This window comes from Tepidibacter sp. (assembly GCF_025210165.1).
In the GTDB taxonomy this organism is placed as follows: Bacteria; Bacillota; Clostridia; order Peptostreptococcales; family Peptostreptococcaceae; genus Tepidibacter_A.
In genome coordinates, this window is the sequence record NZ_JAOASI010000068.1 from 1 (window position 1) to 57,671 (window position 57,671).

The 57,671-nt window shown below is 26.5% G+C and carries 70 protein-coding genes and 1 pseudogene (1 of these 71 running past the window's edge); 60 read left to right on the forward strand and 11 right to left on the reverse strand.

The window, feature by feature from the left end:
* Positions 1–139: 139 nt before the first annotated feature.
* Positions 140–412 carry a hypothetical protein gene (locus N4A48_RS10675; RefSeq protein WP_293665923.1) on the reverse strand — a complete coding sequence of 91 codons (273 nt, stop codon included), beginning with the start codon at positions 410–412 and terminating at the stop codon, positions 140–142.
* Between the two features lie 205 nt (positions 413–617).
* On the opposite strand from N4A48_RS10675, the gene N4A48_RS10680 reads away from it, so the two are divergent.
* On the forward strand, positions 618–1,853 hold the full coding sequence (locus tag N4A48_RS10680) for a putative manganese transporter (protein ID WP_293665925.1): 1,236 nt from the start codon (positions 618–620) through the stop codon (positions 1,851–1,853).
* A 118-nt stretch (positions 1,854–1,971) separates the two neighbouring features.
* Here N4A48_RS10680 and N4A48_RS10685 read toward each other — a convergent pair whose 3' ends face one another.
* Positions 1,972–2,124 carry a hypothetical protein gene (locus N4A48_RS10685; protein ID WP_293665926.1) on the reverse strand — a complete coding sequence of 51 codons (153 nt, stop codon included), beginning with the start codon at positions 2,122–2,124 and terminating at the stop codon, positions 1,972–1,974.
* Between the two features lie 81 nt (positions 2,125–2,205).
* Complete coding sequence (locus N4A48_RS10690; RefSeq protein ID WP_293665927.1) at positions 2,206–3,297, reverse strand: AI-2E family transporter; 1,092 nt, start codon at positions 3,295–3,297, stop codon at positions 2,206–2,208.
* A gap of 192 nt (positions 3,298–3,489) precedes the next feature.
* On the opposite strand from N4A48_RS10690, the gene N4A48_RS10695 reads away from it, so the two are divergent.
* The 21 genes from N4A48_RS10695 (at position 3,490) to N4A48_RS10795 (ending at position 19,672) form a co-directional block, all read left to right on the forward strand.
* Positions 3,490–4,197, forward strand: a complete 708-nt coding sequence (locus N4A48_RS10695) for a pseudouridine synthase (RefSeq protein ID WP_293665928.1) — start codon at positions 3,490–3,492, stop codon at positions 4,195–4,197.
* A gap of 15 nt (positions 4,198–4,212) precedes the next feature.
* Positions 4,213–4,650: a hypothetical protein gene (locus tag N4A48_RS10700; protein WP_293665929.1), complete on the forward strand. Its 438-nt coding sequence runs from the start codon at positions 4,213–4,215 to the stop codon at positions 4,648–4,650.
* A 10-nt stretch (positions 4,651–4,660) separates the two neighbouring features.
* Positions 4,661–5,236 (forward strand): class I SAM-dependent methyltransferase, encoded by a 576-nt coding sequence (locus N4A48_RS10705; RefSeq protein ID WP_293665930.1) that lies wholly within the window; start codon positions 4,661–4,663, stop codon positions 5,234–5,236.
* A 213-nt stretch (positions 5,237–5,449) separates the two neighbouring features.
* Positions 5,450–5,677 (forward strand): indolepyruvate ferredoxin oxidoreductase subunit alpha, encoded by a 228-nt coding sequence (locus N4A48_RS10710; protein ID WP_293665931.1) that lies wholly within the window; start codon positions 5,450–5,452, stop codon positions 5,675–5,677.
* Entirely contained in the window at positions 5,667–6,818 is a 1,152-nt protein-coding gene (locus N4A48_RS10715; RefSeq protein WP_293665932.1) for a 2-oxoacid:acceptor oxidoreductase subunit alpha, read from the forward strand. The genes N4A48_RS10710 and N4A48_RS10715 overlap by 11 nt, the downstream gene beginning before the upstream one ends.
* Positions 6,803–7,630: a 2-oxoacid:ferredoxin oxidoreductase subunit beta gene (locus tag N4A48_RS10720; RefSeq protein WP_293665933.1), complete on the forward strand. Its 828-nt coding sequence runs from the start codon at positions 6,803–6,805 to the stop codon at positions 7,628–7,630. The genes N4A48_RS10715 and N4A48_RS10720 overlap by 16 nt, the downstream gene beginning before the upstream one ends.
* Positions 7,627–8,172, forward strand: coding sequence for a 2-oxoacid:acceptor oxidoreductase family protein (locus N4A48_RS10725; RefSeq protein ID WP_293665935.1), 546 nt, complete (start codon positions 7,627–7,629; stop codon positions 8,170–8,172). Before N4A48_RS10720 ends, N4A48_RS10725 begins: the two co-directional genes overlap by 4 nt.
* 7 nt (positions 8,173–8,179) lie before the next feature.
* Positions 8,180–9,040 carry a MurR/RpiR family transcriptional regulator gene (locus N4A48_RS10730; protein ID WP_293665936.1) on the forward strand — a complete coding sequence of 287 codons (861 nt, stop codon included), beginning with the start codon at positions 8,180–8,182 and terminating at the stop codon, positions 9,038–9,040.
* A 192-nt stretch (positions 9,041–9,232) separates the two neighbouring features.
* Entirely contained in the window at positions 9,233–9,853 is a 621-nt protein-coding gene (locus N4A48_RS10735; RefSeq protein ID WP_293665937.1) for a histidine phosphatase family protein, read from the forward strand.
* Positions 9,846–11,051 carry an NAD(P)/FAD-dependent oxidoreductase gene (locus tag N4A48_RS10740; RefSeq protein ID WP_293665938.1) on the forward strand — a complete coding sequence of 402 codons (1,206 nt, stop codon included), beginning with the start codon at positions 9,846–9,848 and terminating at the stop codon, positions 11,049–11,051. Before N4A48_RS10735 ends, N4A48_RS10740 begins: the two co-directional genes overlap by 8 nt.
* 35 nt (positions 11,052–11,086) lie before the next feature.
* The gene (gene aroH, locus N4A48_RS10745; protein WP_293665939.1) at positions 11,087–11,470 is read left to right on the forward strand and encodes a chorismate mutase; all 384 of its coding nucleotides are present in this window, start codon (positions 11,087–11,089) and stop codon (positions 11,468–11,470) included.
* Positions 11,463–12,110 (forward strand): (d)CMP kinase, encoded by a 648-nt coding sequence (gene cmk / locus N4A48_RS10750; RefSeq protein WP_293665940.1) that lies wholly within the window; start codon positions 11,463–11,465, stop codon positions 12,108–12,110. Before aroH ends, cmk begins: the two co-directional genes overlap by 8 nt.
* A gap of 12 nt (positions 12,111–12,122) precedes the next feature.
* Positions 12,123–12,716: a lysophospholipid acyltransferase family protein gene (locus N4A48_RS10755; protein WP_293665941.1), complete on the forward strand. Its 594-nt coding sequence runs from the start codon at positions 12,123–12,125 to the stop codon at positions 12,714–12,716.
* 7 nt (positions 12,717–12,723) lie between these two features.
* Positions 12,724–13,569, forward strand: a complete 846-nt coding sequence (locus N4A48_RS10760) for a 4-hydroxy-3-methylbut-2-enyl diphosphate reductase (protein WP_443081756.1) — start codon at positions 12,724–12,726, stop codon at positions 13,567–13,569.
* 30 nt (positions 13,570–13,599) lie between these two features.
* Positions 13,600–14,643, forward strand: a complete 1,044-nt coding sequence (locus tag N4A48_RS10765) for a 30S ribosomal protein S1 (RefSeq protein WP_293665943.1) — start codon at positions 13,600–13,602, stop codon at positions 14,641–14,643.
* Positions 14,643–15,416 (forward strand): CheR family methyltransferase, encoded by a 774-nt coding sequence (locus N4A48_RS10770; protein ID WP_293665945.1) that lies wholly within the window; start codon positions 14,643–14,645, stop codon positions 15,414–15,416. Before N4A48_RS10765 ends, N4A48_RS10770 begins: the two co-directional genes overlap by 1 nt.
* Positions 15,417–15,669: 253 nt before the next feature.
* Positions 15,670–16,122 (forward strand): acetyl-CoA carboxylase biotin carboxyl carrier protein, encoded by a 453-nt coding sequence (accB, locus tag N4A48_RS10775; RefSeq protein ID WP_293665946.1) that lies wholly within the window; start codon positions 15,670–15,672, stop codon positions 16,120–16,122.
* Between the two features lie 15 nt (positions 16,123–16,137).
* Positions 16,138–17,505, forward strand: coding sequence for an acetyl-CoA carboxylase biotin carboxylase subunit (gene accC, locus N4A48_RS10780; RefSeq protein WP_293665947.1), 1,368 nt, complete (start codon positions 16,138–16,140; stop codon positions 17,503–17,505).
* Entirely contained in the window at positions 17,498–18,349 is an 852-nt protein-coding gene (gene accD / locus N4A48_RS10785; RefSeq protein WP_293665948.1) for an acetyl-CoA carboxylase, carboxyltransferase subunit beta, read from the forward strand. Before accC ends, accD begins: the two co-directional genes overlap by 8 nt.
* A gap of 12 nt (positions 18,350–18,361) precedes the next feature.
* Positions 18,362–19,309, forward strand: coding sequence for an acetyl-CoA carboxylase carboxyltransferase subunit alpha (locus N4A48_RS10790; RefSeq protein WP_293665949.1), 948 nt, complete (start codon positions 18,362–18,364; stop codon positions 19,307–19,309).
* Between the two features lie 102 nt (positions 19,310–19,411).
* Positions 19,412–19,672 carry a stage V sporulation protein S gene (locus N4A48_RS10795; protein ID WP_099189234.1) on the forward strand — a complete coding sequence of 87 codons (261 nt, stop codon included), beginning with the start codon at positions 19,412–19,414 and terminating at the stop codon, positions 19,670–19,672.
* Between the two features lie 25 nt (positions 19,673–19,697).
* On the opposite strand, the gene N4A48_RS10800 is transcribed toward N4A48_RS10795, so the two are convergent.
* Positions 19,698–19,913, reverse strand: a complete 216-nt coding sequence (locus N4A48_RS10800; RefSeq protein WP_293665950.1) for a hypothetical protein — start codon at positions 19,911–19,913, stop codon at positions 19,698–19,700.
* Positions 19,914–20,037: 124 nt separating this feature from the next.
* Positions 20,038–20,226 (reverse strand): hypothetical protein, encoded by a 189-nt coding sequence (locus N4A48_RS10805; protein WP_293665952.1) that lies wholly within the window; start codon positions 20,224–20,226, stop codon positions 20,038–20,040.
* A 264-nt stretch (positions 20,227–20,490) separates the two neighbouring features.
* Here N4A48_RS10805 and N4A48_RS15080 point away from each other — a divergent pair.
* The 3 genes and pseudogenes from N4A48_RS15080 to N4A48_RS10825 form a co-directional block, all read left to right on the forward strand.
* A pseudogene (locus N4A48_RS15080) lies at positions 20,491–21,198 on the forward strand (sulfurtransferase); the annotation flags it as partial.
* 44 nt (positions 21,199–21,242) lie between these two features.
* Positions 21,243–22,253 carry an S-layer homology domain-containing protein gene (locus tag N4A48_RS10820; RefSeq protein ID WP_293665953.1) on the forward strand — a complete coding sequence of 337 codons (1,011 nt, stop codon included), beginning with the start codon at positions 21,243–21,245 and terminating at the stop codon, positions 22,251–22,253.
* A gap of 112 nt (positions 22,254–22,365) precedes the next feature.
* Positions 22,366–23,133, forward strand: a complete 768-nt coding sequence (locus tag N4A48_RS10825) for a polysaccharide deacetylase family protein (RefSeq protein WP_293665954.1) — start codon at positions 22,366–22,368, stop codon at positions 23,131–23,133.
* 35 nt (positions 23,134–23,168) lie between these two features.
* On the opposite strand, the gene N4A48_RS10830 is transcribed toward N4A48_RS10825, so the two are convergent.
* On the reverse strand, positions 23,169–23,351 hold the full coding sequence (locus N4A48_RS10830) for a hypothetical protein (protein WP_293665955.1): 183 nt from the start codon (positions 23,349–23,351) through the stop codon (positions 23,169–23,171).
* A gap of 163 nt (positions 23,352–23,514) precedes the next feature.
* The gene (locus tag N4A48_RS10835) at positions 23,515–23,697 is read right to left on the reverse strand and encodes a hypothetical protein (RefSeq protein WP_293665957.1); all 183 of its coding nucleotides are present in this window, start codon (positions 23,695–23,697) and stop codon (positions 23,515–23,517) included.
* 218 nt (positions 23,698–23,915) lie between these two features.
* On the opposite strand from N4A48_RS10835, the gene N4A48_RS10840 reads away from it, so the two are divergent.
* From N4A48_RS10840 to rpoD, 11 genes are all read left to right on the forward strand, one after another.
* Positions 23,916–24,494 carry an anthranilate synthase component II gene (locus N4A48_RS10840; RefSeq protein WP_293665958.1) on the forward strand — a complete coding sequence of 193 codons (579 nt, stop codon included), beginning with the start codon at positions 23,916–23,918 and terminating at the stop codon, positions 24,492–24,494.
* 2 nt (positions 24,495–24,496) lie between these two features.
* Positions 24,497–25,846 (forward strand): aminodeoxychorismate synthase component I, encoded by a 1,350-nt coding sequence (pabB, locus tag N4A48_RS10845; RefSeq protein ID WP_293665959.1) that lies wholly within the window; start codon positions 24,497–24,499, stop codon positions 25,844–25,846.
* Entirely contained in the window at positions 25,836–26,591 is a 756-nt protein-coding gene (locus N4A48_RS10850; protein ID WP_293665960.1) for an aminotransferase class IV, read from the forward strand. The genes pabB and N4A48_RS10850 overlap by 11 nt, the downstream gene beginning before the upstream one ends.
* Positions 26,581–27,234, forward strand: a complete 654-nt coding sequence (locus N4A48_RS10855) for a nucleotidyltransferase domain-containing protein (RefSeq protein ID WP_293665961.1) — start codon at positions 26,581–26,583, stop codon at positions 27,232–27,234. The genes N4A48_RS10850 and N4A48_RS10855 overlap by 11 nt, the downstream gene beginning before the upstream one ends.
* Positions 27,235–27,251: 17 nt before the next feature.
* Entirely contained in the window at positions 27,252–27,815 is a 564-nt protein-coding gene (gene folE, locus N4A48_RS10860) for a GTP cyclohydrolase I FolE (protein ID WP_293665962.1), read from the forward strand.
* Positions 27,816–27,827: 12 nt separating this feature from the next.
* Positions 27,828–28,619, forward strand: a complete 792-nt coding sequence (folP, locus tag N4A48_RS10865) for a dihydropteroate synthase (RefSeq protein WP_293665963.1) — start codon at positions 27,828–27,830, stop codon at positions 28,617–28,619.
* Positions 28,620–28,628: 9 nt separating this feature from the next.
* The gene (gene folB, locus N4A48_RS10870) at positions 28,629–28,988 is read left to right on the forward strand and encodes a dihydroneopterin aldolase (protein WP_293665964.1); all 360 of its coding nucleotides are present in this window, start codon (positions 28,629–28,631) and stop codon (positions 28,986–28,988) included.
* Positions 28,988–29,473 (forward strand): 2-amino-4-hydroxy-6-hydroxymethyldihydropteridine diphosphokinase, encoded by a 486-nt coding sequence (gene folK / locus N4A48_RS10875; protein ID WP_293665965.1) that lies wholly within the window; start codon positions 28,988–28,990, stop codon positions 29,471–29,473. Before folB ends, folK begins: the two co-directional genes overlap by 1 nt.
* Positions 29,466–30,242: a 3-deoxy-7-phosphoheptulonate synthase gene (aroF, locus tag N4A48_RS10880; protein WP_330665106.1), complete on the forward strand. Its 777-nt coding sequence runs from the start codon at positions 29,466–29,468 to the stop codon at positions 30,240–30,242. The genes folK and aroF overlap by 8 nt, the downstream gene beginning before the upstream one ends.
* A gap of 219 nt (positions 30,243–30,461) precedes the next feature.
* Positions 30,462–32,252 (forward strand): DNA primase, encoded by a 1,791-nt coding sequence (dnaG, locus tag N4A48_RS10885; RefSeq protein ID WP_293665966.1) that lies wholly within the window; start codon positions 30,462–30,464, stop codon positions 32,250–32,252.
* A gap of 16 nt (positions 32,253–32,268) precedes the next feature.
* Complete coding sequence (gene rpoD, locus N4A48_RS10890) at positions 32,269–33,384, forward strand: RNA polymerase sigma factor RpoD (protein ID WP_293665968.1); 1,116 nt, start codon at positions 32,269–32,271, stop codon at positions 33,382–33,384.
* 29 nt (positions 33,385–33,413) lie between these two features.
* On the opposite strand, the gene N4A48_RS10895 is transcribed toward rpoD, so the two are convergent.
* The gene (locus tag N4A48_RS10895) at positions 33,414–33,599 is read right to left on the reverse strand and encodes a hypothetical protein (protein ID WP_293665969.1); all 186 of its coding nucleotides are present in this window, start codon (positions 33,597–33,599) and stop codon (positions 33,414–33,416) included.
* 67 nt (positions 33,600–33,666) lie between these two features.
* Here N4A48_RS10895 and N4A48_RS10900 point away from each other — a divergent pair, with 67 nt between their 5' ends.
* The 6 genes from N4A48_RS10900 to N4A48_RS10925 all read left to right on the forward strand — a co-directional run bounded on the left by N4A48_RS10900 (position 33,667) and on the right by N4A48_RS10925 (position 37,939).
* Positions 33,667–34,374 (forward strand): tRNA (adenine(22)-N(1))-methyltransferase, encoded by a 708-nt coding sequence (locus N4A48_RS10900; RefSeq protein WP_293665970.1) that lies wholly within the window; start codon positions 33,667–33,669, stop codon positions 34,372–34,374.
* Positions 34,361–35,464 carry a Nif3-like dinuclear metal center hexameric protein gene (locus N4A48_RS10905; RefSeq protein WP_293665971.1) on the forward strand — a complete coding sequence of 368 codons (1,104 nt, stop codon included), beginning with the start codon at positions 34,361–34,363 and terminating at the stop codon, positions 35,462–35,464. The genes N4A48_RS10900 and N4A48_RS10905 overlap by 14 nt, the downstream gene beginning before the upstream one ends.
* 56 nt (positions 35,465–35,520) lie before the next feature.
* Positions 35,521–36,213 (forward strand): zinc ribbon domain-containing protein, encoded by a 693-nt coding sequence (locus N4A48_RS10910; protein WP_293665972.1) that lies wholly within the window; start codon positions 35,521–35,523, stop codon positions 36,211–36,213.
* A 479-nt stretch (positions 36,214–36,692) separates the two neighbouring features.
* A complete protein-coding gene (locus N4A48_RS10915; RefSeq protein WP_293665973.1) occupies positions 36,693–37,310 on the forward strand; it encodes an acetate uptake transporter in 618 nt (205 codons plus the stop codon).
* Between the two features lie 272 nt (positions 37,311–37,582).
* Positions 37,583–37,756 (forward strand): XapX domain-containing protein, encoded by a 174-nt coding sequence (locus tag N4A48_RS10920; RefSeq protein ID WP_293665974.1) that lies wholly within the window; start codon positions 37,583–37,585, stop codon positions 37,754–37,756.
* An 18-nt stretch (positions 37,757–37,774) separates the two neighbouring features.
* The gene (locus N4A48_RS10925; RefSeq protein WP_293665975.1) at positions 37,775–37,939 is read left to right on the forward strand and encodes a DUF1427 family protein; all 165 of its coding nucleotides are present in this window, start codon (positions 37,775–37,777) and stop codon (positions 37,937–37,939) included.
* Between the two features lie 36 nt (positions 37,940–37,975).
* Here N4A48_RS10925 and N4A48_RS10930 read toward each other — a convergent pair whose 3' ends face one another.
* The gene (locus N4A48_RS10930) at positions 37,976–38,794 is read right to left on the reverse strand and encodes a peptidoglycan-binding domain-containing protein (RefSeq protein WP_293665976.1); all 819 of its coding nucleotides are present in this window, start codon (positions 38,792–38,794) and stop codon (positions 37,976–37,978) included.
* Between the two features lie 196 nt (positions 38,795–38,990).
* On the opposite strand from N4A48_RS10930, the gene N4A48_RS10935 reads away from it, so the two are divergent.
* From N4A48_RS10935 to N4A48_RS10945, 3 genes are all read left to right on the forward strand, one after another.
* Positions 38,991–39,815 (forward strand): aminotransferase class IV, encoded by an 825-nt coding sequence (locus N4A48_RS10935; RefSeq protein WP_293665978.1) that lies wholly within the window; start codon positions 38,991–38,993, stop codon positions 39,813–39,815.
* Positions 39,816–39,933: 118 nt separating this feature from the next.
* The gene (gene larE, locus N4A48_RS10940; protein WP_293665979.1) at positions 39,934–40,737 is read left to right on the forward strand and encodes an ATP-dependent sacrificial sulfur transferase LarE; all 804 of its coding nucleotides are present in this window, start codon (positions 39,934–39,936) and stop codon (positions 40,735–40,737) included.
* Between the two features lie 82 nt (positions 40,738–40,819).
* Entirely contained in the window at positions 40,820–41,962 is a 1,143-nt protein-coding gene (locus tag N4A48_RS10945; RefSeq protein ID WP_293665981.1) for a THUMP domain-containing class I SAM-dependent RNA methyltransferase, read from the forward strand.
* 38 nt (positions 41,963–42,000) lie between these two features.
* Here the strand turns inward: N4A48_RS10945 and N4A48_RS10950 are convergent, their stop codons facing one another.
* Positions 42,001–43,557 carry an ABC-F family ATP-binding cassette domain-containing protein gene (locus N4A48_RS10950; RefSeq protein ID WP_293665983.1) on the reverse strand — a complete coding sequence of 519 codons (1,557 nt, stop codon included), beginning with the start codon at positions 43,555–43,557 and terminating at the stop codon, positions 42,001–42,003.
* 218 nt (positions 43,558–43,775) lie between these two features.
* Here N4A48_RS10950 and N4A48_RS10955 point away from each other — a divergent pair, with 218 nt between their 5' ends.
* The 6 genes from N4A48_RS10955 (at position 43,776) to N4A48_RS10980 (ending at position 49,313) form a co-directional block, all read left to right on the forward strand.
* Positions 43,776–44,195, forward strand: coding sequence for a DUF3785 family protein (locus N4A48_RS10955; RefSeq protein ID WP_293665985.1), 420 nt, complete (start codon positions 43,776–43,778; stop codon positions 44,193–44,195).
* Positions 44,196–44,337: 142 nt separating this feature from the next.
* A complete protein-coding gene (locus N4A48_RS10960) occupies positions 44,338–44,928 on the forward strand; it encodes a DUF1836 domain-containing protein (RefSeq protein ID WP_293665987.1) in 591 nt (196 codons plus the stop codon).
* Between the two features lie 94 nt (positions 44,929–45,022).
* Positions 45,023–45,370 carry a cupin domain-containing protein gene (locus N4A48_RS10965; protein ID WP_293665989.1) on the forward strand — a complete coding sequence of 116 codons (348 nt, stop codon included), beginning with the start codon at positions 45,023–45,025 and terminating at the stop codon, positions 45,368–45,370.
* Positions 45,371–45,456: 86 nt separating this feature from the next.
* Positions 45,457–45,666: a hypothetical protein gene (locus N4A48_RS10970; RefSeq protein WP_293665991.1), complete on the forward strand. Its 210-nt coding sequence runs from the start codon at positions 45,457–45,459 to the stop codon at positions 45,664–45,666.
* 106 nt (positions 45,667–45,772) lie between these two features.
* A complete protein-coding gene (locus tag N4A48_RS10975; RefSeq protein ID WP_293665993.1) occupies positions 45,773–47,416 on the forward strand; it encodes a DUF2207 domain-containing protein in 1,644 nt (547 codons plus the stop codon).
* A gap of 106 nt (positions 47,417–47,522) precedes the next feature.
* Positions 47,523–49,313: a DNA helicase gene (locus N4A48_RS10980; protein WP_293665995.1), complete on the forward strand. Its 1,791-nt coding sequence runs from the start codon at positions 47,523–47,525 to the stop codon at positions 49,311–49,313.
* A gap of 84 nt (positions 49,314–49,397) precedes the next feature.
* Here the strand turns inward: N4A48_RS10980 and N4A48_RS10985 are convergent, their stop codons facing one another.
* Positions 49,398–50,234, reverse strand: coding sequence for an undecaprenyl-diphosphate phosphatase (locus N4A48_RS10985; protein ID WP_293665997.1), 837 nt, complete (start codon positions 50,232–50,234; stop codon positions 49,398–49,400).
* A gap of 232 nt (positions 50,235–50,466) precedes the next feature.
* On the opposite strand from N4A48_RS10985, the gene N4A48_RS10990 reads away from it, so the two are divergent.
* From N4A48_RS10990 to N4A48_RS11030, 9 genes are all read left to right on the forward strand, one after another.
* Positions 50,467–51,366, forward strand: a complete 900-nt coding sequence (locus tag N4A48_RS10990; protein ID WP_293665999.1) for a tyrosine-type recombinase/integrase — start codon at positions 50,467–50,469, stop codon at positions 51,364–51,366.
* A gap of 88 nt (positions 51,367–51,454) precedes the next feature.
* Positions 51,455–52,387 carry a dipeptidase gene (locus tag N4A48_RS10995; protein WP_293666000.1) on the forward strand — a complete coding sequence of 311 codons (933 nt, stop codon included), beginning with the start codon at positions 51,455–51,457 and terminating at the stop codon, positions 52,385–52,387.
* 57 nt (positions 52,388–52,444) lie between these two features.
* The gene (locus tag N4A48_RS11000) at positions 52,445–53,635 is read left to right on the forward strand and encodes a pyridoxal phosphate-dependent aminotransferase (RefSeq protein WP_293666001.1); all 1,191 of its coding nucleotides are present in this window, start codon (positions 52,445–52,447) and stop codon (positions 53,633–53,635) included.
* Positions 53,636–53,778: 143 nt separating this feature from the next.
* Positions 53,779–55,215, forward strand: a complete 1,437-nt coding sequence (purB, locus tag N4A48_RS11005; protein WP_293666002.1) for an adenylosuccinate lyase — start codon at positions 53,779–53,781, stop codon at positions 55,213–55,215.
* A gap of 218 nt (positions 55,216–55,433) precedes the next feature.
* Positions 55,434–56,030, forward strand: coding sequence for a DUF3793 family protein (locus tag N4A48_RS11010; protein WP_293666004.1), 597 nt, complete (start codon positions 55,434–55,436; stop codon positions 56,028–56,030).
* A gap of 57 nt (positions 56,031–56,087) precedes the next feature.
* Entirely contained in the window at positions 56,088–56,387 is a 300-nt protein-coding gene (locus N4A48_RS11015; RefSeq protein ID WP_293666005.1) for a hypothetical protein, read from the forward strand.
* Positions 56,388–56,460: 73 nt separating this feature from the next.
* Positions 56,461–57,102, forward strand: a complete 642-nt coding sequence (locus N4A48_RS11020) for an MBL fold metallo-hydrolase (protein ID WP_293666007.1) — start codon at positions 56,461–56,463, stop codon at positions 57,100–57,102.
* 88 nt (positions 57,103–57,190) lie between these two features.
* Positions 57,191–57,397: a hypothetical protein gene (locus N4A48_RS11025; RefSeq protein ID WP_293666008.1), complete on the forward strand. Its 207-nt coding sequence runs from the start codon at positions 57,191–57,193 to the stop codon at positions 57,395–57,397.
* 42 nt (positions 57,398–57,439) lie between these two features.
* Positions 57,440–57,671, forward strand: the 5' portion of a protein-coding gene (locus tag N4A48_RS11030; RefSeq protein WP_293666010.1) for a hypothetical protein. 227 nt of this gene lie beyond the right edge of the window; the window shows 232 of its 459 coding nt (coding positions 1–232); the start codon lies at positions 57,440–57,442; the stop codon falls past the right edge of the window.

The following is a 57,671-nucleotide window of genomic DNA, read 5'->3' on the forward strand; positions in this document are numbered from 1 at the left end:
TGAAAGGCAAAAAATAACCTCTTTAGAGGTAGCCTGAAAAAATAAGCGGTTGGCAGACCTTTCAATGTATCTTGAGATACAGCGAGTAATATGCCCTTCTAGGGCTGGAGCAAACCACCCGTTTTACGGGTGGTCCTGATTAGCAAGAGAAACTATCTATATTTCTAATATCTGTTCCCCAAAATCTCCAACCGCCTCTCATCCATCTAAATCCAGCTACAGAGGTAGGACCGACAAATACTAGCCAAGTCCAAAAACTTCGTCCATTTTCAAGCCATATATAAGTAAATTTATAACGACAGAATCTTATAGCTCCTGGATCTACCATTTTTAAACCTGGACCTGAGCTTGGTTTTTTAGGTGTATATGAAGGTGGAGGTCCGGGAGGTTGTTGACGATTATATAAAAACATGCATTTCCCTCCTTTCTTATATTAATTTATGATATAAAATTAAAAATTGATACAATATTAAAATTTTTAAAAATATGTTCAAAATCAAATTAATATGATATAATTGACAATGATAATTAAAATCAATTAAAAACAAATGAATAAAATTTTTAAAATATAAATAAAAGGGTATTATATAAAATATAGAAAGGAGAAGTGAAAATATATGATAAGAGACATATTAAATATAATTTTAACTAGTGCTGAAAATGCTTTCTTACAAGTTAGTGTATTCGTAGGGGTAGTACTGCTTTTATTTGGATATATAAACTACAAAAAATCAGGAAAATTTGTGGAAAGTATAGAAAAATCAAAAAAAATACAACCTATATTAGGCGCTTTACTGGGATTAACTCCTGGATGTGGGGGTGCAATATTTATAATGCCTTTATTTGTAAAAGGTAAGGTAAGCTATGGAACTATAGTAGCAACTCTTATAGCAACTATGGGGGATTCTGCTTTTGTAATAATATCAACGCTACCAATACAGTATATAGTAGTTAGTGTAATATCTTTTGTAGTAGCTATTATAACGGGGTATGTAGTTGATTATTATAAAGTAGGAGAAAAACTTATAAAAAATATTACTAAATTACCAAGTGAAGAAATTAAAAAGATAAATGAGGAATCTGATCATACGGTTCAAAATATGAGTATTAATTACATGCATATCGGACATGAAGAAGGTGATGAAATTGATATAGCTCTTCATCATAATGCTAAAGGGCATCAAGATATTAACAGTATAGGCTATAAAATAACGCATAGTAGTTTTTATGTATACTGGGCTTTTATATTCGTAGGTTTTATTTTAGGTGTTATGTTACTTTTTCAAATGGATGTAAATACTCTAGGTATAAAGAATTTAGGTAAGATTATTGGGATAAGCGGTACAGTTATATCCATAATAATGATGATAATGAGCAATAAGTTTTTACAAGATGATACACATGAGGAAGAAGAGCTTAAAAGAATGTCTTTAAAAGAAACTTTGATACATAATGCTCAAGAAACTGCATTTGTATCAACTTGGGTGTATGTTGCATATTTAATATATGAAATATCTATATTTACAATAGGGAATGGGAATTATGCTTTAGGTGAACTTGCACTTACTAATATTATGGTATCTCAAGGCTTAGTATCTGTTATAGTAGGAGCTTTGATTGGATTAATACCAGGTTGTGGTCCTCAGGTTATTTTTGTAACTTTATTTACAAGAGGAATGGTTCCTTTTGCAGCACTAGCTTCAAATGCCATATCACAGGATGGAGATGCTTTGTTTCCTCTTTTGGCTATAGATAAAAAGTCATCATTATGGGCAACTATTATAACTACAATACCAGCTCTAGTTGTTGGAATTATAATTTATTTTATAGAAATAAAAATGGGCTTATTTTAAGCCCATTCTTATTTTACTGATAACTTGTTAAAAAGTTATACTTGAGATTATTTTGGAGCAACGGAGCCCATAGGGATCGCTGCTAATATGAGTCACCGCGTTAGTGCGTAGACGAATTTTATTTAGGTTTTTTATTTTTTTTAGACACTGGCTTACTTGTGTTTTGGCTTACAGAACCTGTTTGCTTTGGTTGAAGAGCGTTAGGGATATTCAGTTCATCGGCAAATTCTAATCTATCATTACATGATTTGTTTTTAGTATTTTTATACATTGTTTTACCTCCATTTAAATATTCTTTATATTAATTTAACCAATGAAATAAATTATATATGTGAAGTTTTTTACTTTTTTGTTATATTATGCTCTTATCTTTTAATTTAATATTTATATATTTTTCAAGTTGTATTTTTATAATAGCCATAGCAGGAACTCCCAAAAACATACCTGCAATACCAAATAGTCCTCCGCCTAATATAACTGCAACTATAATCCATAGCGGATTTAATCCGACTTTATCTCCTAAAATTTTAGGTCCAAGGTAAAGACCATCAAATTGTTGAAGTAATAATATGAATAAAGCAACCCAAATAGCTTGTATAGGGTTATTTATTAAAGTAATAAGTATAGCAGGAACTGCTCCTATAAATGGACCAAAGTAAGGAATCATATTAGATATACATATTATTATACTGATTAAAAGAGCATAAGGAACCTTTAACATTAATAAACCTACAAAACATATAATACCTATTATCAAAGAATCTATAGATTTTCCTATTATATATTGGGAAAAAATTTTGTTAACTATCTTAAAAAAATCTGCAACCTTATCTGATTTAAATTTTCCTAAAATAGCATATAAAAGTCTTTTGATATTATATATAAGATTTTCTTTATCTTTTAATAGGTAAATAGATATTATAACTCCAAGTATAGCATTTAATAAATTAGAAGTAATATTAATAGCTTGAGTAACTAAATTACTAGATGTAATATTTAAAAATCCTAATATTTCATTTATTATCTCTGTTAAATTCTCTTTTAAAAAAGGATTACTGTACTGTAGTAATTTAGATTTTATGATATTTTTATTTACCCATTCTTGAGCTGTAGACATATACACTGGAAGATCTTCAGATAAATCGTTTATACTATCTATTATTTTAGGAGATAGTATAGTAATTGTGAAGTTTATAATACTTATTAATAATAAGTAAATAAGCATTATACTAAAAGACCTTCTCATGTTAAATTTTCTCTCAAAATAAACCATTATTGGGTTGAGAATATATGCAATACAAACAGCCCAAATAAAAGGACTTATCAAAGAAAGTATAGAGTTAAATTTTTGAATAAAAAATTCTGGATTGTTTACAAGTTTAAAGATAATTAATGATATCAATAGTAAAAAAATCACATGTTTAGTTTTATATTTTGAAAACATTACAAACCTCCTGCAGAATAACTTAATGTATTTGAAATATTATGATATAAGAGGTATTTTAACATTATATGAAGTCTTATACAATATAAATTGGTTAAAATCTATAGAAAAAAAACATATATAAATATATAATAAAAAAGTATGTATTATGAAAAATATGATTTAGCAACAAATTAGAAGAGGAGAGCTATTATGAGATTAAATAAATATATGGCACTGTGTGGAGTAGCATCAAGAAGAAAATCTGATGAATTAATAAAAAACAAGAAAGTAAAAGTTAATGAAAAAATAGTACAAGAGCTAGGAATAGATGTTGATGAAAATCAAGACAAAGTAGAAGTTAATGGGAAAATAATAAAATTAGAACAAAAAAATGTATACATACTTATAAATAAGCCCGAAGGATATGTTACAACTGTAAAAGATCAGTTCAAGAGAAAGGCAGTATTAGATTTGGTTAAAGATATTGATGAAAGAATATACCCTATTGGAAGACTTGACTATGAAACGTCAGGACTTTTAATACTAACTAATGATGGAGATCTTACATATAAATTAACACATCCTAAGCATGAAGTTGTTAAAACTTATTTAGCAAGACTAAAATTTGTACCTGATAAAATTAAAATAAAACAGTTTGAGACTGGATTAAAAATAGATGAGTATGTAAGTGCACCAGCAGAGTTTAGAGTTATAAAAAAAGAGGAAAAGCAAAGTATATGTGAAATTAAAATACATGAAGGTAAAAACAGACAAGTGAGAAAAATGTGTAAAGCTATAGGTCATCCTGTTTTATCTTTAAGAAGAATAGCTATAGGAGATATAAAACTTGAAAATTTAAAAGTAGGAAAATATAGAAACTTAACTCAAAAGGAAATAAATTATTTAAAATCTTTATAATTAGAGGTGAAAATAATGATAAGTATTTGCAAAATGTATGAAAAAAGTGAAATTAATATTAAATCTATTCTAGATAAAGAAGATATAGATTATAGCAAAATTAAACAAAATATATTGTGTGCATATGAAAATAATCAACTTTTAGGATTTGCAGGTTATGAAATAAAAAATAATATGGCTTTTTTAAAAACAATAAATGTTATTGACAAAACGTTAGGAATGGTTTTAAAAGATGGACTTATAAAGTCTTTATTAAATATGGCTGATATTAATGGCATAAATATATTTATGGTTAAAAAATATGATGAAATGAGTTTTTACAAAAACATAGGATTTAATGATTTAAATAATAGAGATTTTTTATTAGATATTAATATAGACGAAAATGAATATTTATATATAAAACTTACAGACTTTTTTAAAAATCCTTGTAAGAATAACAAAGAATATTAGGAGGAAAAATTTGAGATCTAAATATTTAACTAATGTAACTGATTTAACAAAATTAATAAATAAAGACATAATTAAAGAAGGGCATGTAGTTATAGATGCTACGGTTGGTAATGGATATGATACACAATATTTAGCTGAAAAAGTAGGGAACACAGGAAAAGTTTATGGTTTTGATATACAAAAGCAAGCTATAGAAAATACTGAAAAAAGACTAAGAAAAGAAAATTTATTCGACAATGTTAGACTTATATTAGATGGACATGAAAATATGGATAAACATATAAATGAAAAAGCAGATTGTATATTTTTTAATTTAGGTTATTTACCTAAATTAGACCATAGTATAAAAACTAAACCAAACACAACTATTAAAGCATTAAAAAAATCACTTCATTTACTAAAAAAAAATGGGATATTAAGTATTTGTGTATATTTAGGACACGAGGGTGCTATAGAAGAAAAAGAAGAAATAGAAAAATTATTATTTGATTTAGAACAAAGAGAATTTGATGTATTAAAATGTAGTTTTAAAAATCAAAAAAATAATCCTCCACAACTTATATTGGTAGAGAAAAAAGTAGATTAGAAATAGCTCTTTATTAGGGCTATTTTTTGTTCAAAAATATAGATGAATTAGTGTGAAATATTGGGAATTCGCCGTTTGGAATTTTTAGAATAAAGAAAGTTTTATTTCAAAATGAAAGTATTTCGAATAGAAATGAAATTTAAATTGCAAAAACTTAAAAAGTTTGATAATATGAAGTAAACAAAGATTTTAAAATGCATTGGGGGTAAAAAAATGCCAGGGGATGATAAAAAAATAGTTATAGAATATGATTGGTGTAAGGGATGTGGAATATGTATAGAGTTTTGTCCTAAAAAAATTTTATATATAGAAAATGATAAGGTAAATATAAAACAAGAAGATAAATGTATAAAATGTGGATTATGTGAGATGCGATGTCCTGATTATGCAATATACTTAGAAAAAGTAATTTGTAAGGAGAGTGAATCGTATGCACAATAATATAAAATTTCTTCAAGGGAATGAAGCTTGTGTACATGGAGCTATATATGCTGGTATGAAATTTTTTGCTGGATATCCAATAACTCCTTCAACTGAAATTGCAGAATTATCATCTGTAATGCTTCCTAGAATTGGTGGTAAGTTTATACAAATGGAGGATGAAATAGCTAGTATGGCAGCTGTTATTGGTGGATCATTAGGGGGATTAAAATCAATGACAGCGACAAGTGGGCCAGGATTTTCATTAAAACAAGAAAACATAGGATATGCATGTATTACAGAAATACCATGTGTAATAGTAAATGTGCAAAGAGGAGGACCTAGTACTGGACTTCCGACTTGTCCATCGCAAGGAGATGTAATGCAGGCAAAATGGGGGACTCACGGGGATCATCCAATAATAGTTCTGTCGCCAACGAGTGTTAGTGAAACATTTGAACTCACTGTAAAAGCATTTAATTTTTCAGAAAAATACAGAACTCCTGTAATATTGTTAATGGATGAAGTTATAGCACATATGAGAGAAAAAGTAATAGTTCCAAATAAAGGAGATATGCCTGTAATAAATAGAAAAAAACCTAAAGTAGATCCAAATGAGTATAAAGCATATGAATATACTGAGGATTTAGTTCCTGCTATGGCAAATTTTGGAGAAGGATACAGATACAATGTAACAGGACTTGTACATGATGAAACAGGATTTCCTGTTAATAGCACTGATGAAGCTGAAAAGCTATTAAATAGATTAATGGGCAAGATAAATTCAAATTTAGATGATATATTAATATACGAAGAATATTTAGTTGATGATTCTGATATCTTATTTGTGACATTTGGTTGTATGGCAAGGTCAACTAAAGAGGCAGTTGAGAATCTTAGAAATGAAGGTATAAAAGCAGGTATGTTTGTTTTAAAAACAATATGGCCATTTCCAGAGGAAAAAATAAAACAAATAAGTGAAGATAAAAATATGATATTTGTTCCAGAAATGAATTTAGGACAAATAAGGCAAGAAGTAGAGAGAATAGTTCAAGATGATTGTAATATTTATGGAATTAATAAAGCAAATGGAGAAATTATAACTCCTAAGTACATAAATGATTGCGTAAAGGGGGTATTGAAAAAATGCCTAGTGAAGTAATAAAAAATAATTTTAGAGTAGATAGACTTCCACATATTTGGTGTCCTGGATGTGGGCATGGAATATTGATGAGAAGTATAGCAGTTGCAATAGAAGAATTGGGTTTAGATAAAGATAAAGTATGTATAGTATCTGGTATAGGTTGCTCATCAAGAGCAGCAGGCTACATGGATTTTAATACATTGCATACAACACATGGAAGAGCGATTGCATTTGCAACTGGTCTTAAAGTTGCAAATCCAGATTTAAAAGTTATAGTTATATCAGGAGATGGAGATGCTAGTGCTATAGGCGGAAATCATCTGATACATGCATGCAGGAGAAACATAGATATAACAACTATTATATTCAATAATAATATATATGGAATGACAGGCGGACAATATTCTCCTACAACTCCTAATAAAGAAAAAGGTACTACAGCACCTTATGGAAATATAGATAAGGCATTTGATATTTGTGAACTAGCATCAGGTGCAGGAGCAACTTATGTAGCTAGAGCTACTGTATATCATGCAAAAAAAATGGTTGAATATGTTAGAAAAGGTATAAATCATAAAGGATTCTCTTTAGTAGAAGGGGCAAGCATTTGCCCAACTTATTACGGAAGAAAAAATAAAAAAGGTAGTGCAGTTGATTCAATAAAAGAAATGAAATATAAATTTATTGATATATCAAATAAAGATAAGTTAGATAGAGATGATATAAAGAACAAGATATTAATGGGAGAATTTAAAGATGTTAAGGAACCTGAATATATAGAAGAATATTTTAAAATTATAGATATGTTTAAAAAGGAGATGTCTGTGTGAAAAAAGAATTGAGGTTAACAGGATCTGGTGGGCAAGGATTGATACTCGCTGGTATAATATTAGCTGAGAGTGCTATAAAAAATGGATTTAATGCAGTTCAAAGTCAATCATATGGACCAGAGGCTAGAGGGGGGGCTAGCAAATCAGAGGTTATAATAAGTGATAGAGATATAAATTATCCAAAAGTTAATAAACCAGATTTACTTTTGTGCCTAACACAAAAATCTTTTGACAAATATGCAAAAAATATAAGTAAAAAATCCATATTGCTAGTTGATTCTTGCGTGAATATAGGGGATAATATAGATATTGACTTTTGTTATAAGATACCTATAATAGATACTGCTAAAGAGAAAATAGGAAAGCAAATGGTTTCAAATATAGTTGCATTAGGGGCTATTGAAGAACTTATTGAGGATATCGAAGACGAAAGTTTAAAAGAAGCAATATTAGCAAGAGTACCTCAAGGTAGTGAAAAGTTAAATATAAAAGCTTTTGATGAAGGGAAAATGTTGATAAAAAATATATTAAATAGGAGTTAAGTTTTATATGGAAGAAGCTAGAGATTTAATTGTTATTATAAAAGAACAATTTCCTAAATTAAGCAAAGGTCAAAAACTTATTGCCCAGTTTATACTTTCAAACTATGACAAAGCTGCGTTTATGACTGCTGGCAAATTAGGTGAAAAAGTAGGTGTAAGTGAATCTACAGTAGTTAGATTCGCTAATGCATTAGGATTTGACGGATATCCTAAACTTCAAAAATCACTACAGGAGCTTATAAAAACAAAGCTTACAACAGTTCAAAGAGTAGAGATGTCTAAAGAGTATTCTAATGATTGGACTATACTTAAGAAAGTATTAAAATCTGATATAGAAAATATAAAATCAACTGTAGAAGAACTGGATGAAGAAAGTTTTCAAAGAGGGATAAATAAGATATTAAAAGCAAAAAAAATATATATAGTAGGTCTTAGAAGTTCTACTGCTATATCTGAATATCTAGGTTTTTATTTAAATATAATATTAGATAATGTAAATATAGTGAGTTATGGAATAAGTGATGTATTTGAGCAAATTCTTAAAGTTACAGAAGATGACTTAGTAATAGCTATAAGTTTTCCGAGATATTCAAAGAAAACATTTGAGCTTGCTAATTATGCTAAAAAGCAAGGAGCTAGTATAATATCATTAACAGACAGTGTGCTTGCCCCTGTTGCATCTATATCTGAAGAAATTATTCCAGTTAAGAGTAATATGGCTTCATTCGTTGATTCTTTAGTTGCTCCTTTAAGTGTTGCAAATGCGATAATAGTTGCTATAGGTATGAGAAAAAAAGAAGAAATAAAAGAGTATTTTGATAAATTAGAAACCATATGGAAAGAATATCGTGTCTATGACGAGAAATAGGAAATTTTCCTATTTCTTTTTATAATGAGTAGGAAATTATATTCTTATTTAAAATTATAGATAAGTATAAATTCCGTCACGAATTTCAAAAAAGTCTACCTTGAAAAGCTTCAAAGGAAGACTTTTTTATTTTTGAAAAGATTTATTATATAATATTTAGTTGAATTATAATAAAAAAGAGGAGGACTATATATGAATAGATTTTTCATAGTAAGACATGGAGAAACTTTTTGGAATATAGATGGTAGAACTCAAGGTCATGGAGATTCAAAATTAACTAAAAATGGAATTGAACAAGCTAGAAAACTTGCCAAAAAGCTTTCGAAATACAATATAGATTATATATATAGTAGCGATCTTGGTAGAACTATTCAAACCTCTGAAATAATTTCTAATACTTTGAGTAAAAAGATAGATTATAAAGAATCTCTTAGAGAAATAAATTTTGGAGATTGGGAAGGTCTTACAATAGAAGAAATAAAAAGAGATTATCCAGATGTTTATACTGTATGGAGAAATGAGCCACATAAAGCGTTAATACCTAAAGCTGAAAACTTGTATAAGTTAAAACAAAGACTATTGGTTTGTATAAATGAATTGAATGAGAAACACGAAAATTCTAATATAGTGCTGGTATCTCATGGAATGTCAATAAAAGTATTACTACTTGCCTTATTAGAAAGTGAGTTATCAAATATATATAAGATAAAACAGGATAATACAGCTTTAAATATAGTAGAGTTTAGAAACTATGGACCAGTAATAATAAAGACTAATGATACAAGTCATTTAGAAGGTGAAAAATATGAGTAAGGTTATTGTAATTGGAGCAGGTCCAGCAGGTATGATGTCTGCAATAGCAGCTGCTAGGAATAATGAAGTAATATTAATCGAGAAAAATAAAGAATTAGGTAAAAAATTAAAAATTACAGGTGGTGGAAGATGTAATATAACTAATAAAAGAGATATAGAAGACTTTCTTGAAAAAATAATAAAAAATCCTAAATTTCTATACAGTAGTTTGTACACTTTTACAAATATAGATCTTCTAGATTTTTTTATAAAACGTGGTATAAAATTCAAAATAGAAGAAGACTTTAAAGTTTATCCTGAAAAAGATAAGTCTGATGTAATAATAAAAGTATTAAATGATGAGTTGAATAAAGTCGGAGTAAAAGTAATATATGAAAAAACACTTACAGATATTATTGTTGAAGATGAAGAAGTTAAGGGTATTATATTAAATGATAATCATACCATAAAAGCTGATAAAGTAATAATTGCTACTGGTGGGCATTCTTATTCTAAGACTGGATCTGATGGGAAAATTCATAGTTTATTAAAAAAATATGGAGAAAATATAACTAAAATATATCCAGCTTTAGTACCTCTTGTATTTAGTGAAGGTTGGATAAAGAATTTACAGGGAATTTCATTGAAAAACATAAAGGTATCTGCAAAATACTTTAAAAATAAAAAAATAAGTATAGAGGGAGATATTTTATTTGCACATTTTGGATTAACTGGACCTGTTATACTTAATTTATCTTCTTATATAAATAAATATTTGCAAGATGGGAATATTGAATTGAAATTTGACTTTGTTCCAAATATATCAAAGGATGAAGTGCGAAAAATTATAAGAAATAATAATAATAAAAGTATATATAATAATCTAAAAGAGATTCTTCCTGTTAATTTTACAAAACAGCTATTAGAATACTTAAGTATTAATAAAAAGCCAAATAATTTGACAAAAGAAGAAGAAAACAAGATAGTAGATAGTATAAAAGAGTTAAAATTAAATTGTAAGGGAACAAAAAGTATAAATGAAGCTATAGTCACTTCGGGAGGAATAAGCGTTAAATCTATAAACTCATCTACTATGGAATCTAAATCTATAAAAAATCTTCATTATGCTGGAGAAATTATTGATATAGAGGGTTTAACTGGAGGATATAATCTTCAAATTGCTTTCTCAACAGGCTATCTAGCTGGTATAAGTGTATAAAGTTTGATATAATATTGATTTGCGATGGTGATAAAATGAGGACATTAGCTATAAGAGGAGCTACTACTGTAGAAAAAAATGAAAAAACATGTATATTAAATGAAACGAAGATATTAATAAAAAAAATAATAGATATGAATAATTTAAATGAAGACGATATAGTTAGCATTATATTTACAATGACAAGGGATTTAGATGAAGTATATCCTTCTGTTGCTGTAAGAGAATTATTGAATCTTAACGATATACCTCTTTTAAATTTTGAAGAAAAGTATATAAAAAATAGTTTAAATAAATGTATAAGAGTATTAATGCATGTGAACACAGATATAAAAAAAAATAAAATAATTCATATTTATTTAAATGAGGCCAAAAAGTTAAGAACAGATTTGAGTATAAGGAGTGGATCTAATGAATAATATGGTTATAGCAATAGATGGGCCAGCGGGGGCAGGGAAAAGCACTATTGCAAAAATAATATCAAATAGACTTAATATAAACTATATAGATACAGGAGCAATGTATAGAGCTATTACATATAAGTCTATAAGAGATGGGATTAATATTAATGATGAAGAAGCTTTGATAGAAATGGCTAAAAAAACTCATATAGACTTTAAAGACAATAATATATATTTAGACGATGAAATTGTAAATGATGAAATAAGAACTTTAAGTGTAAGTGGAAAGGTTTCAAAAGTTGCTCAAATAAAAGAAATAAGAGAAATAATGGTAGAAATTCAAAGAAAAATGGGTAGAAAATACTCTGTAATAATGGATGGTAGAGATATTGGAAGTTATGTATTTAAGAATGCAAATCTCAAATTTTATCTAACAGCAGGTATAAATGAAAGAGCAAGAAGAAGATATAATGAATTAAGAACAAAAGGACATAATATAGATTTAGAAGATATAGTTAATGATATTAAAAACAGAGATGAAATAGACTCAAAAAGGTCTTTTGCTCCACTGATTAAAGCTGATGATGCTGTAGAAATAGATACTACTAGTAAAAATATAGAAGAAGTAGTTTCTGACATAATGGAATACATAAAATAGGAGGAGAGTTATTTGGGATTATACGAGGTATGTAAAGGGATATTTATTCCAATTATGAGTGTGTTTTATAAAATAGAAATAATTGGTAAAGAACATGTTCCTATGGATGAACCTTTAATATTTGCTTCAAATCATAAAAATAATTTAGACCCGATGTTAATAGGAGCATTAATGCCAAGGAAAGTTTCTTATATGGGAAAAAAAGAACTTTTCGAAAATAAAATAGTTGGATCTTTTTTAAAAGGTATAAATGTTTTTCCTGTCGATAGAAGCAAAACAGATATATCTACTATAAAAACAGCTCTTAAAATATTAAAATCAAATGGAGCTTTGGGTATATTTCCACAGGGTACTAGAATGAAACAGGAAAGTTTAGGAAAAGCAAAAGCTGGAACAGGCATGTTGTCGATTAGAGGCAAGGCTAGAGTTTGTCCTGTATCTATAATAGGTACATATAAATTATTTAGTAAAATTACTATATACATAGATGAACCTATAAGTTTTGAGTCATACTATGGACAGAAATTAAATTCAAAAGATTATGAAATCTTGAGCCAACAGGTTTTAGATGTCATAGGTGAAAATATAAAAAAATACAAAGGTTAAGGAGGGGATGTGTTTGAAGTTTAAGGTTGCTGATTATGCTGGATTTTGTTTTGGAGTTCAAAGAGCTATGGATATGGCATGGGATGAATTAGAAACGATTGATGAATATGAAGTTTATTCATTAGGTCCTCTTATACATAATAAACAAGCTGTAAAGGTATATGAAGATAAAGGGTTAAATGTTGTAGATAACTTAGATAAAGTAAATGAAAAATCTAAGATTATAATAAGATCTCATGGGGTATCAAAAGATATATATAGAAATGCTGTAGATAAGAACCTTAAAGTTATAGATGCTACTTGTCCTTTTGTAAAAAAAATACAAGATATAGCTAATAAATACTATAATAAAGGTTATAAAATTATAATTGTAGGAGACAAATATCATCCCGAGGTTGTAGGGATAAATGGCTGGTGTAATAATGAAGCTAAAATTATAAAAAATATAGAGGATTTAAATGAAATTCCTAGAAATTATAAGAGGTATTGTGTCGTTGCACAAACTACTATAAATTTAAAAATGTATCAAGAAATAAGCGAAAAATTAAAAAATATTCTAGAAGATGTTATTGTACATAATACTATTTGCTTGGCAACTAGAGATAGACAAAAGTCAGCAAGTAGATTATCAGAAGAAGTCGATTGTATGATTGTAATTGGAGGTAAACATAGTTCGAATACTCAAAAGTTGGTTAATATATGTGAGGAAAATGTTAAAACATATCATATAGAGACTGTCAGTGATTTAGAAGAAGATGATATTAAAAAATATTCTTTTGTTGGGATTACAGCAGGAGCATCAACTCCTAGTTGGATAATAGAAGATGTAATAAAATTTATAAAAAATATTTAATTAAAATAAATGCAAGGGAGAGATATATAAATGAATAATGAAATGGAACAACTTCTTAAAGAAGAAAATTTATTCAAGACTATAAAAGTAGGACAAAATGTAGAAGGTAAAGTTATTTTAGAAAAATACGATGAATATTATATTGATTTAAATTATAAAACAGATGGAGTTCTTCCTAAATCAGAGGTTTGTGAGGAGCAAGAAATAAAAATTGGAGACGTTATTGATGTTAAAGTTATAAAAATGGATAGAAATTCAGGAGATGTCATTGTTTCTAATAAACAAGCTCAAGAAGTAAAAACATGGAATGAATTAGAAATAGGACAAATCATAGATGTTAAAGTAACAGATGAATCTAAGAGCGGACTTATAGTAAGTTATAAAGGTATAAGAGGATTTATTCCGCTTAGTCATATAAATAATAAGTATATTAATAATATAGATTTCAAAGAATATAAAAGTATAGTTATGAGTTGTGAAATTATAGATGTAGATTCTAGCAAAAAAAGATTTGTTCTTTCAAGAAAAAATGTTTTGATTAAACAAGAAGAAAAGAAAAAGTTAGACTTTATGGAAAATACAAAAACTGGAGATTTATTAGAAGGTACAGTAAAAGATATAAAGGATTATGGAGTATTTGTAGATTTAGATGGATTTGTAGGACTTGTTCATAATTCGGAGTTGTCTTGGTCTAGAAGACATGAATGTGAATATAAAATAGGAGATTTAGTAAAGGTTAAAGTTATATCTTTAGATAAAGAAACTCAAAGGCTTGCTCTTAGTATAAAAGCATTACAAAAAAGACCTTGGGATAATTTTATAGAAAATTATAATGTAGGAGATATTTTAACTGGGAATATAAAAGTAGTTAAAGATTATGGAGTTTTTGTAAGACTAAAGGAGGCATTAGATGGGTTCGTACACATATCTAATCTTTCTTGTGAGTTTGTTAAAAATCCAAAAGACATAGTTAAAGTAGATGAAGAAGTTAAAGTTAAGATAATAAATATTGATAATGAAAATGAAAAGATAGAACTTACTATGAATATAAATGAGGAGGATGAAGGCATTTAATGAGAGGATATGATGTTTTTAAAGACAAAATTTATAAGAAGACAGGAATAAATCTTTCTTTGTATAAAGAAAAACAAATGATTAGAAGGTTAGAATCATTAGTTACGAGAAATGGATATAGTGATTTTGAAAAATATTTTGATGCTATAAATAAAAATACAGATTTATTTAATGAATTTATAAATTATATGACTATAAATGTTTCGGAATTTTACAGAAATGCAGAACAGTGGAAAGTTATGGAGAATACTATAATTCCTAAACTTCTAGAGAAGAATAAAAATCTTAAAATATGGAGTGCTGCTTGTTCTACAGGAGAAGAGCCTTACTCTCTAGTTATGTTACTTAGTAAATTTATGCCTTTAAATAAGATTAATATTATTGCAACTGATTTGGATAAAGAAGCAATGGCAAAAGCTAAATTAGGTATGTATCAAGAAAAGAGTTTGAGAAATTTACCTAAAGAGTTTATAACTAAATATTTTGATAAAAAATTAGATAGATTAATGATAAAAGATGAAATAAAAAATAGAGTTACATTTAAAAGACATAATTTATTAGAAGATAAATATATAGATAATTGTGATTTGATAGTATGTAGAAATGTAATGATATATTTTACTGAAGAAGCTAAAGCAGACATATACTCTAATTTTAGTAAATCATTAAATAGTAATGGTGTTTTATTTGTTGGAAGTACTGAACAAATAATAATGCCAAATAAATATAATTTAAAACCTATAAAAACATTTTTCTATGGTAAATCAAAATAAAAAAATCTTACAAGAAATATAATTTTTATTCGTTATAAAATATACTGTTGACTAATTAGTCAACAGTATATTTTTTCTATAAGAAATCATATAATTTTGAATCTATTATCTTTGAGCAACAAAGATCATTGGGATGGTGTAGACATGAGTCAACGCGTTAGCGAGTAGACGAATTTATTATTGTATGTGCAAATAATAATATGGTATAATATGATATAGTATTAGTACCAGGTATAAAAAGGAGGTATAATTTATGAATATAAATGAAATTAAAGAATTAATTATGGCAATAGATAAAACTAGTATAAATAAATTTGATATAGAAATGAAAGATTTAAAATTATCTATACAAAAAGGTGGCATTACGAGTATGGAATGTATTACTAATGTCGAAGATGAAGTTGAAAAAGAAATAAATATAATTGAAAACAAAGAAATCGAAAAAACTGAAACTGATGACAATACATACATAGTAAATGCTCCTATAATGGGGACTTTTTATTCAGCTTCAAGTCCAGAAGCTGGTGATTATGTCAATGTTGGAAATCAAGTGAAAAAGGGAGATACTTTATGCATTCTTGAAGCTATGAAGCTTATGAATGAAATAGAGTGTGATGTTGATGGAGAAATTATAGAGATATTAGTAGAAAATGAAGAGTTAGTTGAATACGATCAACCTTTATTTAAGATTAAAGTTAATGGGTAATTGAGGGAGGATATTATGATAAAAAAGCTACTTATTGCAAATAGGGGAGAAATAGCTATTAGAATAATAAGAACATGTAAAGAAATGGGAATAAAATCCGTTGCTATATATTCTCAAGCAGATAAGGAATCTCTGCATAGATATATGGCAGATGAATCTATATGCATAGGTCCTAATAGTATAAGCAAAAGTTATAATAATATAGATAATATAATATATTTAGCAATGAAAATGAAATGTGATGCGATTCATCCAGGGTTTGGTTTTTTATCTGAGAACTCTGATTTTGCTAAAAAATGTATAGAAAATAATATTATATTTATAGGTCCTAATTATGAACAAATAGACAAAATGGGGGATAAATCAACAGCTAGAGATACTATGATAAATTCTAATGTACCTGTTGTACCAGGGTCAAAAGGTATAATTTTAGATATAGAAGATGCAATTGTAACTGCTAAAGAAATTGGATATCCAGTTCTTATAAAAGCTTCAAGCGGAGGTGGTGGCAAAGGAATGAGAGTTGCTAATGATGAAGAAGAATTAGTAGCTAATTTCAATATAGCCAAAGCTGAAGCACTATCTGCATTTGGAAATGATGAAATGTATTTAGAAAAATATATAAAAAATCCTAGACATATAGAAGTACAAGTTTTTGGAGATTCATTTGGAAATTCAGTTCATTTTGGAGATAGAGACTGCTCTATGCAAAGAAGAAATCAAAAAGTTATAGAGGAATGTCTTTCTCCTTATTTAGATGATGAAACTAGAAATAAATTATATGATGCAGCAATAAAAGCAACAAAATCTGTAAATTATATAGGAGCTGGAACGGTTGAATTTATAGTTGATAATGATAAAAATTTCTATTTTATAGAAATGAATACTAGAATTCAAGTAGAACATCCTATTACTGAAATGATAACTGGGATTGATTTGATAAAATTACAAATATTGATAGCATCTGGAAAACAAATTCCTTATACTCAAGAAAATATAAAGTTTAATGGACATGCAATAGAATGTAGAATAAATGCTGAAGATGCATTTGATAATTTTAGACCTTGTCCCGGTAAAATAGAATCCATTCATGTTCCAGGAGGGCTTGGAGTAAGATTTGATAGCTTTGTATATGGTGGATATGTAATACCACCTTTATATGATTCAATGATAGGAAAACTTATATGTTGGGCAAATGACCGAGAAGAATGTATAAATAGAATGAGAAGAGCTCTAGATGAATTAATTATAGAAGGCGTAGAAACTAACGTAGAATTTCAGAAAAAATTAATGGCAAGTGAAGTTTTTGTAAAAGATGAACACCATACTAAATTTATAGAAAATGAGTTTATGAATAAATTTATAGAGGTGAAATATGATTAAAAAATTATTGAGTAAAGAAAAAGGATACGCACAAGTATCTGTTAAAAAAAAGTTTAATACTAAGAATGTTGATGAAAAATTTTGGATAAAGTGTGAAAGTTGCAATAATAATATATTTATAAAAGAAGTAGAAGAAGGTTTTAGCTTGTGCCCTAAATGTGATCATCATTTTAAACTTTCTGCTAGAAAGAGAATTGATTTATTAATAGATGAAAAAACGTTTGAAGAGCTAGACGAAGATTTAGTTTCTATAAATAGATTAGAATTTCCTGATTATGACGAAAAGTTAGAAAGATACACTGGGAAAAGTAGAGAAAAAGAGGCTGTTATAACTGGTCGTGGTAAGCTAAGCGATATAGATGTTATACTTTGTGTTATGAATTCGGAATTTATGATGGGTAGCATGGGGTATATAGTTGGAGAAAAGATAACTAGGGCTATTGAATGTGCTATAGATAATAAATTACCTGTTATAATAGTGTGTGCGTCTGGAGGAGCTAGAATGCAAGAAGGTATAATATCTTTAATGCAAATGGCAAAAACTTCTCAAGCTTTAAATAAACTTAGTGAGAATGGGTTACCATACATATCTGTATTGACAGATCCAACAACTGGTGGAGTAACAGCAAGCTTTGCTATGCTTGGAGATATTATAATTGCAGAGCCGAATGCTTTAATAGGCTTTGCTGGCCCTAGGGTTATAAAACAGACAATAAAACAAGATCTTCCTGAAGGATTCCAAAGATCTGAATTTTTATTGGAACATGGATTTTTAGATTTGATTGTAAGTAGAAAAAATATGAAAAATAGAATTCACCAAATATTGAAAATACATGGGTATTAAGGAGGTCTAAGTATGAATAGTTTAGATATAGATAAACCCATTATAGAGCTTGAAAATAAGATTGTAGAATTTGAAAAAATATCAAAAGAAAATAATATAGATTTATCTGATGAAATAAATATGCTTAGCAATAAGCTTATAAATCTAAAAAATGAAATATATGAAAATTTAACGGCTTGGCAAAAGGTAAATATAAGTAGAGCCTCTAGTAGACCTACAACTGAGGACTATATAAAAAATATATTTAATGAATTTATAGAATTTCATGGTGATAGATTATACAAGGATGATAGAGCTATAGTTGGAGGTATAGGAATAATAGAAGATATGCCTGTTACTATAATAGGACATCAAAAAGGAAGAGATGTAAAAGAAAATATAGAAAGAAACTTTGGTATGCCACATCCAGAAGGATATAGAAAGGCTTTAAGACTTATGAAACAGGCAGAAAAGTTTAACAGACCTATAATAACATTTATAGACACTCCAGGAGCGTTTTGTGGTCTTGAAGCTGAAGAAAGAGGTCAAGGCGAAGCGATAGCTAAAAATTTATTTGAAATGAGTTCTTTAAAGGTACCTGTAATATCTATAGTTATAGGAGAAGGAGGAAGTGGAGGAGCGTTAGGTCTTGGTGTATCTAATAAAGTAGCTATGTTAGAGCACTCTATATACTCTGTTATATCTCCGGAAGGGCTTTCTAGTATACTATGGAAGGATGCTTCTAAAGCGAATGAGGCATCTGAAATAATGAAACTTACAAGTTCTGATTTATATGAACTGAATATAATTGATAAAGTAATAAAAGAACCATTAGGTGGAGCTCAGAAAAACGTTGAATTTACATCAAATAAAATGAAAGAATATATAGTTGAACAATTAAATGACTATGTTGATAAAAATGAAGAAGAAATAGTTTTTGAAAGATACAGTAAATTTAGAAAAATCGGATATAATTTGTAAATAAAAAAGGGTTTAGATTTTGAATGTAGAATAGTAATAAATAAGAAATCCAATTTTAAATGTACAAGTAAATATAATAATATTAAGGGGGGCATATTTGAAATGGAAGTATTAAAAGTTTCGTCAAAATCTAATCCAAATTCTGTAGCAGGGGCTCTAGCTGGAGTTTTAAGAGAAAAAGGTTCAGCGGAAATACAGGCAATAGGAGCAGGTGCTTTAAATCAAGCTGTTAAGGCAGTTGCTATAGCTAGAGGATTTGTTGCACCAAGTGGCATGGATCTTATATGTGTACCAGCATTTACTGATGTTGACATTGATGGTGAAGAAAGAACAGCTATAAAGCTTATAGTAGAACCTAGATAACAAAAGAACCTCTTAAGAGGTTCTTTTAATTTTGAGGATTAAACATTTGAAGCATCATCATAATTTGGTCCATTGTCATTCCGTATTGTTCTAGTAATCTATCAATTATAGGTGAAAATTCTTTCATTAAATCATCTTTGTTATTTTTAACCAATGATTCAATTTGTGGAACTATAGATTTTATAAATTCTATTTGTTCTTTTTCTGATAGATTATTAAAATTTGAAACAAGATCATTCATATTTAAAAGCCTCCTTATTATTAAAGTGCATTTACCCAATGACTATTATATAAAAAAAATGTGTTTTTGGAAATACTATAAAATCATAATAACATAAAAGCAGCCACTAGTGGCTGCTTTTATGTTATCCTTCAAATTTATCTAATAAATTTTGAAGTTTTTGTGCTTGGACTCCTGATTCTTCTGCAAACTGTTTAAATAGATTGCATACCTCTGAATCATTTACTTTTTTTGAGAATGATTCATAGTCCCTAACGTCTTCTTGAGCATCTAATAATTTTTTTACTATAGTGTCTCTAGTATTTAATTCCATAAAAATCAACTCCTTTTACTGTAGTTTTTTCATTATCAATAATTATTATACATTTATAAATTGTTTTATATTTAATTTTAAATGTAGAACTAATCTTAATTAATTGGTAAAATAAATATATATTATTTAAAATTAGGAAGTGATATTTTGAAAAATTTAGTTACAGCAAAATGGTTAAAAGAAAATAATAATGACGATATAGTTGTAGTTGATTGTAGATTTGATTTACAAACACCTTTGTATGGATAAGATAGTTATTTAAAAAATCATATTCCAAATTCAGTATACATGGATATGGATAAAGATCTAGCAGGTGAAGTAAAAGAACATGGAGGAAGACATCCATTACCTGATTTAAATATATTTAAATCAAAATTAGAAAGTTGTGGAATAGGAAATGATACAACAGTTATAGCTTATGATGATGGAGAAATTGCAGGAGCAGCTAGATTTTGGTGGATGTTAAAATATATAGGACATACCAAAGTACATATTTTAGATGGAGGGATAAAATCTTGGATAAAATCGGGTTATTTTTTAACATCTGATATTCCTAAGAAAAACAAAAAATGCTTAGATATAAATATAAATGAATCTATAATAGCTACTGTAGACGAAGTTAGAAGAAATATAGATCAAGATAAATCTATTATAATTGACTCAAGATCGCTTGAAAGATACAAGGGAGAAGTAGAACCTATTGATAAAAAAGCAGGTCATATACCTAGTGCTCAAAATTATTTTTGGCTAGATGTTTTAGAAGATGATAAAATGAAGGATATAAAAAAATTAAAAGATCACTTCAACGAAGTATTGAAATATAAAAATGTAATTGTGCATTGTGGATCTGGAATAACTGGCTGTGTAAACTATGTTGCTCTTGATGAAATAGGAGTAAAATCAAAACTTTATCTAGGATCATGGAGTGATTGGATAAGCTATGACGAAAATGAATTGAAAACAGGAGAATAAATATAATAAATTTAATTTTAAAGCAAGAAAGGAAGATTATAACTATGACTATAAAAAGAAAAATTAAAAACACTGCTGTGTTAGTAAGTATTTTGTCTCTTATGGGCATTAACTCTATGAACGTATTTGCAAATCAAAATATATCTGATTGGGCAAAAACAACATTTAGTGCAATGAAGGAGAAACAACTAATACCTAAGTCATTGCAGAATGATGAAAATTTTCAAGATGAAATAACTAGAGAAGAGTTTGCAGAATTAGTAACTACATACTATTTACAATTAAAACCTCAATCAATAGAAGGTGAGGGAATATTCGAAGATACAGTGAATCCTTTAGTGCAATTAGCAGGTAGACTTGGAATAGTAAATGGAACAGGTAAAGGAAAGTTTGCTCCTGATGATAAATTGACAAGAGAACAAGCTTCAACAATGTTTGCAAGAGCAGAAAAAATGATAAACGATAACTTAGAAATAACTACAGAAAACTCTTTTAATGATAAAAGTAAAATATCAAGTTGGGCAAATGAAGGTGTATCGACAATGAATAAACAAGGAACAATCAAAGGATATCCTGATGGCTCATTTAAACCGCAACGTGAAATGTCAAAAGAACAAGCAATAGTAGTAACAGCAAGAATGGGTAAGAAACATGGTATATTGGAGTTTGATGAAAATAAGGAACCTGCTCCTAGTAATTCAATAGAAGAATACGCAAATAAATATGATTATAAAATACATTCAAGTGATAAATATATAACTGTAGCAGATAAAAATGGTGAAGACCTTATATCAATGGAAAGAAAAGAAAAAGAATATGTATATGCTTTTGGAACAGATCAGATATCTAAAAATACAGAACAATCTTATGAATTTATAGAACTGAATACAAAGTTTGAAAAATTTGATGAATTGAAAAAATCTGTAGACACTTATATAGATAATAAAGAATCAGGAGTAAAAACGGTATATATAGATGGAATAAAAGTATCAATATATAATACTAGTTATGGACTAATTTTAACTGTTTCAAATGAAGTGAAAATAGAAAAATAATTTTGATGTAAATAGATAAATGGATTATACTAAATTAAAAACAATAGAATAAATATAATATTCATATAATATCTATTAATGTATACAATTTTTAGTAAGGAGATAGTTTTATATGAAGAATATGAAGATTATATTTATAGTTATTATGGTAATTTTAATAGGATATGAGTCTGGGATGACAATTGTAGATTCTATGAAAACTAATGGAAGCCTACTTAACAGAATATCGGACAATACAGAACTTGTTTGGAATGGTCCTAGGGATAAAAAAGTTATAGCTATTACCTTTGATGATGGACCTCATCCGAGGTATACACCTAAAATATTAAATCTGCTGAAAAAATATGATGTAAAAGCTACATTTTTTGTATTGGGGAAACATGTTTCGTTCTATCCAGAACCATTGAAGAGAATAAAATCTGAAGGCCATGAGATAGGAAATCACACATATTCTCATGTTGATGTAAAAAAAATACCTAGTAGAAAAATAGAAGAAGAATTTAATAAAACACAAGAAAAAATATATGAAGTAATAAAAGAAAAACCCAAAATATTCAGACCGCCATTTGGGTCCTACAACAAATATCTTAAAGAGTTAGCAAAAAAACATAATGTTAAAATAATACTATGGTCATCTAGTCAAGATTGCAAGGATTGGAGTAATCCTGGAGTTAAAAAAATAGCAAACACAGTTATCGATAATGTAGGAAATGGAGATATTATATTACTCCATGATTATGTAAATACTACAAGTCAAACATATGAAGCATTAAAAATAATATTACCAGAACTTAAAAGAAGAGGTTATAAATTTGTAACGGTATCCGAACTTATAGAAAATAAAGGCTATGAAGATGAAATGAAAATTATAGAAAATTAAAATACACATTCCGTTGAGAATGTGTATTTTAATTTTTATTCTAGTGTAGTATTTTCAAAAGTTTGTGTTCCAGATAGTCTATGTCCTTCGCTTTCTGAAACTATATAGCTAAATATACCTTGCTTATTATAAGCTTCAACTTTTGATACAACCTCATCTATATACATAGGCTGTGAAATAGAGTTGTTATCAGAACGGATTATTATATATTTTTGCATAAAATCCTCCTTAATCTAATTATTTGCAAATAAAGATTATATTAATTTAAGTCTTGTTTTATATACTATTATTATAATTCCTCAAAAAAATATTTAAATACTAAGAATAATGTGGGAATAACTATAAAAATACACATTCAATTAAGAATGTGTATTTTTATAGTTACTTCCATTCAGGAGTATAAAAATGTCCATCTTTAGTTATTCTTTTTCCTTCATCTTCTGATACTATATAACTTGATATACCTTGTTTATCATAATCTTTTACTGTGGATATAGCTTTTTGTCTATCCATTGGCTTCGAAATTGACTTATTATCGGAACGTATTATTACATATCTCTCCATAAAATCCTCCTTAATATAATTATTTATTGAAAAGATGATGTTGATTTAACTTTTTCTTTATATACTATTATAATTTCTCAAAAAAATATTTAAATACTAAGAATAATGTGGAAAATGTATATATATATGTAGATAAGAAATTTATAAAAATAGAGCTGTTTAATGGTATAATGTATATGATATTTACAATATTTTTGACAAAAAAAGGAGGAAAAAATTTGATCTTAATGATAGATAATTATGATTCTTTTACTTATAATTTAGTTCAATTTTTAGGCGAATTAGGGGAAAAAATAATAGTTAAAAGAAATGATGAAATAACACTGCTTGAAATAGAAAAACTAGATCCAGAAATTATAGTATTATCTCCTGGACCTTGTTCTCCTAATGAAGCAGGTATTAGCATAGATGTTGTAAATTACTTTAAAGAAAAAAAACCTATACTTGGTATATGCTTAGGACATCAAACTATAGCACAAGTATTTGGAGCAATAGTAAAAACAGCTATAAGACCTGTACACGGAAAGGTTCATGCTATAAAACACTTTAACAAAGGAGTATTCAAAGATTTAAATAATCCACTAAAAGTTACAAGATATCATTCTTTAGTTGTAGATAAAGAAACATTAAGTGATAATATCGAAATAACAGCTATTACTGATGAAGGCGAAATAATGGGAATTAAACATAGAAATTATCTTATAGAGGGGGTTCAGTTTCATCCAGAAGCGATACTTACTGAACAAGGCCATGAAATATTAAAGAATTTTTTAAGACAAGCTAGAGGGGAGGATTAGATATGATAAGAGAAATATTAACAAATTTAAATTCATTTGAAATATATACTTTATTTAAAGATGAGAAACATAGTTTTATACTTGATAGCGCTATGGATGAAGAAAATTTAGGAAGATATTCATTTATAAGTTCAAATCCTTTTAAGGTTTTAAAATACAAGGATAGTGAAATCAACCCTCTAGAAAAACTAAGAGTAGAGCTTAAGAAATATAAAATTAAAAATGATACAGGACTACCTTTTATAGGTGGAGCAGTAGGATATTTATCGTATGATCTAGGTAATTATATAGAAAAATTACCTAGAACTGTAGTTGATGATATGAAAGCTCCTGATTTATATTTTGGACTATATGATTGGGTAATTGTAATTGACCATTTAATGAACAAAACATTTATAGCAACTCCAGATATAAACGTTAGAGATGAAAATTATATAGTAAACTATTTATCTAAATTAATAAGTAATGCTCAAGACAATGGAGTAGATAAATTGTGCTATGAACAAAAGACATTTCCAAGAGTAAAATTAGAATCAAATTTTAAAAAGAAAGATTACATAGATGCAATTGAAAAAATGAGAAATTATATAAGAAGTGGTGATATATATCAAGCAAATATGACACAAAGATTTCATGGTAAAGTTAGTATGTCAAGCTTTGAATTATATAGAGATCTTAGAAGAATATCACCTGCCCCTTTTGGAGCTTTTTTAAATTTTGAAGATATTCATATATTATCAAACTCTCCAGAAAGATTTATAAAAGTTAATAATAAATTTATACAGACGAGACCAATAAAAGGAACTAGACCTAGAGGAAAAAGTAAAGAAGAAGATTTATTGTTGAGAAATGAACTTTTAAATAGCGAAAAGGATAAAGCTGAATTATTGATGATTGTAGATCTAGAAAGAAATGATATAGGTAGAATTTCTAAAATAGGGACAGTAAGGGTACCCGAGTTGTTTAAGTTAGAAGAATATTCAAATGTTCATCACTTAGTATCAACTGTTGTTGGAGAAATTAAAGAAGACAAAGATATAGTTGATGTTATAAGTTCAACTTTTCCAGGAGGTTCAATAACTGGAGCTCCTAAAATAAGGGCTATGGAGATTATAGATGAATTAGAACCCACAGCTAGGAATGTATATACAGGCTCAATTGGATACATAGGATTTGACTCTAATGCTGATTTTAATATATCAATTAGAACTATAATAAAAAAAGATGAGGATATATTTTTCCAAGTTGGAGGGGGAATAACTTGGGATTCTAATCCAGAAGAGGAGTATGAGGAAACTCTTCATAAAGCAAAATCAATTATGAATGCTATAAGAGGATATTATGAAGAATAGTGCTTCTTTTAATAGCGAATTAACTAAATTTGGAATAGGAATATTTGAAACTATGAAGGTAATTGATAGTAAAGTTATGTTTTTAGATGATCATTTAAACAGAATGTATAGTTCCATTGAAAAACTAGATTTGAATATAACCATTGATAAAAGTGAATTAAAAGAAAAAATAAATAGTTTTTCACAAAAATTGGATTATAAAGCATTAAGAGTAAGTGTATATGATGAAGGATATAATATTCAATTAAGAGATATAACTTATACTAATAATAATTACATAGAAGGGTTTAAATTAAACATATCCCCAATTAAAAGAGGGCAAAGTATAATATATAATCATAAAACTACAAATTACTTTGAAAATATATATTCTAAAAGATATGCTTTATCTAAAAATTTCGATGAAGCATTAATAATAAGTTTAAATGATGAAGTTTTAGAAGGATCTATGAGCAATATTTTTTTTATAAAAGAAAATACAGTATATACGCCTATTATAGATAAATCAGTTTTACCTGGTATAATAAGGGCCAAAGTAATTTCTATTTGTAAAAAAACGGACATAGAATTAATTGAAAAAATAATAAAATTAGATGAAATTAAAAATTTTGAATTTTGCTTTATAACAAATAGCCTTATGGACTTAATGATGGTTACAAGAATAAATAATATAAACTATAAAAAAGAAAGTAATATATTTAGAAAAATAAATTCTAAGTTAAAGGAACTATATTATGAATATTAAACAAGCATATGAAGAATTGATATTAAAACTCAAAAATGACCAAAATAACATAGCTATAGTAGTAGTTGGGTCTAGTGCTGATTTAAATTTTGATAAAAATATAAATGATATTGATTTGTTTATAATAACTAAGCACGGAGATAGGCAAATTAGAAAAAGGTATAGTAGGCAAAACATTGATTTTGATATAAATTATTTTTCTGAAAACTTAGCTTATGAATTAATACATAAAAAGAAGCTCTTTTTTATAGAGGGAATTATTAAAGGGAATAGTATATATGATAAAAAAAATATATTAGGAGATATTAGAAAATATGCTGAAATTGAATATAAAAAAGGACCTTTAAAATACAATTTATCTCAAAAAAAAGAATTAAAACTTAATATTATAGATAATATAAAAAGAATAAAAAATAGCAAGGACTTAGCTTATATTCATTTTATGTCAAACTTATGCTTAAAAGATATACTAAAATCTTATTTTATAGTGAATAATAAATGGGTTCCAAAAGATAAAAAACTATTAAAAAAAATAAAAGAAAAAGATTATTATTTAAATAATCTTTCTAAAAATTTACATATAAGTTATGATTCTAATATTCTAAATTCTATGGTTGAATATGTATTTAAAAATATAAAATAACTAGGGGGTTGGGAGATATGGATAAAGAAAAAATAAAAAGAGCAGTAAGGGATATATTAGAAGCAATAGGTGAAGATCCTAATAGAGAAGGATTAATTGATACGCCTGATAGAGTCGCTAGAATGTTTGAGGAAATATATAGCGGGTTAAATGAAGATCCAAAAAAACATTTACAATTATTTTTTCAAGATGAAAAGCATGAAGAATTAGTCCTTGTAAAAGATATACCTTTTTATTCAATGTGTGAACATCATTTGGTACCATTCCACGGAAAAGCTCATGTGGCTTATATTCCAAAAGGAGGAAAGCTTACAGGTTTATCTAAACTTGCAAGAGTAGTTGAAACTGCTGCTAAAAGACCACAATTACAAGAAAGAATAACAAAAACTGTAGCTGATGCAATTGTTGAAGTCTTAAATCCATATGGAGTTATAGTAGTACTTGAGGCTGAACACATGTGTATGACTATGAGAGGTGTGAAAAAAGCTGGTTCAAAAACTGTAACTTCAGCTGTAAGAGGTATATTTGAAAAAGATGTAGCTGCAAGAGCTGAAGTTATGAGTTTGATAAACTATAAATAGGAGGCGTTTGATTTGTTTAATTTTGGAGAAAAGACATATGTAATGGGAATTCTAAATGTAACTCCTGATAGTTTTTCAGACGGAGGAGAATATACTAATGTAGACCTTGCTATAGAACATTCTGAGGAAATGATAAAACAAGGAGCAGACATTATAGATATAGGAGGAGAATCTACAAGACCTGGATCAGAATTTGTAGATGAGAGTGAAGAAATAAAAAGGGTAGTTCCTGTAGTTAAAAAATTAATAAGCAGAATTGACGTACCTATATCGGTTGATACATACAAAGCATCTGTTGCAAGGGAAGTCCTAAAGCTTGGAGTACCTATTATAAACGATGTATGGGGACTACAAAAGGATGAATTAATGGCTGATGTAATTGCAAAATACAATGCTTATATAGTTATTATGCATAATCAGTATGGTACAGAATACGATGAAGATATTATACTGTCTATAAAGAAATTTTTAAATAAAAGTATACAAATAGCAAAAAAGGCTGGTATAAAGGATGATAAAATAATACTTGACCCAGGAATTGGATTTGGTAAAACACCAGAGCAAAATATGCATGTCATGAAACGTATCCATGAATTGAAAGATTTAGGATATCCAATTTTATTGGGAACATCTAGAAAGTCTATGATCGGAAAAATTTTAGATCTTCCTGCTAAAGAAAGAGTAGAGGGGACCATAGCTACTACTGTTATGGGGATAATTCAAGGAGTGGATATAGTAAGGGTACATGATATAAAAGAAAATATAAGAGCTGCAAAGGTTACAGATGCTATATATAGAAAGTAGGTATAAATAATGGACAAGATTATATTAAGTAATTTATCATTTTATGGATATCATGGAGCATTAAAAGAAGAAAATATACTTGGTCAGAAGTTTTTTATTGATATAGAGATTTACTTGGATTTTAAAAAAGCTGGGGAAAGTGATAATGTTATGGATTCTGTTCATTATGGTGAAGTTTATGAGGTTGTAAAAAAAGTAGTTGAAAATGAAAAGTACAACTTATTAGAAGCTCTAGCAGAAAATATATCAAAACAAGTATTTGATAATTTTGATTTAGTTAAAGAAATTATGGTTAGAGTTAAAAAACCAGAGGCTCCAGTAAATGCAATATTTGATTATTTTGGTGTAGAGATAAGGAGAAAAAAGTAATGAGTAGAGTTTATCTTGGACTTGGAACTAATGTAGGAGATAGATTGAAATATTTGAATGATGCTATAGATTACATAAAAAAAATTGAAAATACAAAAATAGTTAGAATATCCAAGGTATATGAAACACGACCGTGGGGATATACTAATCAAAATGACTTTTTAAATCTTTGTGTAGCTATAGAGACGAATTTAAAACCTAAAGATTTACTACAAAAATGCTTAGAAGTAGAGCTTAATCTTAAAAGAGAGAGAACAATTAGGTGGGGACCTAGAACTATAGATATTGACATTTTAATATATGATGATATAATTTGTAATGATGAAAAATTAACTCTTCCTCATCCAAGAATACAAGAAAGAGCTTTTGTGCTGATACCTTTGATTGATTTGAACGAAAAATTGACGATAAAAGGTAGGTTACTAAAAGATTGGTTAAGTGAATTAGATGTGGAAGAAATAAAGGAGTACATAGGGAATGAGTAAAATCATACTAAAAAATATGGATATTACTATAAATTTAAATAATGGTACAACTATTCCGAATGATAAACTTATAATTGCTGGACCTTGTGCAGTGGAAAGTTATGAGCAACTTTTAATGATTGCTAAATTTATAAAAAGCAAAGGTGCAAATGTATTAAGAGGTGGAGCATATAAACCTAGGACTTCTCCCTATTCTTTTCAAGGTATGAGGGAAGAGGGTCTGAAGATATTTAAATCAGTAAAAAAAGAAGTCGATATTCCTATTGTTACAGAATTAATGGATGCAAGAGATATTGATAAAATATATGAGGTAGCAGATATTATACAAATTGGATCTAGAAATATGCATAATTTTTCTCTACTCACTGAGGTTGGAAAGCAGGACAAGCCTATACTTTTAAAAAGAGGTATGTCTGCTACAATTAAAGAATGGATAAATGCAGCTGAATATATAGCTGTTGGAGGAAATACGAATATAATAATGTGTGAAAGAGGAATTAGGACGTATAATGATTATACTAGAAATACGTTAGACTTGGCTGCAGTTCCTATAATAAAAAATGAAATAGGACTACCTGTCATAGTAGATCCAAGTCATGGAACAGGAATAAAAGAGTTAGTTAAACCAATGAGTTTGGCTTCTTTTGCAGCTGGGGCAGATGGTATAATGATAGAAGTTCATCCAGAACCCGAAAAAGCACTTTCTGATGGACCACAATCGTTAACATTTAATGAATTCGAAGACGTTGTAGAATCTTTAAAGAAATAGGGCTATCTTAGCCCTGTTTATTTTTTTAAAAATATTTTTCAAAAATAAAGAAGGAATTTATTTAAAAAAGTCGAATTATAGTAAATTGTATTTATAAAAACTAATACAAAAGTAATATGTAACTATTAATTCTTGATAAAATTTAAGAATTTTCAAATGAAGGAAATATGAATTTTATCAAGAATTAATAAATATTACACCTAAATAGAAGGTGATTGTATGAATGATATGCACGAGATTATAGAAGAAATAAAATCAAGAAATGACATTGTAGATATAATATCTAGCTATATACAGGTGAAATCTGCTGGATTAAATTATAAAGCACTATGCCCTTTTCATTCAGAAAAAACACCATCATTTTCAATAAGCACTCAAAAGCAAATATATAAATGCTTTGGATGTGGAGAAGGTGGGGATGTTATAAACTTTGTAATGAAAATGGAAAATATAGATTTCATGGAGGCCTTAGAATTTCTAGCTCAAAAATCGGGCGTTGAAATTAACAAAGGAAAAATAAGTGATGAATCTAAAGAAAATATAAATAAAAAGCAGAAATTATATCAAATTAATTTAGATGCAGCTAGATATTTTTTTAAATCCATGTCTGATTTGAATAATAATGGATACAAATATTTGAAAAACAGAGGACTTGACGATAAGGTGATTAAATATTTTGGTCTAGGGTATTCAAGAAATGACTGGAACGATTTAAATAATTATTTATTGAAAAAAGGATATAATCAGCAAAACTTAATAGATGCTGGATTAGCAATTCAAACTAAAAATAAAAAAAAACATATAAATAGGTTTAGAAATAGGGTTATGTTTCCTATATTTGACCAAAGAGGAAAGGTTATAGCTTTTGGAGGACGAGTATTAGATAATTCTCTTCCAAAATATTTAAACTCATCAGAAACTATACTATTTAATAAAAGAAAAAATTTATATGGCTTAAACTTTGCTAAAAAGAATATAAAGAATGATACATTGATAATAGTAGAAGGTTATATGGATGTTATAAGTCTTTTTCAATATGGTGTAAAAAATGTAGTTGCATCACTAGGAACTGCTTTAACTATTGAGCAGGCAAAATTAATAAAAAAATATACCAATAAAGTAATTGTAGCTTATGATAATGATGAAGCTGGTATTAATGCTACACTAAAAGCTATTGATATATTAAATGGTGTCAATCTGAACGTAAAAGTATTAAATCTTGGAAAATGCAAAGATCCAGATGAATATATAAGAAGAGAAGGTTTAGAGGGGTTCAATAAGTTATTAGAAGACTCCATACCATTAATTCAATTTAAGATAGATATATCAAAACAAAAATATAACTTGAATAATGATCAAGATATACTCTTATTTACAAAAAATGTAGCTAATATAATAAAAAATATTAAAAGTCCTATTGAAGTTGAATATTATATTAACAAAATATCTAAAGAAACAAATATATCTATACATGCCATAAATAGTGAAATTTATGGTGAAAATTATAAGTTTAATAAAAATAAAAAAAATTTTAAACAAAAAGAAATGGAAGAAATAAAAATTAAGCAAAATGGCATTGAAATTGCAGAAAAGCAAATTATTCATATATTTCTAAATAACAAAAAATATAGAAAAGATATTTTGATGAATCTAGATATAGATGATTTTTCATTTAAAGAAAGTAAAGAAATATTAAATTATATAATTAAAAGTAATGAATTGGATATAATAACTATTGACAAATTGAAAAAAATAGGCATATCAGAAGAATATATACAGGATGTATATAATATAAATATAGATTCAAACATTAATTTAAATGATATTATAAATACTTTGCAAAAAAACAGTTTAAAAAGAAAAAGAGATTGTTTACTTAAAAGGCAGCATGAATTACAGCAAAAAAAACAGAATGATAAAAATATAGAAGCAAGTGAGGTTGATAGAGAATTGTTAGATATTGCAATGAAGATAATACAATTAGAAAAAGAGATGAAGAATATTTTATAGAAAGGAGGGACTTGAAATGGCGAAAAAGATAAGCAAAGAACAAAGACAATCTGTAAAAGAATTAATGGATAAAGGAAAGAAACAAGGGTCTTTAACATATAGCGAAATAATGGAAGTTTTAGGAGAAGTTCAGTTAGACAAGGACCAAATTGAAAATTTATATGAGACATTAGGTCAAATGGGAATTGAAGTACTAGAAGAAAAAAATAAAAAAGAAAGTATTAAAGTAGAAAAAGATGAAGAAGATAGCGAGGATGAAGAATTTGATTTTGAAAGTATAGATTTATCTTTACCTAAAGGTATAAGTATAGATGATCCGGTTAGGATGTATTTAAAAGAAATTGGCAAAATACCTCTTCTTTCTGCTCAAGAAGAAATAGAACTTGCTAAAAGAATGGAACAAGGTGATGAAATAGCTAAAAAGAGATTAGTTGAAGCCAATCTTAGATTAGTTGTAAGTATAGCTAAAAGATATGTAGGAAGAGGAATGTTATTTCTTGATTTGATACAAGAGGGAAACTTAGGTTTAATAAAAGCAGTTGAAAAATTTGACTATAGTAAAGGATACAAGTTTAGTACTTATGCGACATGGTGGATAAGACAAGCAATAACTCGTGCTATAGCAGATCAAGCTAGAACTATAAGAATACCTGTTCATATGGTTGAAACTATAAATAAATTGATAAGAGTATCTAGACAATTACTTCAAGAGTTAGGAAGAGAACCAAAACCTGAAGAAATAGCTAAAGAAATGGATATACCGGAGGATAAAATAAGAGAAATATTAAAGATAGCACAAGAGCCAGTATCATTAGAAACTCCTATTGGAGAAGAAGAAGATAGTCATCTTGGCGACTTTATACCAGATGAAGATGCACCTGCACCTGCAGAAGCTGCAGCCTATTCTCTTTTAAAAGAGCAAATTGAAGAAGTTTTAGGATCTTTAAATGAAAGAGAACAAAAGGTTTTAAAGTTAAGATTCGGATTAGCAGATGGAAGAGCAAGAACTCTTGAAGAAGTAGGTAGAGAATTTGATGTTACAAGAGAAAGAATAAGACAAATAGAAGCAAAAGCATTAAGAAAATTGAGACATCCAAGTAGATCTAAAAAATTAAAAGATTATTTAGATTAAAAAAATTCGCCTATAAGGCGAATTTTTTTCTAATTCCAATATTGAGGTATATTTGCATGCTCTATTTCTTTTTTTAATTTTTCTTTTGATATATTTTCTTCTTGAGCATCTTGTATTTGAGCATTTATTTCCTTGGCTTCTTCAGCCCATTCAAAGGTAGTACCACCCCATTTATATCTTAATAATTTTTTGGGGGGAATTATTTTTCTTTTCATATTAAATCACCTCATTATTATTATTTTTTAAATATTTATTTTAATTCAAAAAAGGAAGTGTAAAAAAATGAAATTAACTCCAAGGTTAGAAGCAGTAGCTGATTTAGTTAGTGATAATATAAAAGTAGCAGATATAGGAACAGATCATGGCTATATACCTGTATATTTAATAAAAAAAAATAAGATACAAAATGCAATAGCAGCAGATATAAATAAAGGACCATTAGATAATGCAAGAAAAGAAATTTATTCAAACAATTTAGAAGATAGAATAGAACTAAGATTGGGAAGTGGACTTAGCGTATTAAAACTTGGAGAAGTAGATGAAGTAGTAATAGCTGGCATGGGAGGAGTTTTGATAAGTCAATTAATAGAAAATGAACTTGAGATAGCAAAGAAATTAGATAAGATAATATTACAACCAATGCAGGCATCAAGTGAGCTTAGAAAATATCTACATAAAAATAGTTTTATTATTGAAGAAGAAATTTTAGTTAAAGAAGATTTTAGAATATATGAAATAATGGTGGTTACGTATGACGAAACTGGAAAGCGTCAAGAATTTATAGAAGATGAAATTTACTATGAAGTGGGAAAAGGACTTTTAAAAAATAAACCTTCTTTAACTTTAGAGTTTATAGATAAAAAAATAAAAGAATATTGTAAGATAATAGAAAAATTAGAAGGAAAAGAAGGTGGAAAAATAGAATCTAAAATATATGAATGTAAAAATAAAATTAAAAAGCTTGAGGAGTTGAAAAATGATGTATGTTAAAGATATAATAGAAATATTTGAAAATAAATATCCTAAATCACTAGCTTATAATTGGGATAATATAGGCTTAATTATAGGGGATGGAATGTCTAAAGTAGAAAAAGTTCTTGTTACATTAGAAGCTACTCAAGCGGTTGTAGATGAAGCTGTAGAAAATAAAGTGGACTTAATAATAACTCATCATCCATTTATATTTAAAGGAATAAAAAAAATAAACAAGTCTACAACAAAAGGAAATGATATATATAAGTTAATAAGAAATGATATTAGCTTATATTCATCACATACTAATTTTGATATAGCTTTTGATGGATTAAATGATGAAATAGTTAAAAGATTAAGTCTAAAAGATGTTCAGGTATTAGATTATACATTCGAGGAAAAATTATATAAAATATCTGTATATACACCAGCTTCTCATCAGGATGATATGAGAAAAGCTATGGCGGATGTCGGTTGTGGTAATATTGGAAACTATAGTGATTGTTCATTTACTTTTAACGGTGTGGGAAGATTTAAACCTTTAAACGATTCTAATCCTTATATAGGAGTAAAAAATGAAATAGAGGCTGTAGAAGAAGTTAAAATAGAAAGTATATGTGGAGAAAGTAACTTAAGTCAGGCTATAAATAAGATAATAAAAGTACATCCATATGAAGAAGTTGCATATGATGTATATGAATTAAAAAATACAGGCAAAAAATATGGACTTGGACGAATTGGTAAATTGCAGGATACTATGAAGCTTAAAGAATTATCAGCTGCTTTAAAAGAATTGTTAAATATAGAAAGTTTAAAAGTTACAGGAAATTTAGAAGATGATGTAAAAAAAATAGCTGTAGTAACTGGATCAGGAGTTGAATTTATAAATAAAGCTCATACTATGGGTGCAGATGTTTTAATTACTGGAGATGTAAAATACCATGATGCTCAAAATGCTTTAGAATTAGGTATAAAGCTTATTGATGCTGGTCATTTTGGGAGCGAAAATATATTTGCAGATATAGTTTTACAATATTTACAAAAAGAATTTAAAAATATAGAAATATTAAAATCAAAATCTAATATAGATCCATTTGTTATAATATAAGGAATAGTTTTGTCTACTCCTTATTTTAATATAAAAAATTCGTTGGAGGTATTATTATGAATAAAATTATAGAATTAGATAAAAAACATGATTTAATAGATAAAATTAAAAATAAAATAGCTTATATACAAGACCATCCTAAAATATCAGAATTGAGAACGAAATTATATAAAATAGAGCAAGCTGAAAAAATGTATATAAAGCAATTAGAACTTTTAAAACAAGCAATTATAACATTAGAAAATAATTTGAAAAATAAAGAAGAGGAATTGAAAAAAATAGATGAAGATTTATACAGTGGATTAATAAAAGATATAAAATTACTTGAAAATATAAAAAATAAAGAAATGAATTTACAAGAATCAAAAGAACAAATTGAACAAGAATTGATAGAAAATATGGATGTGGTCGAAAATTTAAATATTAAAATCCAAAAATGCAAAACTAAATGTGATGAATTAAAACAGATTATTGAAAATTCAAATCAAAAAATCAACGAAAAACTAGATGAATATACAAAAAAATTATATATTAATTTAGAACAGATAGAAAAATTTAGAAGTGAAATAAATAATGAAAATTTAACTAAATATTACAATATTAGAAAAAGATATAAAAATGCTTTGGTGAAAGTTGAGAATAATATCTGCGGTGGATGCAATGTTGAACTTTTTATGAATAAAATTAGTAAATTAGATAATGATGAAATTATAGAATGTGAGAATTGTGGAAGATTAATGTATAAATAGTGTATTTATACGAAAGCTAAAAGTTCTAATACTCAACCACTTTAAGGCTGAAGACAAGAACTTAACAGCTTCTGGATATAAATAAAATTGATTTATTCTCTAGTATAAATCTTAGGTATATACAAATTTATATTGTTTATTGAAACTATAAGATTATATACATAATCTATATGATCGTCTAAATTATCAAATGGAAAATAAATGCTTTTAATGATTTGTTTTTTATCAAGAATGGTTAAACTTTTTTGCGTAGCATCAAATTTAATGGATATGTGCGTATTGTATTTTAAAAGTTTAGATAGTTTATTCAATAAAATCACCTCTGTAATAATTAGTATATTTTACATTATATACTAATTATTATTTTTTTGTGTGAATTTGCGAAAAAAAACAATTAAAATGTTTAAAAAAGTAGAATTTTGTGATAATATAGACACTGGAGAATTTATAATATACTAAATTATTTATAGGAGGGTTTTATGAACACTAATGAAACAAAAATTGTAAAAATTAGTAATGCAGATCCATCTGCATTGGGATTATTTGGGTTAGCTATGGTAACTCTTGTAGCATCGTCTCAAAAGTTGGGTATTACCCAAGGAGTATCATTTGTTATACCGTGGGCAATATTTTTAGGAGCATTTGCGCAATTATTTGCTTGTATTAACGATTCAAAAAAAGGGAATGTTTTTGGAACAACTGCTTTCGGAGGATATGCATTTTTCTGGTTTGCAGTTGCAACTTCATGGCTTATTCAAAATGGCGTATTTGGAGAAAAATTAGCAGCTGGAGTAGATGTTAAACAACTTGGATTTGCTTTTTTAGGATATTTAATATTCACTTTATTTATGACTATAGGGGCTATGGAAACTCATAAAGTGTTATTTATAATATTTGTATTGATAGATTTCTTATTTATAGGACTGACTTTAAGTACATTTGGCATAATGCCTGAACTTGCTCATGAGATTGCTGCAATTTCAGAACTTCTTATTTCAATAATGGCTTTCTATGGATCGGCAGCTTCTGTGTTGAATCTTCATTTTGGAAGAGTATTTCTTCCTGTTGGAAAACCTTTTGGAATATTCAAGAAATAGATAATTTTATTATTTTAAAATTATTGGTAATTATATAAAAAACAAGTTTAGATTAATATAAAAATAAGAGATTTACTTATCAATAAGTAAATCTCTTATTTTTATACATCAATTATACAATTCATAATTAAAATAGGAATATAATTTCCTATTCGTTATAAAAAATATTTAATATTGAAAAATTTTATAAAAAAATATATAATTAATATGGAATCGGTAACATATCATATAAATTAATAAAATTAGAGTTAGTTCATGAAAGGATGATATAAATGAATGACATTAAAGTAGTATTATTATCTTTATTAACAGGAATAATGACAGGAATTATCTTTACAATTTTAAAGTTTCCATTACCAGCACCACCTAATATACAAGCTTTTATGGGTATATTTGGAGTTTGGTTTGGTGCATTTGTGATAAAAAAATTCGAAAAGTGTAAATAAAGAATGGGGGATTAATTAATGGAAGCGTTAATAATATCATTAAAAGCAACTTTAGCAGGAACAATATTAGGAGCAATCTGTCAAAAATTAAAATTACCTTTACCAGCACCTCCTGTTTTTGCAGGTGTAATGGGAGTTCTAGGTGTAATAATTGGAGGAAAAATAGCACAATTATTATTTTAAGTAAAAAATCCGGTATATTAATATACCGGATTTTTATTACTTAGCTATATATTTTTGAGCAATTTTTATATTGTTTTGATGTACATTATCGATTCTATTACTACTATGAGTTCTACTACCTATAAAATGTATATCAAATACTCCATGCATTCCGTTGTTTTTGATTGCATCTAAATTAGTACCTGGACCATAATCATCACTTCTCCAATTAGTATAAGACGCTGAAGGTGCATTATCGTTTCCAGCATGAGGCATACCAGCCATAGACGCTGGTAGAGATAGTCCATTGTAAGTAACTACTATTGGACGTTTATACCAAGACCAATTTCCACCGAATATACTTTTATATATAGCAGTATCATATTCGCTTATAGTTTCTGCATCTATATGATTAGTTCCATATGTTCTATTAGCTTTGAATAATTTTCCAGAATATATATCGAGTACTTCAAAAGTACCACCTCTAGGGATTGCATACTGAATTTTTGAAAACCATGACCAATTAGATGAGGTTGTTGTACTTCCTCTTGTTACAGAAGGGGTATTTCTAGCATTCAATGAGTTTAGTTTTTGAATTGTACTCTTTCCGACTATACCATCTACTACTAAGTTGTTAGCCTTTTGAAAATCTAAAACTGATTTTTTTGTTATACTTCCATAATAACCAGTAGGGTTAACTTGAAAATATCCTAATTCTTTTAGATTATTTTGTAAGGTAGTAATACTTTGATTTCTCATTCCTGTTTTAAGTAATAATGAGCTGTTAATTTGAGAATAGGCATTAACTATATTAGCATGCAAAGGAGTAAATGCTATTCCCAAACTTAATATACTAGATATTATTATTTTTTTCATACTTTTCCTCCTGTGGATTATATAATTTATCTATAATATAAATATAATACAAATGTCGAAAAAAGTCGAAGGGAATTAATGTAATTCATATTCTTTAAAATAAGATTGTTGATTATAATAATTAGTGTATAATTAAAGTATCTATTTGTAGGTTTTGAATCGAATAAATTTTTATAAGAGGTAAGAGGTGTTTATCATGATAAATAGTGAAGGGGAATACTACGTTTCAAATGGGACAATATATAGAACAGACCAAAAAAAAGATTTTTCAGAAAATAATAATATTAATGTATATGAAGTGATAAGAGTAATAAATGGGAAACCTTTATTCTTAGAACAACATCTTGAAAGGTTATTTAAATCTGCTGAAATACTTGGATTTAAACTTAATATACCAAAGAGAAAAATAGTCAAAGATATAAAATTATTAATAGAAAAAAATAATTGCAAAAACATCAACATAAAATTAATATTTAGTAACTTGGATAATGAAGATCAAAACTTAATAATTTTTTGTGTAAAAAGCTATTATCCAGACAAACAATTATATGAGACTGGAATAAATACAATCATATATTATTCTGAAAGAGAAAAGCCAAATGCTAAAGTAGGAAATAGAAAATTAAGAGAAAAAATAAATAATGAACTTAAATTAAAAAATGCCTTTGAAGCTTTGCTTGTTAATAAGGAAGGATTAATAACAGAGGGAAGTAGATCAAATATATTTTTTGTTAAAGGAGATAGTATATATACTGCTCCAGCAAGCGATGTGTTGTTAGGCGTTACTAGAACTGTAGTGGTTGACATATGCAAACGCTTAAATATAAAAATAAAAGAAATTTGCATAAAAGAGAGCGATATACCTTGTTTAGACGGAGCATTTATGACAGGCACTTCTGTTAATGTTTTACCGATTAAAAGTATAGAAAAATATAATTTAAACTCGACTTATAACTCTATAATAATGAAAATAATTAGAGAATACGACAATAGTATAAATGAATACTTATATAAAAAATAATATTATACGATAATCTTTACTTCCGGAAATTTATTCCTAGTAGAATATAAAAACATTAGTTTAAACAAACATAATATAATCTTAAACAAATCATTAATATAAAAAAGGAGGAAAAATTTTGACACCCATTCAAAAATTAAAATTACTAAAAAATAATTTAAGTAAATTAGATAATCTAACTGTAGCGTTTTCAGGAGGAGTTGATAGTACATTTCTTTTAAAAATAGCTAAAGATGTTTTAAATGAAAATGTATTAGCTGTAACAGTTAATGCATTCATTCATACTAAAAAAGAAATCCAAGAATCTATAAATTATGCCAGTGAAATATATGTTAAACACACAGTTATACATGTAAATGATATAAATATTAAAGAATTTATAGATAATCTTCCAGAAAGATGTTACTTTTGCAAAAAAGAGATTTTCACAAAAATAATAGAAATTTCTAACGAAAATGATATAAACAATATAGCTGATGGAAGTAATATTGACGATTTAAGTGATTTTAGACCAGGTATGAAAGCTCTAAAAGAATTAGGTATAATGAGTCCTTTAAAAGAAGCTGGTCTTACAAAACAAGAGATTAGAGATTTATCTAAAATGTTGGATATACCTACTTGGAACAAACCATCTTTTGCTTGTCTTGCATCTAGGATTCCTTATAATCATAAAATAACCCCACAAAAACTTGATATGATAGAAAAAAGTGAAGAATATATTTCTCAACTAGGATTTAAACAGTTTAGAGTTAGACATCATGGAGAAATAGCAAGAATAGAATTAGAACAAAATGAAATTTTGAAATTTTTAGAATCAGGATCATCAGATAAAGTTTGTAAATACCTAAAATCTTTAGGGTTTAGCTACGTAACTATAGACCTTATGGGTTATAGAACAGGAAGTATGAATGAGGTTTTATAAAATTAAATAGAAATTTATATAAAGTATATGATACAATTAGTTGGTAATTATATATAATAATATATACAGCAGGAGGAGTGTAATGAAAGATATAACCTTGATAGCACCATGTTTTTTTGGAGTCGAAAAAATACTTAAAAGAGAAATTGAAAATTTAGGATATGAAATACAAAAGGTAGAAGATGGAAGAGTTACTTATAAAACAGATATTTATGGTATATGCAAATCGAATTTATGGCTTAGAACAGCAGAAAGAGTATTATTAAAAATTGGAGAATTTGAAGCTAGAAGCTTTGAGGAACTATTTCAAAACACTAAAAAATTACCTTGGCATAAATACATAAAAAAAGATGCTGTTTTTCCAGTATCAAAAGCTTCTTCTATAAAGTCTAAATTGTATAGTATTCCAGATATACAATCTATAGTGAAAAAAGCTGTAGTTGAAAATTTAAAACAAGAATATAAAGTTAACTGGTTTGATGAAAATAGTGATGAAAAGTATCCTATATACGTGTTTATACACAAGGATAAAGTTACTATATCAATAGATACATGTGGTCAAGCTCTTCATAAGAGAGGGTACAGAGAAAATGCTAGTAAAGCACCTATTAGAGAAACTTTAGCTGCTGCTATTGTTTCATTGACACCTTGGAAACATGATAGAGTATTAGTAGATCCATTTTGTGGTTCAGGAACTATTTTAATAGAAGCTGCAATGATGGGTCTTAATATGGCTCCAGGTCTTAATAGAGAATTTTTATCAGAAAACTGGAGTATATTAGGCAAGAAGCTATGGTGGAAAGCTAGAAAAGAAGCTTTTGATATGATGAAAACAGATATTGATTTTAAAATATATGGATCTGATATAGATGATGAGGTACTTGAAATAGCAAAAGAAAATGCTAGACTTGCAGATGTAGATAATTATATTGAATTTAAAAAGCAAGATGCTAGAAATTTAAAAAGTGACTATGAATACGGATTTATTATTTCTAATCCTCCGTATGGGGAAAGATTAGAAGACAAAGATAGTGTAAGACAACTATACAAAGAAATATCTCTTCCTTTTAAGAAATTAAATACATGGTCATTTTACATAATAACAGCTTATAGTGAGTTTGAAGATGCATTCGGAAGAAAAGCTGATAGAAAAAGAAAATTATACAATGGTATGCTAAGAAGTGATTTATATCAATACTATGGACCTAAACCTTTAAAAAAATAAATATAAATAAAAAAATCCGCTTAAGCGGATTTTTTTATTTAAACTATTTTAGTAGTCCAATCTTCACAATTCCATACATCAGTCACAATATCTTTATAAAAATCAAGTTCATGACATATAAGAAGTATACTTCCCTTATATTCTTTTAAAGCTTTTTTAAGTTCTTCTTTAGCTTCAACATCAAGATGGTTTGTAGGCTCGTCTAACAATAGTATATTAGTATTAGTATTTATAAGTTTACAAAGCCTTACCTTTGCTTGCTCTCCTCCACTTAAAACTTTCACTTTACTTTCTATATGCTTTGTAGTAAGACCGCATTTAGCAAGAGCTGCACGCACCTCATATTGAGTAAATACAGGAAATTCTTGCCAAACCTCTTCTATACAGATGTTGTTATTACCATCCTTAATTTCTTGTTCAAAATAACCTATGCTTTGTTCATATCCAAGCTCTACTTTACCAGATAAAGGTTTTATACGTCCTAATATGCTTTTTAATAGGGTAGTTTTACCTATTCCATTAGCACCTACTAAAGCTATTTTTTGGCCTCTCTCCATCTTTATGTTTAAAGGTTTTGTCAATGGATCATCATAACCAATTATAAAATCTTTCGTCTCAAATATTAATCTACCAGAAGTTTTTGCTTGTTTAAAATTAAATTGTGGCTTTACACGTTCTTGTGGTAATTCAATTCTATCCATTTTATCTAATTTTTTTTGTCTAGACATGGCCATATTTCTTGTTGAAATTCTAGCTTTATTTCTAGCTACAAAATCTTCAAGTTCAGCTATTTCTTGTTGTTGTCTTTTATATTCTGCTTCAAGCTGGCGTTTTTTAGCTTCATATATCTGCATAAAATTATCATAATCGCCTACATAACGATTCAGCTCTTGATTTTCCATATGGTATATAAGATTTATAACACTATTTATAAATGGTATGTCATGAGATATAAGAATAAAGGCATTTTCATAATTTTGTAAATATCTTTTCAACCATTCTATGTGTTGTTCATCTAAATGGTTAGTAGGCTCATCTAATAATAAAATATCTGGTTTTTCTAATAATAGTTTTGCAAGTAATATTTTTGCTCTTTGGCCTCCACTTAAATCATTTACGTCCTTATTAAGTCCTATTTCTGTAAGTCCTAAACCTTTTGCAACCTCTTCAATCTTTGCATCTATAACATAAAAATCATTATTAGTTAATATATCTTGAATAGTACCTACATTCTCAAGCATATCTTCTAGCTCTTCTGGTGTTGCTTCAGCCATTTTGTCATATGTTTCATTAATTTCTGATTCTAAATCAAAAAGGTACTTGAACGCATCTTTTAAAACATCTCTTATAGTTCTTCCTTTTTCTAAATAAGTATGCTGATCTAAATAACCAACTCTTACACGTTTTGCCCATTCTATTTTACCTTCATCAGGCTCTATTTTACTTGTTATTATATTCATAAAAGTGGATTTTCCTTCTCCATTTGCACCTATAAGTGCTATATGCTCTCCAGGCAAAAGTCTAAATGATACATTGTTAAATATAGCTCTATCTCCAAAACCATGGCTCAAATTTCTTACTGTTAATATACTCATTATATAATCTCCTTTAGTAAAGTTTTAAAAATAACACAATTAAAATTATATAATAGTGTGAGTTTTTTTGGAATACAAAATTTATGTATTTTCAAATATTAAAGTATTTTGATGTAGAATTTTATCAATATTATAATAGATATATCATTTCTATTATTGATAATCAATTAATTATATGAGATACTTAACGTATATTATTAATTTAAAGGGGTTAAACTATGGTAGAATATACATTTGAATTTAATGAAAATTTATACGATATAAATATATCCAATTGTATGGATGAAGAAAGTAGTGAAGTAAACTTCCTAATTGGACTCACAAATAAAAAAATAATAAATTTACTAAAACAACAAAAAAACATAGATTTTGATATAGCTTATTACGATCAAGCTTGTCAAAATTGCTTGAATGGAGTATCAGAAAAAGCTAAATACTTTAAATTTCTTGAATATTATTTTTATGTATTTGCTAAAAATGATAAATATGTAATGAGCAACATATCTGAAGAATATGAAAATACATCATTTAAGAAAATGTTAAAAAAAGGTATCGTAGATAGTAGTTATATAATTAGCATTATAGTATGTATTGAATGTGGCAAATATAGCATTGAAATAGAAGATTGTGATTCTTAATAATAAAAAATCTAATTGTAGTTAGTAATTCAAAATTATTAATCTATGATTAGATTTTTTTGTCTAATAAACTTCTTGAAATTCATATACATATGTTGATATATAGTTTTGGATACTATATTATATAAGAGAGGTGATTAAAATGATAGATGAAAATGAACTAATTGAACTTATAAAAGAACTATGTTTAGGTGAAAAGGTGGAATTAGAAGATATACCAGACTTAAACTTATATATGGATCAAGTAACCAATTTCATAGATGAAAAACTTTATAATCTGAAAAGAAATGATAATGATAAGATATTGACTAAAACAATGATTAATAATTATACAAAGCAAGGACTATTAATGCCATCTAATAATAAAAAATATAGTAAGCAACATATAATACTAATGATTTTGGTTTATTACTTAAAACAAGTATTATCTCTAGATGATATAAAGCTACTGTTTGAACCTATACTTAAGGATATGTCAAATACAGAAGATGATATAGTATCATTAGATAATATATATTCAATTTTTTTAGAACTAAAAGATAGTGAAATAGAGGATTTTGAAAGTTTTATATCATCAAATATAAGATCTATCAAACAAAAAACAAATGAAATAGAAAAGGAAAACCAAGATTTAGCCCAATTATTTTTAATTGTAATAATGCTAGTTGCACAAGCAAATGCCCAAAAAAGACTTGCTGAAAAAATAATAGATGTTCATTTTAAAAATAAATAGCACATAAGTAACACATGTTACTTAATTAATTCGATTTTTATTTTATACTGTATATAAGTAAAAACATATTTTACAATAGAAAGGAGAAAACAACATGAATAACCATTTTATAAAAAACATAGATTTTTCAAAGCCAGTTGAAACAACATCATTAGTTGATTATCAAAAAGGAAGCGTTATTAGCAAGACTTTAACTCAAAATAAATATGTAAATGTAACTGTATTTGCTTTCGATAAAAATGAAGAAATAAGTACTCATAAATCTGAAGGTGATGCTATGGTATCTATTTTAGATGGAGAAGCTATGATTACAATAGGTGAAGAAAGCTTTAAGGTTAAACAAGGAGAAACTATAGTAATGCCAGCTAATATAAGTCATTCTTTATTAGCCACAAAAAAATTCAAAATGATATTAACGGTAGTATTTAATATTGATAAATAAAATTTTATTATATATGTTTTAAATTATGCTTTTTAGCAAACACTCCTTATATAGTTTAACAAATTTATATAAGGAGTGTTTATTGTATGATGGAAAATGAATATTTAAAGAAAAGGTTTTTGTTGTTCAATACTATATCTCATAAATTAGATTCAGTATCTTTTTATGATGAAAAAAATTTTAGCCAAATAAAAAATTTGTTGAATTCATATATAAATGAATATGAAGAACCAGAGTGCTGTTTAATAAAAAAATTTGATTTGATTAAAAATTGCATTGAAGACTCAACAAAATAAACAACTATATATAATATAATCCAAAAGACTTAAAATAAAAAAAGATTTTAAGTCTTTTTAATTTTACTAAAAATACAGGTTAAATATAGTTTATAATATATTAGAGGTGATTAAAATAAGAAAAAAAATCTATTTAATAATATTAATAGCATTTATTCTTTTAATAAGACCTATATTTTCACAAGAAAATTATTCTATCGAAAATTTAAGAATGTATATAAACATAAATGACAAAGGAGATGCTCATGTCATAGAGATTATAACTTATAATTTTTATTCTAAATCAAATGGAATAACAAGAAGTGTATACCTAGAGGATAATTCTAAATTAGATAATTTAAGAGGATATGAAATATATCCAAATAAAAAACAACTGGCGTTAGATTTATTTGAACATAATATTAGACTACATGATAAAACAAGTCCTGAAACTAAAATATATAAAATAGAATATGATTTAGAAGATGTCATAATCAAACATAATAGTGCTGATGAGTTGAAATTTAAAGTCTTTGATATTGATAATAATAATTCTATAAAAAATTTAAATATCTGTATATATTTTCCACAGGGTGAAATATATACAGATATTAGAGCTTTTCAACATGGATATTTGTATAAAAATATAAACATACATCAAAATACAGTTAATTACACTATAAATGATTTTCCTAAAAATATAGAATTAGAATTAAAAGTACTCTTACCCCAAGCGATACCTACATATAGTGTCCAGAATAATAATAAATATACATTATATAACGATTTAGTGAATAAAGAAATTAATATTGAATCAAAGTATAAAAATATAATAAATAGAATAAAAAAAATTAATATATTATCTATATCTTTATTAATTATAGAATTTTTTTATCTATTAATTTTATTTTTTGATAGATTATTTCTTCAAAAAGGGAATTTACCTAGAAACTATAATTTGAAATTACCAACAGATTGTACTCCTGCAATTATGGCTAGTCTATTAAAACGTAAGAAAATCAAGAGTAGAGATTTTTTCATTACTATAGCTGACCTGATTAGAAAAGGATATATCTTAGAAGTAGATGATAAATTTAAACTAACCAATAAAGATCCAACAATATTAAAAAATCACGAAAAGTATTTATTAAATTGGTTATTTGGTTTTGTTGGAAATAACAAACTTATTTGCTTAGAAGATATAAAAAAATATAATAAAAATAAAAAAAATTTTATCGAATTTAAAAGGTTTTATAATAACTGGAAAAGAAAAGTATATACAGAGTGCGAAGATTTTGGATATCTAAAAACAAACAATATAATAAAATTTTTATTATATTTATATTCATATTTTAAAATTTTATTAGGAATTTTATTTATCTATATACATTCTCCATATCTATATAGAATATCTATAGCTCTTATTGTATCTGGATTTATAAATAATATATACCTTATAAAATCTAGATTAACAAGATTAGGATATATAGAACGTAAAAAATGGATTAGCTTCAAAAAATTCATAATCAATTTTAAAAATACAAAAGTATTGGATTCAGATAACACTGAAATTTGGAAAACTTACATAATTTATAGCATTTCAATGAGGATACATAAAGAACTATTGTACAAACTTAGAAATAATGAAGAAATAGTAAAATGTATATATTTCAATAAAGCTAACGATAAAAAATTTATAAAATTATTAAACGAAGCGTTTCGAACTAATGAATTAGATTCGGTTTTTATGTTTAAAAAAAGTAATAAATAGCATGTCATACTAGAAAATTAACAATTAAATGATATAATATAAAAAAGTCTTACTCTGAAGATTCTAACTGTAGACTTTTTGAAACTTATAGAAGAGGGGGATACAGTTGAAAATATATTCAAAAAATATTCATTCTAATTTAGATTCTCTTAGAACAAAAGATAGTGAGATTCATTTTTATGAAAATTGTATAAACTCTTTAAGTGGGATAGGAATAACAAAACTAGTCCCTGTAAATGGTATTAATATAGATTTAATGTATATTAAGAATAATAATATTCTATTTATTAAATTCATGGATACTACTGAAGAAATATATTCTATACTAGAAGATGAATTGATAGAAGTAATGGAAGAAGAATATAGTACATTAAAGGAAGGTTTAAAAAATTTCAATTTAAATATCACATATAATTTAATATACATTATGCCCTATATCGAAATAGATAATAATGAAAATGATTTTATAAATAATCATATTATTGATAATAATAACTATAATAAATTAATTAATGATACAAGCCTATTAGATAAATATTTAATAGGTGAGAATGACGATGTTACTTTAAACTTACTTAGATTCTATATATCTCCAGAATATCATGTTATAAAAAAATATAGTAAGAAAAATTCAAAAAATGATTTTTTTAAAACAATATCATTTTCTAAAGATGAATATGAATATAGTTCGTTATTTTTAAACCCTTCTCAAATTGAAAAAATTAATTCTATAAAATATGGAAATACTTTATTTATAGGTCCTAACGGAAGTTCTAAAACCACTATATTAATATCAAGAGCTATAAAGCTTGCTAAATTATATCCAAAGGAAAGATTTTTATTCTTAACATATAATAAGCAATTGATGAATGAGATAAAAAGTCAAATTAATTTATTGTATAAATCACCTGATAACTTAGATATATACAATTATCATGGGTTTATATTTAAAATGGCAAAAGATTTAAATTTAGTAATAGATTATAATAAGCTTAAAATGAACTTTTCTAAATATTTTAAAAATGTATTTTTACAAGTACAAAATACCTTAAAAAACAAGAGAATATATAAAGGTATTTTTATAGATGCTTGTGAGAACTTTAATGAAGAAGAAATAAAATTTATTCAAGGTATATTGTTTAAATCTAAAAATATTTTTAATATATCAGTTGATAAATCCGCAGATATACAAAGTAATATAAAATCATTTAAAGGATTTTGGGAAAATATGAACTTAGATGATACTCTAACTTTTGAATACAACTATAAACAAACACAAAAAATATCTTCATTTGTAAATAATTTCAGAAACAACATCAAGAAATATATAAAAAAATTTGACAAAAATTTACCTGATGATTATTATTTAAATACAGAATCTTTGCAATACGAAGGCGAAGATGTAGAAATTATATTTGTTGATGATATAGAAGAAAAAATCAAATCAATAATATGGGAAATAGAATACTTAGTAACTCAAAAAGGATTTAATTATTCAGATATAATAATTGTATATCCGTATAATAAGAGGAAGTTAAAAAATGGGAATATGATATACTTCCAGTATATTTTAAGAAAAGCACTAGAAGAAAGTAATATACCTTATATATATTCAAATGATGAATTAACAAATTTAAGCAATAAAAATGGAGTAACAATATCTAATATATATTCCATAAACAATTTGGAATATAAGTCACTTATATTATGCCAAATTGAAATGTTATATGGTCATCATTTAAATGATTCTAGTCCTAATAATGAAGTTAACAATTTCATAAAAAATCTAAATATGATATGCACTGCACTGACATGCGCTCTAGACAAGATTACAATAGTAACAACATTTAAAGAAGAAAATAGTGATATAATAAAAATGATTACAGAATCTCTCTAATTGCCATGAAATATAGCTTTATTAACAAAAAGACAAATAAAGTAAAATAAGAATGTAGGTACGTACCTACATTCTTATTTTACTTTATATAATTTTGAATATGTGAATAGCATTAAGAAAGTAATTAAAGAGTATTATTGCAGAAAGTATTATTCTATAGTATCCAAATATTTTAAAATCCTTTCTTTTTATGTAATTCATAAAAAAAGATATAACACATATAGCTACAATAAATGAACCTATAATACCTACCAGTAATACGATCCATTGATTAGATGTTATAGCTACTCCGCTTTTAATCATCTTAAGTAAAGAATAAGCCGTTGCACCTGCCATTGTAGGTATTGCTAAGAAGAAAGAAAACTCTGCAGCTATTTGTCTTGACGTTCCTAAAAGCATTGCCCCTATAATTGTAGCAGCTGACCTTGAAGTTCCAGGAATCATTGCTAGACATTGAATTATTCCTATTGAAAAAGCTTTTTTATAACTTAGTTTATCAAAACTATCTATATTAACTCTCTTGGAGCTTTTTTCTAAAACTAATATAAAAATACCACCAATAAAGAGCATTACAGCTACCACTATAGGATTACTTAAGTAATTTTCTATTATATCCGCAAATAAAAAACCTAATATAGCAGCTGGAATAAATCCTACTATTACTTTTGACCATAAACTAATCGTTTGCTGTTTTTGTATTTGTGTTTTAGATTTATCAAAAGGATTGAGTTTTTTTAAATACAAGACTACAACCGATAAAATAGCACCGAACTGAATAATAACATTAAAATAAAATCCAAAATTACCTTCAAAGTTTATCCACTGGTTTACAAGAATTAAATGCCCCGTGCTACTAATAGGCAAGAATTCTGTAATCCCTTCTACAATAGAAAGGATTATAGCTTTTAAAATATCGCTCATTGCAAAGCCTCCTTCAAATTATGTACTTTAATACATTCTATAAAATTAACATATAAAGTATATCAATAAAACTTAATTTTTTCAAAGGATTTTAATTATTAAATTAGAATTATTATAATTTAATGATTTTATTCATCTTCAAGTTGTGGATAAATATAATTTTCGTTATGAATACTTTTTTACTTGAAGTATAATTAATGTGAACTTAAAATAATAAAGGGAGGGAGTATTTATGAAGAATTTATCAGAATATGAATATAAACTATTCAAGGAATTTTCTAGAAAACTTAAACCTCTAAGTAAAACTGATTATTTAAATAAGATAATTTTATTTAAATCAACTTTAAATAATAAAAATTTACTAAATATAAATATTAATGAAAGTAAACAATTCATAGAATATATAAATAATATATATTCTAAATCAACTTGTGAAAAAATATATAGTTATTTACATAGTTTTTATAATTTCTTAGTAAAAGAAAATTATATACAAAATAATCCTTTTTCTAACATCAATAAGCCTTATGTATCTAGAATAAAAAACAAAAACGATGTATTGAGTCTTGATGAATTAGATAAATTAATATCTATATTTCCTCATTTAAATGAACGAGATAAGGCTATAATTTCTTTTTTAATTAGCACAGGGTGTTTACTAAATGAGTTGATAAGTTTAAAATGGAAGGACTTGATAGTTAATAATAAAACTAATTATTCATGTAAAATAGGCTCTGGTAAAAAAGAACGTATTGTAGAACTTCCTTCTTATTCATGGGATTTAATTATGGATTATAAAGACTCTATACAGGTTAATAGTATTGATGATTTTATTTTCAAGAGTAGAAATAGGAATACAATCACTGATAGAAATGTAAGACTTATAGTAAAAAAAGCTTTATCCTTAGCTGGACTTAGTAATTATTCAGCAAAAGATTTTAGACATTCTTTTGCTACATTTTCTTTAAAATCCGGGATAAAAGATGAAAATCTAAAAGAAAAACTAGGATGGAGTGATAAGAACTATGCAACAAGATATAAATATGTAATTAATTTTGTAGGTAGTGATAATGTTGATTATATTATAGATGATGATAAATCAAATATATATAAATCAAAAAATAATAAATAGTCATAGTCTCAAGTGTAGCTTTTTCAATCAGTTATCCACAAAACAAAAAATGATATAGTTTCCTATAGAATAAAAAGAGGTGAAATAAATGCAATATAAAATAATAGATAGCCACTGCGATACTATAACAAGGATAGAAGATAATAATTTATCTTTTTATGATAATGATATTACTCATATAACTTTGAATAAATTATTAAAATCTAATGTTAAAATTCAATTTATGGCTGTATATATAGATTACACTATTCCTTTTCCAGATTCATACTTTAAGGCTATAGGGTATATAAATAAATTGTATGAATATGAAAAAAATACTAATAATTTAAAGATAATAAAAAATAAAAGTGATTTAGATTATGTTATGAATAATGATAATATAATAGGAATTATTATTTCAATAGAAGGAGCTCATATAATAGATGATCATATAGAAATAACAAAATCATTAAACCTATTAGGGGTAAAATCATTAACTCTAACATGGAATTATAAAAATAAGGTAGCTTGTGGCACTATGGAAAGTATTGATTCTGGACTAACTGATTTTGGGAAGTCTGTTATAAACAATATGAATAACATGAATATGATAATAGATGTTTCTCATTCTTCTTATAAAACATTTTATGATGTTTTAAAATTGACTAAACAACCTATAATAGCTTCTCATTCTTTAAGTAATTATATAAATGAACATAAGAGAAATTTAACTGATGATCAAATAAGAGCAATTTCTAATATCAACGGAGTAATAGGCATTAATTTTTATGAAGAATTTGTTGGGAAAAATAAAAATATACCTTCATTAGTAGATCATATAGAAAGAATAGTAAATATAGGTGGGTATAAATGTATAGGATTTGGATCCGATTTTGATGGATGCAAGGTTATAAATCCTTTAAAAGATTGCACATATCTATACTTAATAATAGATGAACTATTAAAGAGAAACTACAAAAATGATTTTATAGAAAAAATATGTTATAAAAATTATTTAGATTTATTATCTAAATTTTACTAACTTTGATATAATTAAATTAGATTTAAATATAGTTATATATTAGATAGGAGAGATATTATGGAACTTTCAATTAAACATAGTAATATTTCATCATCACTAACTTTAGCTATAAGTGCTAAAGCTAAAAAAATGCAAGAAGAGGGGATTAAAGTTATAAGTTTTAGTGTAGGAGAACCTGACTTTAATACTCCCAAAAACATAAGAGATAAAGCTATTGATGTAATTCAAAACAATAATATAGGCTACACAGCAGCTTCTGGTATGCCAGCTCTTAAAAGTGCTATATGTAATAAGTTAAAAGTAGACAATAATCTTGTCTATGATCCAAAAGAAATAATTGTATCAAATGGTGCAAAGCATTCTTTGTATAATATATTCCAAGCTATTTGTAATCCAGAAGATGAGGTTATAATTTCTACTCCTTACTGGGTAAGCTATCCTGAATTAGTTAAGATGGCTGGAGCTAAGCCTGTACTAATTGATTGTGATGAGAATAATGACTTTAAATACAATATAGACGATTTAAAGAAAAACATAACAAATAAAACTAAGGCTATAATACTAACTAGCCCGTCTAATCCTACTGGATCTGTATATACATTAGAAGAATTACAACAAATAGCAGAATTAGCCATACAAAATGATATAATAGTAGTTTCTGATGAAATTTACGAAAAACTTATATATGATAATCAAAAGCATATAAGTATAGCTTCTTTAAATGAAAAGATAAAAGAATTAACTATAGTTGTAAATGGATTATCTAAGTGTTGTGCTATGACAGGATGGAGAATAGGATATACAGCTTCTAATGAAAAAATAGCTAGTATAATGTCTAATATCCAAAGTCATGCTACATCAAATCCTAATACTATAGCTCAATATTCTGCAATTGAAGCCCTCCAAGGAGATCAGTCTTCAATTGAATATATGAGAAAAGAATTTGATAAAAGAAGAAAAAAAATGGTTGAGATTATAAATGATATTCCTAATATCTCATGTAATATGCCTAAAGGTGCATTTTATGTAATGGTTAATATATCAGAAGTTATAGGTAAAAAACTAGGAAATTATGATATAAATAGTTCTATGGACTTTGCAAATTATCTATTAGAAAACTCTCATGTAGCTGTTGTTCCTGGAGTAGCATTTGGAAATGATAATTATATTAGATTGTCATATGCAACATCTCAAGAAAATATAATAGAAGGATTAAATAGAATAAAAGAAGCATTATCTAAAAAATAAGGATTGAAAATAAGCTTGGTACTATTTAAATAGTACCAAGCTTATTTTACCTTACATTAAATCTAAAAACATTTGTTAAAGTTCGCATTATATTGTATAATACTATTGTGATATGAAAAAATAAATATTTTAAGGAGGATATTATGCAAAAACACGATTATTATCAAAATCCTTTAATTCAAAGATACGCAAGCAAAGAAATGAGTTACATATTTTCTCCAGAAAAGAAATTTAAAACTTGGAGAAAGTTATGGACTGTTCTTGCTGAGTGCGAAATGAAATTAGGAATTAATATAACTGATGAGCAAATCAAAGAACTTAAAGCTAATATAGATAATATAAATTTTGATGATGCAAAAAAATTCGAGAAAGAAACAAGACATGATGTTATGTCTCATGTTAAAGCTTATGGACTTTTATGCCCAAATGCCAAAGGTATCATTCATTTAGGAGCTACAAGTGCTTATGTAGGAGATAATACAGATATTATCATTATGAAAGATGCAATGGAATTAGTATTAGTTAAGCTTGTAAATTTAATTAATAATTTAAAAAAGTTTGCTTTTAACTATAAAAATATACCTACGCTTGGGTTTACACACTTTCAAGCTGCTCAGCTAACTACTGTTGGAAAAAGAGCTTCTCTTTGGATACAAGATTTATTAATAGATTTTGAAGATTTAAATAACAGACTTGAGAATTTGAAATTAAGAGGAGTAAAAGGTACTACAGGAACGCAGGCAAGTTTTTTAAGTTTGTTTGAAGGAGACCATGATAAAGTAAAAAAATTAGATGAACTTGTAACATCTAGTATGGGATTTAAAAAATCATATGCAGTAACTGGACAAACCTATACTAGAAAATTAGATCATCAAATTTTATCTATTTTATCATCTATAGCTCAGAGTATGCATAAAATGACAAATGATATAAGATTACTTCAAAGTTTAAAAGAAATAGAAGAACCTTTTGCTAAAAATCAAATAGGGTCTTCTGCCATGGCTTATAAAAGAAATCCTATGAGAAGTGAAAGAATTTCCTCATTATGCAAATATGTAATATCAGAAACATTAAACCCAGCTCTAGTTCACTCTACACAATGGCTAGAAAGAACTTTAGATGATTCAGCAAACAGAAGATTAAGTATAGCTCAATCATTCCTTGCTATAGACTCAATATTAGAAATTGGTATTAATGTTACTGATGGATTAGTTGTATATGAAAATATGATTAAAAAGCATATAAATGAAGAACTTCCTTTTATGGCTACAGAAACTATATTAATGGAAGCTGTTAAAAGAGGGGGAGATAGACAACATCTTCATGAAAAGATAAGAGTTTATTCAATGGAATCTGCTAAAAATGTAAAAGAACTGGGTAAGCAAAATGATTTGATGGATAAAATAATAAATGATTCTGAGTTTAAAATGACTAAAGATGAAATTTTATCTATAATGGACCCTATTAACTTTATAGGTAGAGCTTCAGAACAAGTAGTTGAGTTTATAGAGACTGAGGTTGACCCTATAATCGATCTATTTAAAGATAGACTTGGATTAAGTATAGATTTAGAAGTATAAGCAGTAAAAAAGATTAATCTTTTTTACTGCTTTTTATTTCTACTATAGGCTTTCTAAGTAAAATGTTTAAAAGAGCATCTTTTATAAAGTATACCAACCTACCTTTCTAAATTAGAAATCATTTGACATTTAGTACAGTATTGTAATATTATATTAATATAAATGGAAATGATAGTTATTTTCAGTTGATTTAAATTTTCTTGAAAGGTAGATGATCTATGAATAATAAATTAAATAATTGCTTTTGTACAAGAGATAATACAGATTCTTTTACAAAATGGCTATTTCAATTACTAGGACCTGTGATATTTGGGGTCAAACCTGCTGAAATAATAAGTTTTCCTTACTCAGACAAACAAAATTCATATAGATTAATAGAAATTAAACGTATTTTAAATAATACCAACAAGATATCCTACAAAGAATTTAGTTACTGTAATAAATGTACTAAAATATTATTTTATAATTCGACCAAACTAAACAACACATTATCAGAATACAGAAACTTAAAGTTTTTAAAATCATCAGGATATCCTAATAATTACGATTTTGATAGATATCTTAATTTTATAATAGAAAAAATGAAAACAGGATATATCCCAGATGAAATAGGTATATTTTTAGGGTATCCATTAAAAGATGTCTTAGGATTTATTGGCCACCCTTCTTTAAAACTTACAAAAATAAACGGATGGAGAGTTTATGGCGACTCTAAAATATCGGATATCAAATATATTCAGTTTATAAATGCAAAAAATAAAATGAAAGAATTATTGAATTATCATAATGTTGATAATATTTTAAAGGTAATATAAATCACTTATAAGCATATTTATAAATATAATATATAAAAAAGTAAAGGAGGTCTCAATATGATTAACTCTATATATGTATGGATAATATTTATTCTTTTAATCAATGCTGGATATATATATTATATTTATAAAACATTTGGTGAAAAAATAGCTTTAAAGCAAGCAAAAGAAATAGCATATAAACTTATGCTTTATGCTGAGAAAAATTTTGAAACTAATGAAGAAAAATTTCAGTGGGTAGCCAAAAAGTTTTACGAAACAATACCGTCATCTATTAAACAAATCATAACACAAGATATGATAGAAGATTTCTTACAAAAAACATATGATGAAATGAAGGAAGTTCTAAAAAATTAATATACAAAGCCTTGGGATTAAGTCTCCTTTATTATATAATATATTTAACCTAATATAATAAAGGAGACTTAATATGATTTTAAAAAGATTTGTTATAGGTAAAATAAGTACTAATTCATATGTAATTCACGATAAACATACTCTTGATGGTGCAGTTATAGACCCTGGTGATAATTCTAAAATATTAATAGATTATATAGATAAAAATAATTTAAAATTAAATCACATAATACTTACTCATCATCATTATGACCATATAGGTGCTGTACAAGATCTAAAAAAGAAATATAGTTGTGATATTTTTATTCATAAAAAAGATTTAAAAGGGCTTAAAAATCCAAGTATAAACTTATCAAAAAAAGCAAATCGTAAATCTATATCAGTTGATGCAAATAAAATTTTTTTAGACAATTCAGTTATAAATATAGGAAATATATGCTTAGAAGTCATCCATACTCCTGGACATACAAAAGGTAGTATATGTTTAAAAGTGAAGAATCAAAATATAATCTTTACAGGAGATACTTTGTTCAATGATGGAATAGGTAGATTAGATTTGCCAGGTGGTAGCGAAGAAGATATGATAAATACTATAAAAAATATAGTATCAAAGTGGAGTGATGATATTAAAATTTATCCAGGTCATGGCAATTGGGATATGATGGGAAATATAAAGCTTAGAAATGAAGAATATGAATATATAATGAATATATAATAATATAATTTACTCATAATTCTTAATAATAATTAATATTTTGATAATAATGATATATAGACTATATTAATTATATTAGAGGTGAATTATGGAGAATAAGCTAGATTATATAAAATATCATCTTGATAACGGATACAAAATAAAAAAATTAAAAAGAAAAAATAGACATATAGGTAAAATTATTCTTTCTTCTCAAAATCATCAGAAGAAGATTATAGCTTTATTTGGTGATGAACTTATCAAAACAACTCAATTCTATTTTGAATTGCTTGATAAAGGGTATGATTTATTATAAGATATTAATATTCAATATAATTTAAATATAGGAGGAAATTTAGTGAATAAAGTATTTATACTAATATTAGTACTAGGTATATCAATAGGGCTTTTGTTAGGATCATCTGTGAATATACTAGCAAATAACAATTCTCAACCTAAACTCAAAGAAAAAAATGAATTTTCTCAACCAATAGATAAAGTGGATAATAATCAAAACAATACTAATCAAGTTACAAAAGAAGAACCTGTTAAAGAAGAAATTGTTGAGGAACCTATTGAAGAAAAGGTTG

Coding starts and splice junctions, on each gene's coding strand:
- N4A48_RS10675 (WP_293665923.1), bottom strand. CDS start 412: ATGTTTTTATATAATCGTCAACAACCTCCCGGACCTCCACCTTCATAT.
- N4A48_RS10680 (WP_293665925.1), top strand. CDS start 618: ATGATAAGAGACATATTAAATATAATTTTAACTAGTGCTGAAAATGCT.
- N4A48_RS10685 (WP_293665926.1), bottom strand. CDS start 2,124: ATGTATAAAAATACTAAAAACAAATCATGTAATGATAGATTAGAATTT.
- N4A48_RS10690 (WP_293665927.1), bottom strand. CDS start 3,297: ATGTTTTCAAAATATAAAACTAAACATGTGATTTTTTTACTATTGATA.
- N4A48_RS10695 (WP_293665928.1), top strand. CDS start 3,490: ATGAGATTAAATAAATATATGGCACTGTGTGGAGTAGCATCAAGAAGA.
- N4A48_RS10700 (WP_293665929.1), top strand. CDS start 4,213: ATGATAAGTATTTGCAAAATGTATGAAAAAAGTGAAATTAATATTAAA.
- N4A48_RS10710 (WP_293665931.1), top strand. CDS start 5,450: ATGCCAGGGGATGATAAAAAAATAGTTATAGAATATGATTGGTGTAAG.
- N4A48_RS10715 (WP_293665932.1), top strand. CDS start 5,667: ATGCACAATAATATAAAATTTCTTCAAGGGAATGAAGCTTGTGTACAT.
- N4A48_RS10720 (WP_293665933.1), top strand. CDS start 6,803: ATGCCTAGTGAAGTAATAAAAAATAATTTTAGAGTAGATAGACTTCCA.
- N4A48_RS10730 (WP_293665936.1), top strand. CDS start 8,180: ATGGAAGAAGCTAGAGATTTAATTGTTATTATAAAAGAACAATTTCCT.
- N4A48_RS10735 (WP_293665937.1), top strand. CDS start 9,233: ATGAATAGATTTTTCATAGTAAGACATGGAGAAACTTTTTGGAATATA.
- N4A48_RS10740 (WP_293665938.1), top strand. CDS start 9,846: ATGAGTAAGGTTATTGTAATTGGAGCAGGTCCAGCAGGTATGATGTCT.
- aroH (WP_293665939.1), top strand. CDS start 11,087: ATGAGGACATTAGCTATAAGAGGAGCTACTACTGTAGAAAAAAATGAA.
- cmk (WP_293665940.1), top strand. CDS start 11,463: ATGAATAATATGGTTATAGCAATAGATGGGCCAGCGGGGGCAGGGAAA.
- N4A48_RS10760 (WP_443081756.1), top strand. CDS start 12,724: ATGTGTTTGAAGTTTAAGGTTGCTGATTATGCTGGATTTTGTTTTGGA.
- N4A48_RS10765 (WP_293665943.1), top strand. CDS start 13,600: ATGAATAATGAAATGGAACAACTTCTTAAAGAAGAAAATTTATTCAAG.
- N4A48_RS10770 (WP_293665945.1), top strand. CDS start 14,643: ATGAGAGGATATGATGTTTTTAAAGACAAAATTTATAAGAAGACAGGA.
- accB (WP_293665946.1), top strand. CDS start 15,670: ATGAATATAAATGAAATTAAAGAATTAATTATGGCAATAGATAAAACT.
- accC (WP_293665947.1), top strand. CDS start 16,138: ATGATAAAAAAGCTACTTATTGCAAATAGGGGAGAAATAGCTATTAGA.
- accD (WP_293665948.1), top strand. CDS start 17,498: ATGATTAAAAAATTATTGAGTAAAGAAAAAGGATACGCACAAGTATCT.
- N4A48_RS10790 (WP_293665949.1), top strand. CDS start 18,362: ATGAATAGTTTAGATATAGATAAACCCATTATAGAGCTTGAAAATAAG.
- N4A48_RS10795 (WP_099189234.1), top strand. CDS start 19,412: ATGGAAGTATTAAAAGTTTCGTCAAAATCTAATCCAAATTCTGTAGCA.
- N4A48_RS10800 (WP_293665950.1), bottom strand. CDS start 19,913: ATGAATGATCTTGTTTCAAATTTTAATAATCTATCAGAAAAAGAACAA.
- N4A48_RS10805 (WP_293665952.1), bottom strand. CDS start 20,226: ATGGAATTAAATACTAGAGACACTATAGTAAAAAAATTATTAGATGCT.
- N4A48_RS10820 (WP_293665953.1), top strand. CDS start 21,243: ATGACTATAAAAAGAAAAATTAAAAACACTGCTGTGTTAGTAAGTATT.
- N4A48_RS10825 (WP_293665954.1), top strand. CDS start 22,366: ATGAAGAATATGAAGATTATATTTATAGTTATTATGGTAATTTTAATA.
- N4A48_RS10830 (WP_293665955.1), bottom strand. CDS start 23,351: ATGCAAAAATATATAATAATCCGTTCTGATAACAACTCTATTTCACAG.
- N4A48_RS10835 (WP_293665957.1), bottom strand. CDS start 23,697: ATGGAGAGATATGTAATAATACGTTCCGATAATAAGTCAATTTCGAAG.
- pabB (WP_293665959.1), top strand. CDS start 24,497: ATGATAAGAGAAATATTAACAAATTTAAATTCATTTGAAATATATACT.
- N4A48_RS10850 (WP_293665960.1), top strand. CDS start 25,836: ATGAAGAATAGTGCTTCTTTTAATAGCGAATTAACTAAATTTGGAATA.
- N4A48_RS10855 (WP_293665961.1), top strand. CDS start 26,581: ATGAATATTAAACAAGCATATGAAGAATTGATATTAAAACTCAAAAAT.
- folE (WP_293665962.1), top strand. CDS start 27,252: ATGGATAAAGAAAAAATAAAAAGAGCAGTAAGGGATATATTAGAAGCA.
- folB (WP_293665964.1), top strand. CDS start 28,629: ATGGACAAGATTATATTAAGTAATTTATCATTTTATGGATATCATGGA.
- folK (WP_293665965.1), top strand. CDS start 28,988: ATGAGTAGAGTTTATCTTGGACTTGGAACTAATGTAGGAGATAGATTG.
- aroF (WP_330665106.1), top strand. CDS start 29,466: ATGAGTAAAATCATACTAAAAAATATGGATATTACTATAAATTTAAAT.
- dnaG (WP_293665966.1), top strand. CDS start 30,462: ATGAATGATATGCACGAGATTATAGAAGAAATAAAATCAAGAAATGAC.
- rpoD (WP_293665968.1), top strand. CDS start 32,269: ATGGCGAAAAAGATAAGCAAAGAACAAAGACAATCTGTAAAAGAATTA.
- N4A48_RS10895 (WP_293665969.1), bottom strand. CDS start 33,599: ATGAAAAGAAAAATAATTCCCCCCAAAAAATTATTAAGATATAAATGG.
- N4A48_RS10900 (WP_293665970.1), top strand. CDS start 33,667: ATGAAATTAACTCCAAGGTTAGAAGCAGTAGCTGATTTAGTTAGTGAT.
- N4A48_RS10905 (WP_293665971.1), top strand. CDS start 34,361: ATGATGTATGTTAAAGATATAATAGAAATATTTGAAAATAAATATCCT.
- N4A48_RS10910 (WP_293665972.1), top strand. CDS start 35,521: ATGAATAAAATTATAGAATTAGATAAAAAACATGATTTAATAGATAAA.
- N4A48_RS10915 (WP_293665973.1), top strand. CDS start 36,693: ATGAACACTAATGAAACAAAAATTGTAAAAATTAGTAATGCAGATCCA.
- N4A48_RS10920 (WP_293665974.1), top strand. CDS start 37,583: ATGAATGACATTAAAGTAGTATTATTATCTTTATTAACAGGAATAATG.
- N4A48_RS10925 (WP_293665975.1), top strand. CDS start 37,775: ATGGAAGCGTTAATAATATCATTAAAAGCAACTTTAGCAGGAACAATA.
- N4A48_RS10930 (WP_293665976.1), bottom strand. CDS start 38,794: ATGAAAAAAATAATAATATCTAGTATATTAAGTTTGGGAATAGCATTT.
- N4A48_RS10935 (WP_293665978.1), top strand. CDS start 38,991: ATGATAAATAGTGAAGGGGAATACTACGTTTCAAATGGGACAATATAT.
- N4A48_RS10945 (WP_293665981.1), top strand. CDS start 40,820: ATGAAAGATATAACCTTGATAGCACCATGTTTTTTTGGAGTCGAAAAA.
- N4A48_RS10950 (WP_293665983.1), bottom strand. CDS start 43,557: ATGAGTATATTAACAGTAAGAAATTTGAGCCATGGTTTTGGAGATAGA.
- N4A48_RS10955 (WP_293665985.1), top strand. CDS start 43,776: ATGGTAGAATATACATTTGAATTTAATGAAAATTTATACGATATAAAT.
- N4A48_RS10960 (WP_293665987.1), top strand. CDS start 44,338: ATGATAGATGAAAATGAACTAATTGAACTTATAAAAGAACTATGTTTA.
- N4A48_RS10965 (WP_293665989.1), top strand. CDS start 45,023: ATGAATAACCATTTTATAAAAAACATAGATTTTTCAAAGCCAGTTGAA.
- N4A48_RS10970 (WP_293665991.1), top strand. CDS start 45,457: ATGATGGAAAATGAATATTTAAAGAAAAGGTTTTTGTTGTTCAATACT.
- N4A48_RS10985 (WP_293665997.1), bottom strand. CDS start 50,234: ATGAGCGATATTTTAAAAGCTATAATCCTTTCTATTGTAGAAGGGATT.
- N4A48_RS10990 (WP_293665999.1), top strand. CDS start 50,467: ATGAAGAATTTATCAGAATATGAATATAAACTATTCAAGGAATTTTCT.
- N4A48_RS10995 (WP_293666000.1), top strand. CDS start 51,455: ATGCAATATAAAATAATAGATAGCCACTGCGATACTATAACAAGGATA.
- N4A48_RS11000 (WP_293666001.1), top strand. CDS start 52,445: ATGGAACTTTCAATTAAACATAGTAATATTTCATCATCACTAACTTTA.
- purB (WP_293666002.1), top strand. CDS start 53,779: ATGCAAAAACACGATTATTATCAAAATCCTTTAATTCAAAGATACGCA.
- N4A48_RS11010 (WP_293666004.1), top strand. CDS start 55,434: ATGAATAATAAATTAAATAATTGCTTTTGTACAAGAGATAATACAGAT.
- N4A48_RS11015 (WP_293666005.1), top strand. CDS start 56,088: ATGATTAACTCTATATATGTATGGATAATATTTATTCTTTTAATCAAT.
- N4A48_RS11020 (WP_293666007.1), top strand. CDS start 56,461: ATGATTTTAAAAAGATTTGTTATAGGTAAAATAAGTACTAATTCATAT.
- N4A48_RS11025 (WP_293666008.1), top strand. CDS start 57,191: ATGGAGAATAAGCTAGATTATATAAAATATCATCTTGATAACGGATAC.